General features: G+C 65.4%; 59 protein-coding genes (1 of these 59 running past the window's edge). 24 read left to right on the top strand and 35 right to left on the bottom strand.

Annotated features, from left to right (window positions below; all coding sequences use genetic code 11):
• Together LB572_RS21300 and LB572_RS21295 are read left to right on the top strand one after the other, a co-directional pair.
• Positions 1-45 carry the final stretch of an undecaprenyl-diphosphate phosphatase gene (locus LB572_RS21300; RefSeq protein ID WP_224669097.1) on the top strand. It extends 762 nt beyond the left edge of the window, so 45 of the gene's 807 nt are visible here — the last part of the coding sequence; its start codon lies beyond the left edge, outside the window; it ends in the stop codon at positions 43-45.
• Between the two features lie 314 nt (positions 46-359).
• Positions 360-1382, top strand: a complete 1023-nt coding sequence (locus LB572_RS21295) for an IS110 family transposase (RefSeq protein WP_224669096.1) — start codon at positions 360-362, stop codon at positions 1380-1382.
• Between the two features lie 267 nt (positions 1383-1649).
• Here LB572_RS21295 and LB572_RS21290 read toward each other — a convergent pair whose 3' ends face one another.
• Positions 1650-2027, bottom strand: coding sequence for a YraN family protein (locus tag LB572_RS21290; RefSeq protein ID WP_140681022.1), 378 nt, complete (start codon positions 2025-2027; stop codon positions 1650-1652).
• 51 nt (positions 2028-2078) lie between these two features.
• The gene (rsmI, locus tag LB572_RS21285) at positions 2079-2969 is read right to left on the bottom strand and encodes a 16S rRNA (cytidine(1402)-2'-O)-methyltransferase (RefSeq protein WP_224669095.1); all 891 of its coding nucleotides are present in this window, start codon (positions 2967-2969) and stop codon (positions 2079-2081) included.
• A 214-nt stretch (positions 2970-3183) separates the two neighbouring features.
• On the opposite strand from rsmI, the gene LB572_RS21280 reads away from it, so the two are divergent.
• A complete protein-coding gene (locus tag LB572_RS21280) occupies positions 3184-3372 on the top strand; it encodes a hypothetical protein (RefSeq protein ID WP_140805145.1) in 189 nt (62 codons plus the stop codon).
• A gap of 212 nt (positions 3373-3584) precedes the next feature.
• On the opposite strand, the gene LB572_RS21275 is transcribed toward LB572_RS21280, so the two are convergent.
• The 6 genes from LB572_RS21275 to rph form a co-directional block, all read right to left on the bottom strand.
• On the bottom strand, positions 3585-3905 hold the full coding sequence (locus LB572_RS21275) for a low molecular weight protein tyrosine phosphatase family protein (RefSeq protein WP_224669094.1): 321 nt from the start codon (positions 3903-3905) through the stop codon (positions 3585-3587).
• Positions 3906-3941: 36 nt separating this feature from the next.
• Positions 3942-4262 carry a hypothetical protein gene (locus LB572_RS21270; protein WP_224669093.1) on the bottom strand — a complete coding sequence of 107 codons (321 nt, stop codon included), beginning with the start codon at positions 4260-4262 and terminating at the stop codon, positions 3942-3944.
• Between the two features lie 95 nt (positions 4263-4357).
• Positions 4358-5530 carry a radical SAM family heme chaperone HemW gene (gene hemW / locus LB572_RS21265; RefSeq protein WP_224669092.1) on the bottom strand — a complete coding sequence of 391 codons (1173 nt, stop codon included), beginning with the start codon at positions 5528-5530 and terminating at the stop codon, positions 4358-4360.
• On the bottom strand, positions 5527-6204 hold the full coding sequence (gene rdgB / locus LB572_RS21260; protein WP_224669091.1) for an RdgB/HAM1 family non-canonical purine NTP pyrophosphatase: 678 nt from the start codon (positions 6202-6204) through the stop codon (positions 5527-5529). The genes hemW and rdgB overlap by 4 nt, the downstream gene beginning before the upstream one ends.
• Positions 6204-6614 (bottom strand): VOC family protein, encoded by a 411-nt coding sequence (locus LB572_RS21255; RefSeq protein WP_224669090.1) that lies wholly within the window; start codon positions 6612-6614, stop codon positions 6204-6206. Before LB572_RS21255 ends, rdgB begins: the two co-directional genes overlap by 1 nt.
• A 184-nt stretch (positions 6615-6798) precedes the next feature.
• Positions 6799-7515 carry a ribonuclease PH gene (rph, locus tag LB572_RS21250; protein WP_224669089.1) on the bottom strand — a complete coding sequence of 239 codons (717 nt, stop codon included), beginning with the start codon at positions 7513-7515 and terminating at the stop codon, positions 6799-6801.
• A 220-nt stretch (positions 7516-7735) separates the two neighbouring features.
• On the opposite strand from rph, the gene hrcA reads away from it, so the two are divergent.
• From hrcA to LB572_RS21220, 6 genes are all read left to right on the top strand, one after another.
• On the top strand, positions 7736-8833 hold the full coding sequence (gene hrcA / locus LB572_RS21245) for a heat-inducible transcriptional repressor HrcA (protein ID WP_140805159.1): 1098 nt from the start codon (positions 7736-7738) through the stop codon (positions 8831-8833).
• A 22-nt stretch (positions 8834-8855) separates the two neighbouring features.
• The gene (locus LB572_RS21240; protein ID WP_140805161.1) at positions 8856-9053 is read left to right on the top strand and encodes a hypothetical protein; all 198 of its coding nucleotides are present in this window, start codon (positions 8856-8858) and stop codon (positions 9051-9053) included.
• A gap of 120 nt (positions 9054-9173) precedes the next feature.
• Positions 9174-10514 (top strand): PQQ-dependent sugar dehydrogenase, encoded by a 1341-nt coding sequence (locus tag LB572_RS21235; protein ID WP_224669088.1) that lies wholly within the window; start codon positions 9174-9176, stop codon positions 10512-10514.
• 266 nt (positions 10515-10780) lie between these two features.
• Complete coding sequence (locus LB572_RS21230; RefSeq protein ID WP_140805165.1) at positions 10781-11398, top strand: LysE family translocator; 618 nt, start codon at positions 10781-10783, stop codon at positions 11396-11398.
• Between the two features lie 189 nt (positions 11399-11587).
• Positions 11588-12568 (top strand): cysteine synthase A, encoded by a 981-nt coding sequence (gene cysK / locus LB572_RS21225; RefSeq protein ID WP_140681040.1) that lies wholly within the window; start codon positions 11588-11590, stop codon positions 12566-12568.
• A gap of 553 nt (positions 12569-13121) precedes the next feature.
• Positions 13122-13745, top strand: coding sequence for a glutathione S-transferase family protein (locus tag LB572_RS21220; protein ID WP_224669087.1), 624 nt, complete (start codon positions 13122-13124; stop codon positions 13743-13745).
• Positions 13746-14170: 425 nt separating this feature from the next.
• Here LB572_RS21220 and LB572_RS21215 read toward each other — a convergent pair whose 3' ends face one another.
• A complete protein-coding gene (locus LB572_RS21215; RefSeq protein WP_224669086.1) occupies positions 14171-15418 on the bottom strand; it encodes an RNA polymerase sigma factor in 1248 nt (415 codons plus the stop codon).
• 11 nt (positions 15419-15429) lie between these two features.
• On the bottom strand, positions 15430-15798 hold the full coding sequence (locus LB572_RS21210) for a YciI family protein (RefSeq protein ID WP_224669085.1): 369 nt from the start codon (positions 15796-15798) through the stop codon (positions 15430-15432).
• 258 nt (positions 15799-16056) lie between these two features.
• Between LB572_RS21210 and LB572_RS21205 the strand changes: the two genes are divergently transcribed.
• From LB572_RS21205 to LB572_RS21195, 3 genes are all read left to right on the top strand, one after another.
• Entirely contained in the window at positions 16057-17016 is a 960-nt protein-coding gene (locus LB572_RS21205) for a TAXI family TRAP transporter solute-binding subunit (protein ID WP_224669084.1), read from the top strand.
• 232 nt (positions 17017-17248) lie between these two features.
• Complete coding sequence (locus LB572_RS21200; RefSeq protein WP_224669083.1) at positions 17249-19342, top strand: TRAP transporter permease; 2094 nt, start codon at positions 17249-17251, stop codon at positions 19340-19342.
• Entirely contained in the window at positions 19342-19719 is a 378-nt protein-coding gene (locus tag LB572_RS21195) for a DUF1850 domain-containing protein (RefSeq protein ID WP_224669082.1), read from the top strand. Before LB572_RS21200 ends, LB572_RS21195 begins: the two co-directional genes overlap by 1 nt.
• Here LB572_RS21195 and LB572_RS21190 read toward each other — a convergent pair.
• From LB572_RS21190 to LB572_RS21180, 4 genes are all read right to left on the bottom strand, one after another.
• Entirely contained in the window at positions 19614-21356 is a 1743-nt protein-coding gene (locus LB572_RS21190; RefSeq protein WP_224669081.1) for an SDR family oxidoreductase, read from the bottom strand. The genes LB572_RS21195 and LB572_RS21190 overlap by 106 nt on opposite strands.
• 73 nt (positions 21357-21429) lie before the next feature.
• Positions 21430-21882, bottom strand: a complete 453-nt coding sequence (locus tag LB572_RS21185; protein WP_224669080.1) for a thiol-disulfide oxidoreductase DCC family protein — start codon at positions 21880-21882, stop codon at positions 21430-21432.
• Positions 21883-21933: 51 nt separating this feature from the next.
• Positions 21934-22059, bottom strand: a complete 126-nt coding sequence (locus tag LB572_RS34465) for a hypothetical protein (protein ID WP_263498209.1) — start codon at positions 22057-22059, stop codon at positions 21934-21936.
• 2 nt (positions 22060-22061) lie between these two features.
• Entirely contained in the window at positions 22062-22208 is a 147-nt protein-coding gene (locus LB572_RS21180) for a hypothetical protein (RefSeq protein WP_108702809.1), read from the bottom strand.
• Positions 22209-22561: 353 nt separating this feature from the next.
• Between LB572_RS21180 and LB572_RS21175 the strand changes: the two genes are divergently transcribed.
• Entirely contained in the window at positions 22562-23428 is an 867-nt protein-coding gene (locus tag LB572_RS21175; protein WP_224669079.1) for a Ku protein, read from the top strand.
• A 12-nt stretch (positions 23429-23440) separates the two neighbouring features.
• Positions 23441-25942: a DNA ligase D gene (gene ligD, locus LB572_RS21170; RefSeq protein ID WP_224669078.1), complete on the top strand. Its 2502-nt coding sequence runs from the start codon at positions 23441-23443 to the stop codon at positions 25940-25942.
• 113 nt (positions 25943-26055) lie between these two features.
• On the opposite strand, the gene LB572_RS21165 is transcribed toward ligD, so the two are convergent.
• A complete protein-coding gene (locus tag LB572_RS21165; RefSeq protein ID WP_224669077.1) occupies positions 26056-26730 on the bottom strand; it encodes an ArsR/SmtB family transcription factor in 675 nt (224 codons plus the stop codon).
• Positions 26731-26901: 171 nt separating this feature from the next.
• On the opposite strand from LB572_RS21165, the gene LB572_RS21160 reads away from it, so the two are divergent.
• Positions 26902-27270 (top strand): NIPSNAP family protein, encoded by a 369-nt coding sequence (locus tag LB572_RS21160; protein ID WP_224669076.1) that lies wholly within the window; start codon positions 26902-26904, stop codon positions 27268-27270.
• Entirely contained in the window at positions 27267-27611 is a 345-nt protein-coding gene (locus LB572_RS21155; RefSeq protein ID WP_140809511.1) for an antibiotic biosynthesis monooxygenase family protein, read from the top strand. Before LB572_RS21160 ends, LB572_RS21155 begins: the two co-directional genes overlap by 4 nt.
• Positions 27612-27773: 162 nt before the next feature.
• On the opposite strand, the gene mbfA is transcribed toward LB572_RS21155, so the two are convergent.
• Positions 27774-28757, bottom strand: coding sequence for an iron exporter MbfA (mbfA, locus tag LB572_RS21150; RefSeq protein ID WP_224669075.1), 984 nt, complete (start codon positions 28755-28757; stop codon positions 27774-27776).
• Between the two features lie 177 nt (positions 28758-28934).
• On the opposite strand from mbfA, the gene LB572_RS21145 reads away from it, so the two are divergent.
• Together LB572_RS21145 and LB572_RS21140 are read left to right on the top strand one after the other, a co-directional pair.
• The gene (locus tag LB572_RS21145) at positions 28935-29258 is read left to right on the top strand and encodes a hypothetical protein (RefSeq protein WP_140808227.1); all 324 of its coding nucleotides are present in this window, start codon (positions 28935-28937) and stop codon (positions 29256-29258) included.
• Between the two features lie 222 nt (positions 29259-29480).
• On the top strand, positions 29481-30455 hold the full coding sequence (locus LB572_RS21140; RefSeq protein WP_224669074.1) for a threonine/serine dehydratase: 975 nt from the start codon (positions 29481-29483) through the stop codon (positions 30453-30455).
• Positions 30456-30539: 84 nt separating this feature from the next.
• Here the strand turns inward: LB572_RS21140 and LB572_RS21135 are convergent, their stop codons facing one another.
• From LB572_RS21135 to LB572_RS21120, 4 genes are read right to left on the bottom strand one after another with little or no spacing between them, the layout of a single operon-like run.
• Positions 30540-31676 (bottom strand): ABC transporter permease, encoded by a 1137-nt coding sequence (locus tag LB572_RS21135; protein ID WP_224669073.1) that lies wholly within the window; start codon positions 31674-31676, stop codon positions 30540-30542.
• Positions 31673-32593: an ABC transporter ATP-binding protein gene (locus tag LB572_RS21130; protein WP_224669072.1), complete on the bottom strand. Its 921-nt coding sequence runs from the start codon at positions 32591-32593 to the stop codon at positions 31673-31675. The genes LB572_RS21135 and LB572_RS21130 overlap by 4 nt, the downstream gene beginning before the upstream one ends.
• Positions 32590-33543, bottom strand: coding sequence for an HlyD family secretion protein (locus LB572_RS21125; protein ID WP_224669071.1), 954 nt, complete (start codon positions 33541-33543; stop codon positions 32590-32592). The genes LB572_RS21130 and LB572_RS21125 overlap by 4 nt, the downstream gene beginning before the upstream one ends.
• On the bottom strand, positions 33540-34244 hold the full coding sequence (locus LB572_RS21120) for a CerR family C-terminal domain-containing protein (protein ID WP_224669070.1): 705 nt from the start codon (positions 34242-34244) through the stop codon (positions 33540-33542). The genes LB572_RS21125 and LB572_RS21120 overlap by 4 nt, the downstream gene beginning before the upstream one ends.
• Before the next feature lie 91 nt (positions 34245-34335).
• Between LB572_RS21120 and LB572_RS21115 the strand changes: the two genes are divergently transcribed.
• The gene (locus LB572_RS21115) at positions 34336-34809 is read left to right on the top strand and encodes a CYTH domain-containing protein (RefSeq protein WP_224669069.1); all 474 of its coding nucleotides are present in this window, start codon (positions 34336-34338) and stop codon (positions 34807-34809) included.
• A complete protein-coding gene (locus tag LB572_RS21110) occupies positions 34806-35738 on the top strand; it encodes a CHAD domain-containing protein (RefSeq protein ID WP_224669068.1) in 933 nt (310 codons plus the stop codon). The genes LB572_RS21115 and LB572_RS21110 overlap by 4 nt, the downstream gene beginning before the upstream one ends.
• A gap of 180 nt (positions 35739-35918) precedes the next feature.
• Here the strand turns inward: LB572_RS21110 and LB572_RS21105 are convergent, their stop codons facing one another.
• Positions 35919-36704 (bottom strand): helix-turn-helix domain-containing protein, encoded by a 786-nt coding sequence (locus LB572_RS21105; protein WP_140808211.1) that lies wholly within the window; start codon positions 36702-36704, stop codon positions 35919-35921.
• 113 nt (positions 36705-36817) lie between these two features.
• Here LB572_RS21105 and LB572_RS21100 point away from each other — a divergent pair, with 113 nt between their 5' ends.
• Positions 36818-37672 carry an SMP-30/gluconolactonase/LRE family protein gene (locus LB572_RS21100; RefSeq protein ID WP_224669067.1) on the top strand — a complete coding sequence of 285 codons (855 nt, stop codon included), beginning with the start codon at positions 36818-36820 and terminating at the stop codon, positions 37670-37672.
• Positions 37673-37914: 242 nt separating this feature from the next.
• On the opposite strand, the gene sigJ is transcribed toward LB572_RS21100, so the two are convergent.
• The 3 genes from sigJ to LB572_RS21085 are packed head-to-tail and all read right to left on the bottom strand — an operon-like array spanning position 37915 to position 39750.
• Complete coding sequence (sigJ, locus tag LB572_RS21095) at positions 37915-38811, bottom strand: RNA polymerase sigma factor SigJ (protein ID WP_224669066.1); 897 nt, start codon at positions 38809-38811, stop codon at positions 37915-37917.
• The gene (locus LB572_RS21090) at positions 38804-39373 is read right to left on the bottom strand and encodes a hypothetical protein (protein ID WP_140808207.1); all 570 of its coding nucleotides are present in this window, start codon (positions 39371-39373) and stop codon (positions 38804-38806) included. Before LB572_RS21090 ends, sigJ begins: the two co-directional genes overlap by 8 nt.
• Positions 39373-39750, bottom strand: a complete 378-nt coding sequence (locus LB572_RS21085; protein ID WP_224669065.1) for a hypothetical protein — start codon at positions 39748-39750, stop codon at positions 39373-39375. The genes LB572_RS21090 and LB572_RS21085 overlap by 1 nt, the downstream gene beginning before the upstream one ends.
• Before the next feature lie 158 nt (positions 39751-39908).
• Here LB572_RS21085 and LB572_RS21080 point away from each other — a divergent pair, with 158 nt between their 5' ends.
• The gene (locus LB572_RS21080) at positions 39909-40835 is read left to right on the top strand and encodes a DMT family transporter (protein WP_224669064.1); all 927 of its coding nucleotides are present in this window, start codon (positions 39909-39911) and stop codon (positions 40833-40835) included.
• 60 nt (positions 40836-40895) lie between these two features.
• On the opposite strand, the gene LB572_RS21075 is transcribed toward LB572_RS21080, so the two are convergent.
• From LB572_RS21075 to LB572_RS21065, 3 genes are all read right to left on the bottom strand, one after another.
• Entirely contained in the window at positions 40896-41156 is a 261-nt protein-coding gene (locus LB572_RS21075) for a helix-turn-helix domain-containing protein (protein WP_140808201.1), read from the bottom strand.
• A gap of 90 nt (positions 41157-41246) precedes the next feature.
• Entirely contained in the window at positions 41247-41948 is a 702-nt protein-coding gene (locus LB572_RS21070; RefSeq protein ID WP_140808199.1) for a phosphatase PAP2 family protein, read from the bottom strand.
• A gap of 16 nt (positions 41949-41964) precedes the next feature.
• Complete coding sequence (locus tag LB572_RS21065; RefSeq protein WP_140808197.1) at positions 41965-42303, bottom strand: hypothetical protein; 339 nt, start codon at positions 42301-42303, stop codon at positions 41965-41967.
• A 247-nt stretch (positions 42304-42550) separates the two neighbouring features.
• Between LB572_RS21065 and LB572_RS21060 the strand changes: the two genes are divergently transcribed.
• A complete protein-coding gene (locus tag LB572_RS21060) occupies positions 42551-44548 on the top strand; it encodes a PhoX family protein (protein WP_224669063.1) in 1998 nt (665 codons plus the stop codon).
• Positions 44549-44851: 303 nt separating this feature from the next.
• Here the strand turns inward: LB572_RS21060 and LB572_RS21055 are convergent, their stop codons facing one another.
• Both LB572_RS21055 and LB572_RS21050 read right to left on the bottom strand, forming a co-directional pair.
• Positions 44852-45532, bottom strand: a complete 681-nt coding sequence (locus LB572_RS21055) for a GNAT family N-acetyltransferase (protein WP_224669062.1) — start codon at positions 45530-45532, stop codon at positions 44852-44854.
• On the bottom strand, positions 45529-46020 hold the full coding sequence (locus tag LB572_RS21050; protein ID WP_224669061.1) for a MarR family winged helix-turn-helix transcriptional regulator: 492 nt from the start codon (positions 46018-46020) through the stop codon (positions 45529-45531). Before LB572_RS21050 ends, LB572_RS21055 begins: the two co-directional genes overlap by 4 nt.
• Positions 46021-46253: 233 nt before the next feature.
• Between LB572_RS21050 and LB572_RS21045 the strand changes: the two genes are divergently transcribed.
• Positions 46254-47291: a phosphatidylglycerol lysyltransferase domain-containing protein gene (locus LB572_RS21045; protein ID WP_224669060.1), complete on the top strand. Its 1038-nt coding sequence runs from the start codon at positions 46254-46256 to the stop codon at positions 47289-47291.
• Between the two features lie 45 nt (positions 47292-47336).
• Here LB572_RS21045 and LB572_RS21040 read toward each other — a convergent pair whose 3' ends face one another.
• From LB572_RS21040 to LB572_RS21015, 6 genes are all read right to left on the bottom strand, one after another.
• On the bottom strand, positions 47337-48116 hold the full coding sequence (locus tag LB572_RS21040) for an ABC transporter permease (protein WP_224669059.1): 780 nt from the start codon (positions 48114-48116) through the stop codon (positions 47337-47339).
• Positions 48113-49039 (bottom strand): ABC transporter ATP-binding protein, encoded by a 927-nt coding sequence (locus LB572_RS21035; protein WP_224669058.1) that lies wholly within the window; start codon positions 49037-49039, stop codon positions 48113-48115. The genes LB572_RS21040 and LB572_RS21035 overlap by 4 nt, the downstream gene beginning before the upstream one ends.
• Before the next feature lie 393 nt (positions 49040-49432).
• The gene (locus tag LB572_RS21030) at positions 49433-51136 is read right to left on the bottom strand and encodes a phospholipase D-like domain-containing protein (protein ID WP_224669057.1); all 1704 of its coding nucleotides are present in this window, start codon (positions 51134-51136) and stop codon (positions 49433-49435) included.
• A gap of 604 nt (positions 51137-51740) precedes the next feature.
• The gene (gene msrA, locus LB572_RS21025) at positions 51741-52475 is read right to left on the bottom strand and encodes a peptide-methionine (S)-S-oxide reductase MsrA (protein WP_224669056.1); all 735 of its coding nucleotides are present in this window, start codon (positions 52473-52475) and stop codon (positions 51741-51743) included.
• 293 nt (positions 52476-52768) lie between these two features.
• The gene (locus LB572_RS21020) at positions 52769-53041 is read right to left on the bottom strand and encodes a hypothetical protein (RefSeq protein ID WP_224669055.1); all 273 of its coding nucleotides are present in this window, start codon (positions 53039-53041) and stop codon (positions 52769-52771) included.
• An 84-nt stretch (positions 53042-53125) separates the two neighbouring features.
• Positions 53126-53839 (bottom strand): DUF1223 domain-containing protein, encoded by a 714-nt coding sequence (locus tag LB572_RS21015; RefSeq protein WP_140811348.1) that lies wholly within the window; start codon positions 53837-53839, stop codon positions 53126-53128.
• Positions 53840-53996 lie beyond the last annotated feature (157 nt).

Genomic DNA, 53996 nt, shown 5'->3' with positions numbered 1-53996 from the left:
GTGGTGGGGGGCGTCGGGCTGGTGGCGCTGATGGTTTGGGGGTGAGTTGAGGCGACTCACCAACGCGCCTTCGTCATCCACGGGCGGAGCAAGGAGCGAAGCGACGCGCGCAGACCCGAGGGTCCATGCCGTGAGGCAGCCCGTAGAATGCGGCGGCCGCAATAACTTTGGCGCGACGCTCTTTGATCCAGATTCTGCACGGTGGCAACGCGTCTAAGTCACGGCATGGATCCCAGGGTTTCCGCGACGTCGCTTCGCGACTGCTCCACCCTAGGATGATGGGTGGACGGCCCCTTGCGGCATCGAATGTGCCAAACTGGTCGTGTTGTTGAAACCCCAGCGGAAGGAGACCGTCCGTCATGCAAGCTATCAGATTTGGAATCGATTTGGCCAAGAATGTGTTTCAGGTGCACGGCGTAGATGAGAGCGGGCGGGTGGTCGCGCAGCGCCAGCTGCGCCGCGCGCAGGTGGAGAAGTTCTTCGCGGCGCAGCCGCCGGCGCTGATCGGCATGGAGGCCTGCGGCTCGGCTCATCATTGGGGCCGCACACTCAGCGCGCTCGGCCATGAGGTCAAGCTGATGCCGCCGGCCTATGTGAAGCCCTACGTTCCGCGCAACAAGAACGATGCCCGCGATGCGCAAGGCTGTTGCGAGGCGGTGAGCCGGCCCGACATGCGCTTCGTGCCGATCAAGACGGTCGAGCAGCAATGGGCTCGGGCGCTGCACCGCACACGTGACCTTCTGGTGCGCCAGCGCACGCAACTGGCCAACGCCATGCGTGGCATGCTCTATGAGATGGGCCTGACAAGCGCCAAGGGGGCGGCGGGTATCGAGACCCTGCTGCAGCGCATCGAGACGGCCGATGAAGCCATCCCCGCGGCGCTGTTGATCTGCCTGACGCCTCTGGCCGGGCAATGGCGGGCGCTGGATGGCGAGATCGGCAAGCTGGACAAGCAGATCCTGGCTCAGGTCAGGCAGCAGCAAGCGGCCTTGCGGCTGACGACGATCCCGAGCGTCGGCCCGATCATCGCGCATGCGACCATCGCAGCCATCGGCGATGGCCGCCAGTTCGCCTCGGCCAGGGACTTCGCAGCCTGGCTGGGCCTGACCCGCAAGAGCCATGACACCGGCGGCAAGCACAGGCCCACAGGCCATATCAGCCGCGCCGGCGACAGAGACCTGCGCAGGCTGCTCATTCTCGGCGCCAGTTCCTGGCTGCGTCAGGTCAGGGCCAAACCCGACAAGGGCTCGCCCTGGATACGCGGCCTGCTGGCCAGGCGCCCGGTCAAGGTCGCCGTCGTGGCGCAGGCGGCCAAGACCGCTCGCATCATCTGGGCAATGCTCACCTCAGGTCAACAATACAGGACACCGGCTGCGGCTTAACCGCAAGCGAGGCCCTCAACAGCGTAAGGAGCAAAAAAGCAGCACGGCAAAATGGTCAGGACCTGGGTCGGCAAACTCCGCCATCGTCATCGCGATCAAGAAGCGCGCTAGAATGATTGAAACCGATCCGCGTAACCCTTGTTGGTCAGCGGTCAGCCAAGTCGACCGCATCAAAGGCCGAATACATGACCGCTCCAGACTTGCGCCGCCGCCGCTATTTTGCCTCTTGCCCAAGAGGGGCCGTCCATACATGACGAACGGAGGGGTTCAATTCCTCCCATAAAACGCGTTCTCGACATGCACCGGCCAGCGCCAGGGCAGCACCGCCACCATGTCGAAACGCATCGAAAGCCGCCCATAGTCAGGTTGTCGCGACAGCCACAAATCCGCGGCGCCCTCGATGCGGCGCTCCGATTCACGGCCGATCGCTTCCATTGCCTCGATCAGCGTGCGGCGCGCCTTGACCTCGACGAACAGCACGAGGTCGCCGCGCCGGGCGATCAGGTCGATCTCGCCGAGCCTGGTGCGGTGGCGGCGGGCGAGGATGCGATAGCCCTTCAGCATCAGCGCCAGCGCCGCCAGCCACTCGCCGCGATGGCCGCGCCGATAGGCTTTGCGGCGATGGCCGGCCGTGCGTTCAGCCATCTTTTTGTTTGACCGTGGTCTTTTCCAAAAACCGGGTTCCACTTTTTGGGATCATGGTCTGTCCTTCAGCTCCAGGAGCCGCCGGTAGAGCGCCTGCTTCTGGCCGCCGGTCATCTTCGCCGCTTCCGCCGCCGCCTTGGAGGCCGGCATTTCGGTGGCAAGCGACAAGAGCAGCCGGTCGATATCCGCCGGCTGGTCCTCCGCCGCTTCGGGCGGGCCGACGCAGATGACGATCTCGCCCTTCGGCGTGTCGGCCGCCGCATAATGGTCGGCCAGCTCGGAGAGCGTTCCGGTCCGCATTTCCTCGAAGGTCTTGGTCAGCTCGCGGCCGATCGCGGCTTTCCGGGCGCCGCCCAGCGCCTCGACCATGGCGCCGAGCGTCTCGGCCAGCCGCCGCGGCGATTCGAAGAAGATCAGCGTCGCCGGCACCGCCTTGAAGGTTTCGAGCTTGGTCAGCCGCTGCCCGGTCTTCACGGGCAGGAAACCGGCGAACAGGAAGGCATCGGATGGCAGGCCCGACGCCGTCAGCGCGGCGAGTGCTGCCGAGGGCCCCGGGATCGGCACGATGCGTATGCCGCGCTCCAGCGCCTCGCCGACCAGCCGGTAGCCGGGATCGGAGACCAGCGGCGTGCCGGCGTCCGAAATCAGCGCCACGCTCTGCCCGGCCGCCAGCGCCTCGATCAGCTTTGGCCCGGCCTCGCTCGCATTGTGCTCGTGATAGGCGGTGGTGCGCCGCCGGATACCGTAGCGTTCGAGCAGCACGCGCGACACGCGCGTGTCCTCGCAGGCGACGATGTCGGCGGCGGCAAGCGTCTCCAGCGCGCGCAATGTGATGTCGGCCAGATTGCCGATTGGCGTCGCCACCAGATAGAGCGCCGGCTGAAGCGGCCGCGCCGGAATCTCCGTCTGCCCAATCACATAGCTGCGTTTGTCGCCGGTCACCGATTGCCCCTCATTCCGAGCAATTCCAGGAAAAGTGTGTCGTGGTTTTCCGTCCGGAATTGCGAAAGAATTAAGTCTGTTTCGCATGGCCGACGCCCCGTTGCAAAACGTGAGGTCGACGCAAGCAAACCGCCATGCCTTTGCCACAGTGCGGAACGAAACCGGCAACGGCGAATTTAACCCCTGATTCCCCGGGAGGAGGCAGGACCGGACGATGCCCAATCGCTTCGACATCTTCATCAGCCGACTTGAAAGCAAAACCGCCCGCGAGGGCATGCCCCCACATCCGATCGCCGAGCAGCACGGTGCGCGCCGCGACAAGGGCGACCAGAAGCAGGTCCGCCATGGCGAAGCGCATGGCGAGAAGACCCGCGGCAAGCATCGCCAGAAGCACGACGCCTAGAGCGTTGTAAGTGAGCGCAGGCCGCTCCCACTTCGTCATTCCAGGGCGAAGCAAGGAGCGAAGCGACGCGCGCAGCCCCTGGAATCCATGCTGTTACATCGAAGCTCCGCCAGCGGTGCGGAACTCCGCACCGCCGCGCCCTTCGCACAGGTCACGGCATGGATGCTCGGGCAAGCCCGAGAACGACGAACGCGCTGGAAAGCGCCGCATCTTCAGAGGTATCTGCCGACCCTCACCTCCAGCAGACGAACCAGCTCCGGGTCCATGAACTCATAGTCGTCCGGAATATCCAGGCAGATCACCCTGGCGCCTTTCAGGCTTGACCGGAACTTCTTCTGCAATTTGGCGCGGTGCGCCTTTTCCATGACGAAGATGATGTCGGCCCAGGCGACCAGTTCAGGCGTCAGCGGGTTGTCGGCGTCGTGATTGGTGCCGGCCGATTCGACCTCGATGTCGCGGCGCCCGGAAAACACCTGCTCGGCGGTGGGGCTGCGCAACCGGTTCTGGCTGCAGACGAAAAGGACGTTCCTCAAAGCTGGCAGACATTCCTATGGACGGGGAAACTGGCGTTACTCGTCCATAATCTCGCGTATTGATTTCGCAACCGGTATGTACTGATCCAGAGTAAGTCCGTTCAAGTCGAATTCTATCGAGTCGTCTTTCGCGATTGCCCTTAAATTTATACCGACATAGGTCATGAAGTTACGCACGACGTCAAACTCGCTCAAGCCCGATGTTTTATGCTTCTTCGATTTCTGGTTTCTGACGAACACGATCACTGCTTCATAGAGGTCGGGATCCTCGCGGGATTTCGAAATTTCGGTCAATCCGACCTCAAAAACATCATCCGTGTTCAAAGTTCGCAGCGTCTCATGGATCAGGAACTTCATTGCAGGTTCCATTGGATGCATGGAAATGGCATTCGGCCAGGCGAACCAAATTCTAACATCATCACACAGACCGACAAATCAGTTGGCTGCTGGCTCTACCTTGCCAGGTCGGCGACGACGGCATCGAGCACGATCATGCCGGCGGTCGTGGCGCGCAGCCGGGCGTTGCCGACCGGCGCCACCAGCCCTTCCTCCTGCAGCACCGAGAGCCGCGCGCTGGACAGGCCGCGCCCCGACAGCGCCTCGTAGCGCTGCAGGTCGATGCCTTCGGCAAGCCGCAACCCCGTCAGCAGGAACTCATCCGCTTCCTCGGCGCGCGTGAGAATCTCGCCGCCGGTGACGCCATGGCCCTTGGCCTCGACAAGGTTGGCCCAGGTCTCCGGCATCCTTTCCGCTATCGTCACCGTGCGGCGGCCGCTCTCGACGAAACGGCCATGCGCGCCCGGTCCGACGCCGACATATTCGCCGTAGCGCCAATAGGTGAGATTGTGCCGGCTCTCGGCGCCCGGACGCGCGTGGTTGGAAATCTCATAGGCCGGCAGTCCATGCGCTGTCGTCACCGCTTGCGTCAGCGCATAGAGGTCGGCGGCGTGGTCGTTGTCGGGCAGCGTGAACTTGCGCGCCGCGTAAAGCGCATGGAAGGGCGTGCCCTCCTCGATGGTGAGCTGGTAGAGCGACAAATGGTCGACGGCATAGCCGATCGCCTGCTCCAGCTCCGCCCTCCATGCCTCCGGCGTCTGGCCCGGCCGCGCGTAGATCAGGTCGAAGGACAGCCGCGGAAAGATTTCGCGCGCCAGCCCGATGGCATAAAGCGCCTCCTCGACATTGTGCAGCCGGCCGAGGAAGCGCAGGTCCTTGTCGTTCAGCGCCTGCACGCCGAGCGAGACGCGGTTGACCCCGGCGGCGCGATAGCCGCGGAAACGCTCGGCCTCGACCGAGGACGGATTGGCTTCCAGCGTCACCTCGATGCCGTCCGGCACCGTCCAGTTCTTCGCCACCGCCTCCAGCACGGCGCCCACCGTTTCCGGCTTCATCAGCGACGGCGTGCCGCCGCCGAGGAAGATGCTGGTCACCTCGCGCGGCCCGGTGCGGTCGCGCATGGTCGCAAGCTCCGTCTCGAAGGCGCGCGCGAAACGCTCCTGGTCGACCGGCTGGTGGCGGACATGGCTGTTGAAGTCGCAGTAAGGACACTTGGCCGCGCAGAACGGCCAGTGGATGTAGACGCCGAAGCCGGGGGTCCGGTCGAGCGGTATCGTAACCGCGCTCATGCCGATCCTAATCTGGCCAAATCCAGGCGTGCTTGGGCGAATTTCTGGAAGGCGCGGGCGCGGTGCGAAAGCGCCGTTGCCTGACCGGGCTTCCAGCCATGCTTTTCTTGCGCGCTCATCTCGCCGAAAGTCTTGTCGAAGCCATTGGGCAAAAACACGGGATCGTAGCCGAAGCCAAGCGTGCCGCGCGGCGGCCACACCAGCGTGCCCTCCGCCTCGCCGCGATAATATTCGGCTTCGCCGTCGGGAAAGGCGAGGCAGATGACGGCGACGAAGCGGCCGGCGCGCTGCGAAGGCTCGGTCGCGCGTGCTTCCTGCAGCGCCGTTTCCGTCTTTTGCATGGCCATGCCGAAATCCCGGCTGCCGTCGGGCTTCTCGGCCCAGTTGGCGGTGTAGACGCCGGGCGCGCCGTCGAGCGCGTCGACGCAAAGGCCGGAATCGTCCGACAGCGCCGGCAGGCCGGTCGCCTTGGCGGCCGCGAAGGCCTTGATATAGGCGTTTTCCTCGAACGTCGTGCCGATCTCGTCCGGTTCGGGCAGGCCGTATTCCTTGGCCGATTTCGCCTCGAAGCCGAACGGGCCCATCAAATCGGCGAATTCGCGCAGCTTGCCTTCATTATGGCTGGCGACGACGATCTTCTTTCCCCCAAGGGAATGAAAAGGTTGGGAATGCATCAAAAACCCCAGATCCTTGGCTCGGCAAACTCGATCGAATTGCCCGACGGGTCGCGGATATAGATCGAATGCCCACCCTGCGGCCATTCGAAATCGCTTTCGATGGCGATGTTCCTGGCCGCGAGATGCTTACGCCACGCGGCGATTTCATCGGCGCTCGCGGTAAAGCAGAGATGCCCCTCGCCGGCCGTGCCGTGCGGCGGCACTTTCAGCCTGGCGTCGGGCGCCGGCGGGATTTTCGTCGCCTCCGCGTTGAACAGAAGCAGCACGCCATTGCCGCAGCGGAAGAAGACGTGGCGGCCCTCGACCTTGCCCAGCGCCTCGAGGCCGATGACGTCGCGGTAGAAGGCTTCGGCGGCGTGCAAGTCGGTGACGTAGAGGGCGGATTCCAAAATTCCCGAGGGAGTCACGAGGCCCCCCTCTCTGCCCTGCCGGGCATCTCCCCCTCAAGGGGGGAGATCAGCAGCTTCGATGCCGCCGCAAATATTGCAACGCCGGCGATTGGCGAAAGCCGTAGCGACACCCAATCTCCCCCCTTGAGGGGGAGATGGCCGGCAGGCCAGAGAGGGGGGCCTAGGCTCGGCATTCGAAAACCTACGCCACCGCCATCTGCTGCAGGCTCACCAGCCGCGAAATGCCCTTCTTCGCCAGCCCCATCAGCGCCGCGAACTGCTCCTCTGAGAAAGGCTCGCCTTCGGCCGTGCCCTGGATCTCGACGATGCCGCCCTTGCCGGTCATGACGAAATTGGCGTCGGTGCCGGCCGAGGAATCCTCCAGATAATCGAGATCGATGACCGGCTGGCCGTCATGGATGCCGCAGGAGATCGCCGCGACATGGTCCTTCAGCACCTTGGCGACGCTCACCATCTGGCGCGCTTCCATCCAGCGCAGGCAATCGTAGAGCGCCACCCAGCCGCCGGTGATCGAGGCGGTGCGGGTGCCGCCATCCGCCTGGATGACGTCGCAGTCGACGGTGATCTGCTGTTCGCCCAGCGTCTGCAGGTCGACCACGGCGCGCAAGCTCCGGCCGATCAGCCGCTGGATCTCCAGCGTGCGGCCGCCCTGCTTGCCGGCGGAGGCCTCGCGGCGCATCCGCTCGCCGGTCGAGCGCGGCAGCATGCCGTATTCGGCCGTCACCCAGCCCTTGCCGGAATTGCGCATCCAGGCCGGCACCTTTTCCTCCAGGCTCGCCGTGCACAGCACATGCGTGTCGCCGAACTTCACCAGGCACGAGCCTTCGGCATGCTTGGAGACGCCGCGCTCGAAGGAGATGGCGCGCATTTCGTCGGCTTGGCGTTTGGAGGGGCGCATTCGGCCTGCTTTCTTCTCGTTTTCGGAATCGTGGCCGGCTTGTAGACGCATGCGAGGCAAGTCGCAAAGGAAAAGGGGCGGCAAGGAAAACGTCGGGGTGACCGCAAACGCGGCACCTGGGTAACCGCAAACGCGGCACCCGGGTAACCGCAAACACAGCACCGGGTTGCGCCGCTGTGGCTTAAGTCTATATCTTTTCGATAGGAGGTTTCTCGCCGGAATGAACAAACCAGTCGATCCGACGTCGCAGTCGCCCGGGCTTCAGTCGCCGGTACTTCAGTCACTGGACATGCGCTCGCGCGATATTTTCCGGCGGATCGTCGATTCCTATCTGCGCGACGGCGAGCCGGTCGGCTCGCGCAGCCTGTCGCGCATCATGCCCTCCTCGCTGTCGCCGGCCACCATCCGCAACGTGATGAGCGACCTCGAGCATCTGGGGCTGATCTACGCGCCGCATGTTTCCGCCGGGCGGTTGCCGACCCAGACCGGCCTGCGCTTCTTCGTCGACGCCTTCATGGAGCTCGGCGACCTTTCCGACGACGAGCGCCGCATCATCGAGGCGCAGGTGCGCGCCTCCGGCTCGGGCGCGACGCTGGAGCATATGCTGACCGAGGCCAGCCAGATGCTGTCCGGCATGTCGCGCGGCGCTGGCCTTGTGCTCGCCTCCAAGAACGAGGTGGCGCTGAAGCATATCGAATTCATCCAGCTCGAGCCCACCAAGGCGCTTGCCGTGCTGGTGTCGCAGAACGGCGACGTCGAGAACCGCGTCATCGACCTGCCGGCCGGCATCACCGTGTCGCAACTGCACGAGGCGTCCAATTTCCTCAACGCCCATATCCGCGGCCGCACGCTCGCCGAGTCGCGCATCGAGATCGCCCGCATCAAGGACGAGACGCGCGCGGCCCTCGATACCTTGTCGCAGGATCTGGTCGAGAAGGGCCTCGCGGTCTGGGCCGGCGCCGAAAGCGGCCTGCCGGCGCGTCTCATCGTGCGCGGCCGCGCCAACCTGCTGGAAAACGTCACCGCCCAGGCCGATCTCGAATTGTTGCGCCATCTGTTCGAGGATCTCGAAACCCAGGACGGGCTGCTGCAGCTGCTCGACCTCGCCGAGGAAGGGCCGGGCGTGCGCATCTTCATCGGCTCGGAGAACAAGCTTTTCTCGCTGTCCGGCTCGTCGCTGGTCGTCGCCCCCTATCGCGACAAGGACGCCCGCGTCGTCGGCGCGCTCGGCGTCATCGGCCCGACGCGTCTGAATTACGCCCGCATCGTGCCGATGGTCGACTATACCGCGCAGCTGATTTCGCGCATGCTCCGGTAAGGCACCTCAAGGAGGTAAGAAAATGGCGCTGGAAGCACTCAAGGCCCAGATCAGCCTGCTGCTTGAGGAAATGGTGAACCAGCCCGAGGACGAGCACGAGATCCAGGAACAGTTGCGCGAGAAGCTGAGGGAAATGCGCGCCATGGGCATGCCCTTGCCGGCCGACCTCGTCGAATTGGAGAAGCGTCTCGACGACGATCTGGATGCCGAGGAGGCCTGAGCCCCGGCGCTCTAACGTCAAATCCGCGTGCGCATGCTTCTCTTTCAGATCGCTTGCCCAATATCTCCGGTCTGCGGCGCTCGATCGATCGAGACACGTCGACAGACGACGGAGGACAGCATGATGCGGATCGCCGGCCTTGCGGGCCTCGCGCTGGTTCTGGCCAGCGGCGCCTTGGCACAGCAGGCCGGTCAACCCTTGCTCAGCGGCGAAAAGGCCTTCGGCGGCTGGAGGGCCGACCACCCGGGCGTGCTCAGGCTGCTGAAGCCGCAAGATTTGCCGAAACCGGATTTGGCAGAGTCCGCTTCGAACGGTGGCGGCGTCACCGATCGCCCCGAGGATGCGAAGCCGAAGCTTCCGCCCGGCTTCTCCGCCGAGCTGGTCGCTTCCGGCATCGACAGCCCCCGCGTCGTGCGCGTGGCGCCGAACGGCGATCTCTTCGTGGCCGACAGCCGGGCGAACCAGGTCCGCGTCTATCGCCTGGCGGAAGGCAGTGCCAGGCCCGTGCAGAAATCGGTCTTCGCCAAGGGCCTGACCCGCCCCTACGGCATCGCCTTCTACCCGCCGGGCGACAAGCCGCAATGGGTCTATGTCGCCAACAGCAGCAGCGTCGTGCGCTTCCCTTATCGCGACGGCGACCTCGAAGCGTCCGGTAAGCCGGAGACCATCGTCGCCAAAATCCCGGCCAACCATCACTGGACCCGCGACATCGCCTTCTCGCCCGATGGCAGGACGCTCTACTTGTCGGTCGGCTCCGGCTCCAACAGCGCCGAGGACATAGGCGCCAGGCCGAAGGGCGGCCTCGAAGCCTGGGCGAAATCGCAACCGCTGGGCGCGGCCTGGGGTGCGGAACAAGGCCGCGCCGATGTGCTGGCTTTCGACCCAGACGGCAAGAACCGCAGGATTGTCTCCACCGGCCTGCGCAACTGCTCGGGCATGGCGGTGCAACCTGCGACCGGCGCGCTCTGGTGCGTCGTCAACGAACGCGACGAACTCGGCGACAACATTCCCTTCGAATATGCGACTGCCGTGAAGGAGGGCGCGTTCTATGGCTGGCCCTGGTATTACATCGGCGACAATGAGGATCCGCGCCACAAGGGGGCGCGCCCCGATCTCGCCGGCAAGGTCACGGTTCCGGATGTGCTGATGCAGGCGCATTCGGCGCCGCTCAACATCGCCTTCTACGACAACGGCAATTTCCCGGCCGACTACAAGGGCGATGCCTTCGTCGCGCTGCACGGTTCGTGGAACCGCAATGTCCGCACCGGCTACAAGGTGGTGCGGCTGAGATTCAAGGACGGCAAGCCGACCGGCGAATATGAGGATTTCGCCACCGGCTTCGTCATTGCGGACGACGCGGTCTGGGGCCGGCCGGTCGGCGTCGCGGTGGCCAGGGACGGCGCTCTGATCCTAACCGAGGACGGCAACGGCACCATCTGGCGCATTACCTATGGCGGGTAGTTCCTCGGTCGAGCTGTAGCGGGCTCGCCCTCACCCGGATGGCCAGCCGAATTGCGAACTGCAATTCGGGGCAATCCGACCTCTCCCCAAGGGGAGAGGAGCAGGTAAGCGGCGGCGCCAACCTCTTCTCCCCTCGGGGAGAAGGTGGCCGCGAAGCGGCCGGATGAGGGGGCTGGCGCAAACGAATCCGGCTCTAAGCGAATTCATTCCCGTTCCGTTTCGTGCTGTTTCGTGCAACAGACGCGTCCTGATCCTAGGCCAGAACCATGACACTCACCGGATTCCTCGCTTACAGTGCCGCGCTCGGCGTCGCCGCCGCCATTCCAGGCCCCGGCGTCACGGCGCTTGTCGCCCGCGCGCTCGGCTCGGGCTTCCGTTCCTCGCTCGCCATGTCGTTCGGCCTGATGCTCGGCGACCTCACCTATCTCACCGCAGTGGTGCTCGGGCTCGCCTTCGTCGCCCAGACCTTCGGCATGGTCTTCCTCGCCATCAAATGGGCCGGCGTCGCCTATCTCGCTTTCCTTGCCTGGCGCTTCTGGACCAGCGGCATCACGCCCGAAACCGTCGAGGCGCGGAAGGCCAAGGGCGGGCTGGCGTCGAGCTTCATCGCCGGGCTGACGGTGACGCTGGGCAATCCGAAGACGATGATCTTCTACCTCGCCATCACGCCGACCATCGTCGACCTGAAGACGATCACGCTCGCCGACTACGCCATTCTTGCGATGCTGACCGTGGTGGTGCTGTTCGTGGTGCTGGTGCCTTACCTGGCGCTGGCCGCCAAGGCGCGCTGGTTCCTGAAATCGCCGCGCGCTCTGAAGGTGCTGAACCGCACCGCCGCCGGCTTCATGATGGGCGCGGCCGCCGCGATCGCGGCGCGTCAATAGGCTCCGATCTCAACCGCTCCCCGATTTCAGCCAAACCATTCCTGAAACCCGCCGCGGCGGAAAATGCATTTCCGGTCACGGGCGCTTTTGAGCAACCGCGCAACTGGGATATTTTCGGCCGCCGGCCTATCTTGCGCGGCTGAAAGCCCTATTCTGTCTGCCTGTACCATTGCCTTGGGAGCGAACCAGATGAACAAGCCCGTCACCTCCGCGCGCGTGCCCGGCCGCGGCCGCGTCTTCAATTCGATCACGGAGACGATTGGCGACACGCCGCTGGTCCGGCTGGACAAGTTCGCCAAGGAGAAGGGCATCGTCGCCAACCTTATGGCCAAGCTCGAATTCTTCAACCCGATCGCGTCGGTCAAGGACCGCATCGGCGTCGCCATGATCGAGGCGCTGGAGGAAGCGGGCAAGATCGCGCCCGGCAAGACGACGCTGATCGAGCCGACCTCCGGCAACACCGGCATCGCGCTCGCCTTCGCCGCCGCCGCCAAGGGCTACAAGCTGATCCTGACCATGCCGGAGACGATGTCGGTCGAGCGCCGCAAGATGCTGGCGCTGCTCGGCGCCGAACTGGTGCTGACCGAAGGGCCTAAGGGCATGAAGGGCGCCATCGCCAAGGCCGACGAGCTCGCCGCGACGTTGCCCAACGCCATCATCCCGCAGCAGTTCGAGAACCCGGCCAATCCCGAAATCCACCGCCGCACCACGGCCGAGGAGATCTGGAATGACACCAATGGCGAGGTCGACATCTTCGTTTCCGCCATCGGCACCGGCGGCACCATCACCGGCGTCGGCCAGGTGCTGAAGAAGCGCAAGCCGTCGCTGCAGGTCGTGGCTGTCGAGCCGGAAGCCTCGCCGGTTCTGTCCGGCGGCCAGCCCGGCCCGCACAAGATCCAGGGCATCGGCGCCGGCTTCGCGCCGAAAATCCTCGACACCTCGATCTATGACGAGGTCGTCAGGGTCTCGAACGAGGATTCGGTCGCCAATGCCCGCCTCGTCGCCCGCCTCGAAGGCGTGCCGGTCGGCATCTCTTCGGGCGCGGCGCTCCAGGCGGCAATCGTCGTCGGCTCGCGGCCGGAGAACAAGGGCAAGAACCTCGTCGTCGTCATCCCCTCCTTCGCCGAGCGCTATCTCTCGACCATCCTGTTCGACGGGCTGGGGGCTTAGGCAAACATACACCTCCGAGAGTGGCTTCAGCGGTCCTCGCGGTCGTCATCCCAGGGCGAAGCAGGAGCGAAGCGACGCGCGGAGACCCTGGGATCCATGCCGTGACCGTGGCCGAGGAATGCCGCGGTCCAGAACGGATGCCGTCTGTCACCGCATTTTGTCGAGACTAAAGCGTGTCGCGTTGAAACGGATTCAGGCGACACGCTTTAAGTCATTGTTTTGATGCATGTCGTTGTCCCAAACCGCTCCGCACTTTTGGGCGACATGCACTAACGGAGCTGCTGTTCCTCGAAAGAAAGACCTGCAACGCCGTGGCGCGGCGGCGTCACGGCATGGATCCTCGGGTCTGCGCGCGTCGCTTCGCTCCTTGCTCCGCCCGTGGATGACGAAGGCGGGAACGCCTCGGCAAATCTCCAGAGTTTGCGGACAAGCGGCACTCCCGGAGTGGCTGGACTGTTCAAAAAGCACTCGTGGCAGGCGCTGACTGGCTTGAGCGAGGCTGGGCTTCCGGCTCATATCGCCGCCGGCCCAATCGGCCGGCGGGAGGATTCGCATGTACAAGCTCTATACGCGCCCCGGCAGCGGCGGCTTCGTCGTCGAGGCGGCGCTTGCCATGGCCGGCGTGCCCTTCGAGCAGATCGATGTGCCCAAGAAAGATCCGCCCGATCCGGCCTTCCTCACCGTCAGCCCGCTGAACCAGGTGCCGGCGCTGACGCTGCCGAACGGCCATTCGCTGACCGAATCGGCGGCAATCTGCATCCTGCTCGCCGAGCGCCACCCGCAAGCGGGCCTCGCGCCGGAAGCAGGTTCGCCCGGCCGCGCCGATTTCCTGCGCTGGCTGGCCTTCATGTCGTCGGTGCTCTATCCGGCCGTCCTCAGGCTCTACTACGCGCACCGCTACACCGCCGACGGCGAAGGTCTGCGGCCGGTGAAGCAGGCGGCGGTCGCCGAGATGGACCGCGGCTTTGCCATTCTCGACCAGGCGCTCGCCGGCCGTGACTGGCTCGCTGGCGACACGCTCTCGCTCGCCGACATCTACCTCGTCATGCTGGTCGCCTGGCATCCCGAGGTCGAGCGGGCGCGCAAGGCCTGGCCGAACATCGAGCGCCTGTGGGCGAGGCTGCGTCAGCATGAGCTGATGCGCAAGCTGAACGCCTCGCACGAGATGTGGCCTTAAGATGAGTGGCGGCTGGGCCCGGCGACTTCGCCGGAGCCTTCCGTTCGGGTTGCGAAAAACGAGGAACTAGGTTCCCCCGCACAGGAATTTTGACCAGTCGGCTATGCCGCAGGCCGCCTGCCTTGGCGATTGGCCGAAACGCCCACCCGGTCGTCATCCACGGGCGGAGCAAGGAGCGAAGCGACGCGCGTAGACCCGAGGATCCATGCCGTGGCTTCGACGCGCCGCAACGGTGCAGAATTCTGCTCCGCTGCACTCTTCGATCAAGGTCACGGAATGGATTCCAGGGTCTCCGCGACGCCGCTTCGCGGCTGCTCCGCCCTGGAATGACGAGACTGCGGGGCTTCCGCTAATTCCCCAGCGTTTGCACCGATCTCCCGGAAAGGATGGTGAAGTTCGTCCACCGATAAACGGCAACTTCTGCCCTAGTTCCTAACAAGCTTCGCCTTCTCGCCCTGCAGGAAACGCCGCAGCGCCGGGTCGCGCTCGAGTCCGATCGCCTGGTCGTAGGACTCGGCGGCTTGCTTGGTATTGCCGAGCCTGGCCAGCAGCCCGGCGCGTGCGGCCCAATAAGGCTGGTAGTCCTGCAGCCGCTTGTCCTCGCCCAGCACGTAAAGCGCCGCCAATCCGGCCGGCGCGCCTTCGGTTTCGGCAATCGCCACCGCGCGGTTGATCGCCACCACCGGCGAGCCGGCCACGGCTTGCAGCGCGTCGTAAAGCTGGCGGATGGCCACCCAGTCGGTGCCGCTGCCGCGCCGGCGCGCCGTATGGGCGGACTGCACGGCGGCCTCCAGCTGGTAGCGGCCGATGATCTCCCTTTGCGCCGCGCGCACCAGCAAGGCTTCCGCCTCGTCGATCAGGCTGTCGTCCCAGAGCGCGATATCCTGCTCGGCCAAAGGCACGAAATCCCCTTCCGGACCGCGCCTTGCCGAGCGGCGCGCCTCGGCGAACAGCATCAGCGCCAGCAGGCCGAGCGTCTCCGGCTCGTCCGGCATCAGCGAGGCGACCAGCCGTCCGAGCCAGATGCCTTCGGCGGCGAGGTTGCGCCGCCGGCTGTCGGTGCCGGTCGGATCCGACCAGCCTTCGGCGAAGGCGGCGTAGATCGCCTCCAGCACCGCGCCCAGCCGCTCGCCCAGCTCCGCCTGCTCCGGCACGCGAAACGGGATACCGGTCTCGCGGATGCGCGCCTTGGCCCGCACCAGCCGCTGCCCCATCGTCGCCGGCGAAACCAGGAAGGCCGACGCGATCGTCGCGGCGTCGAAACCGAGGATCGTCTGCAGGATCAGCGGCGCGCGCACGCTCGCTTCGATCGCCGGATGGGCGCAGGCAAACATCAGCCGCAGCCGGTCGTCGGGCAGCTCCTCGCCGCTCATGCGCGCCTCCATCTCCTCGGCGATCAGCTTGAGATGATCGCGGGCCGCCTCGCCGGTCAGCCGCCGCCGCACCGCGTCCACGTCGCGCCGGCGCGCCACCGACAGCAGCCAGGCTTCCGGCTGCGCCGGCACGCCGGTCCGCGGCCAGCGTTCGAGCGCGGCGGCAAAGGCATCGGCCAGCGCATCCTCGGCGCCCGCGACGTCGCGTGTGCGCGCCGCCAGCCAGGCGATGAGCTTGCCATAGCTGCGCCGGGCGGCCGCTTCGGCCGCCGCCCGCGCGATCTCCGAGCGATCATCCATCACAGCGTTCGCTATGCGGCTTCTATGTACTCGGCCATTTCCCAGATCGGCCGCACCTCGACCGTGCCGGTGCTGGATGCCGGGCAGCGCGCCCCCCATTCGATCGCCGTGTCGATGTCGGCGGCCTCGATCATGTAGAAACCGGCCAATTGCTCCTTGGTGTCGGCATAGGGGCCGTCGAGCACATTGGTCTTGCCGCTGGCCAGCCGCACCGAGGTGGCCGCCTGGGTCGGCCGCAGCCGCTCGCCGGCGATATACGCGCCGGATTTCTTCAGCGCCTCGGTATAGGCGCCATAGGCCGCGAGCACCTGCTGGGTCTGCTCCTTCGGCGCGTTCGCCATCGCGGCTTCGTTATTGTAGATCAAAAGCATGTATCGCATGGTCTTTTCCCGTTTTGTTGAAGGCCGCATCGTCGCGTGCCGACCTATGTCGCGCGGCCGCGGCCGATTTCGACAGGCGCCTCGAAAATCTTTCGTCCCCAAAGCAAGCGAGCGCAAGCCGGCGCCTTTCGCCGCCACTCAACCATTGGTCTAACGCATGCAATTGCGGGTTGGCATTTGGCTCCTCCCGTCTAAACTCGTCGCGGCTCGCCGGGAGGGCGGGTTTGCGGGCCAGATGTTTTCAGGGAGGAAATCGCGATGTTCAATTTCAGGACCAAGCTTGTTGCCGCCGGCGCGTTGGCCTTGTCGCTCGGCCTTGGCGCCGTGACGGCCGGGGCGCAGGAATTCATCAATGTGCTCACCGGCGGAACGTCGGGCGTCTACTATCCGCTCGGGGTCGCGCTGTCGGAGATCTACGGCAAGGGCATCGAGGGCTCGCGCACACAGGTTCAGGCGACCAAGGCTTCGGTCGAAAACCTCAACCTCCTGCAGCAGGGCAAGGGCGAGATCGCCTTCGCGCTCGGCGATTCGGTCAAGATGGCCGCCGAAGGCAACACGGAGGCCGGCTTCCCGGGCAAGCTCGACAAGCTGCGCGGCATCGCCGCGATCTATCCCAATTACATCCAGATCGTCGCCAGCCAGGAATCCGGCATCAAGACGCTCGCCGACCTCAAGGGCAAGAGCCTGTCCGTCGGCGCGCCCGCCTCCGGCACCGAGCTCAACGCGCGCGCCATCTTTGCCGCCGCCGGTCTCAAATATGAGGACCTCGGACGGGTCGAGTATCTGCCCTTTGCCGAGTCGGTCGAGCTGATCAAGAACCGCCAGCTCGACGCCACCTTGCAGTCGGCCGGCCTCGGCGTCGCCTCCATCCGCGACCTCGCGACCTCGCTTCCCATCAACGTCGTCGCCGTGCCGGCCGAGGACGTCGCCAAGATCGGGGCGCCCTACATTTCCGTGGTTATCCCGAAAGGCACCTATGAGGGCCAGACGGAAGACGTCGCGACCGCCGCGGTCGGCAATTTCCTGGTTACCCGCGCCGACGTGTCCGACGACACCGCCTATCAGATGACCAAGCTGCTGTTCGAGCATCTCGACCAGCTGGCTGCCGCTCACGCCGCCGCCAAGGCAATCGATCCGGCAAAGGCGCTGGACGGCATGCCCGTGGCGCTGCACCCCGGCGCGGAGCGCTATTACAAGGAAAAGGGGCTGCTGAAGTAGACGCCTTCCCATTGAGGGAGGGCTATCGCATAGCGCAGCGCCAGCCCCCTCATCCGGCCGCTTCGCGGCCACCTTCTCCCCGTCGGGGAGAAGAGAATGGCGCCAACGCCGACCGCCTCCTCTCCCCTCGGGGAGAGGTCAGCCGAGCGAAGCGGAGGCTGGGTGAGGGGAAGTGCCCTATGCGGCTTCCCTGCCCTCAACGGAGACGGTATTGCCCGCCAGGAACCCGCCAATGACCGAAACCCCGACCGTTCTGTCTCCAACCGCCGAAGAACAGGTCGAAGGCCTGCCGCCGGGCTTCGGCGACGGCCTCGCCGGCAAGGCCGCCTTTGCCATCGCCGTCGCCTTCTCCGTCTTCCAGATCTACATCGCCGCCTATGGCAGCCTGCCCAGCCAAGTGGTGCGCGCCATGCATGTCGGCTTCCTGCTGCTGCTCGGTTTCGGCCTCATCGCCAACCTGCGCGCCGGCAGCGCCGCGGCGAAGGTGGGCTTCTGGGTGCTCGGCCTGCTCGGCTTCGGCACCGGCCTCTACAATTGGGTGTTCTACGCCGACCTCATCCGCCGCTCCGGCTTCCTCACCACGCCGGATCTGATCGTCGGCGCGCTGCTGGTCGTGCTGGTCTTCGAAGCGGCAAGGCGGCTGATGGGCCTGCCGCTGGCGGTCATCGCCTTAATCTTCCTCGCCTATTGCTTCGTCGGCAATCACCTGCCGCCGCCCTTCATCCATCGCGGCTATGATTTCGCGCAGTTGGTCGACACCTTCGCCTATGGCACCGAAGGCATATACGGCACGCCGGTCTATGTTTCGGCCGCCTACATCTTCATCTTCGTCGTCTTCGCCGCCTTCCTCGAACGGGCCGGCATGATCGCGCTGTTCAACGATTTCGCGCTCGGCCTCGTCGGTTCGTGGCGCGGCGGTCCGGCCCAGGTCTGCGTGCTGTCCTCGGCGCTGATGGGCACCATTTCCGGTTCGGGTGTCGCCAATGTCGTCGCCAGCGGCCAGTTCACCATCCCGCTGATGAAGCGCTTCGGTTTCCGCTCCGCCTTTGCGGGCGCGGTCGAGGCGACCTCCTCGATGGGCGGCCAGATCATGCCGCCGGTGATGGGCGCCGTCGCCTTCATCATGGCCGAGACGCTGAACATCCCTTACGCCGAGGTGGTCAAGGCGGCGATCATCCCGGCGCTGCTCTATTTCGGCGCCTGCTTCTGGCAGGTGCATCTGGAAGCCGGCAAAGCCGGCCTGCACGGCATGGCCAAGGCCGAGCTCCCCAACCCTTGGGAGGCGGTGCGGAAGCACTGGCCGCTGGTGCTGCCGCTCGCCGTGCTGGTCTACCTTTTGTTTGCCGGCTACACGCCGATTTTCGCCGGCACGATGGGCCTGGCGCTGACCATCGTGCTCATCCTCGGCACGCCGCTGGCAGCTTTGATCGGGCCATTCGCCTTCCGCGTCGTCTTCTGGCTGGCGCTCGGGCTTGCGGCTGCCTCCTTCATGCGCTTCGGCGTCAATGCGCTCAGCCTGGTCATCGCGGCGCTGGTCGTCGCCTGCCTCGCCTTCAAGGGCGGGCGCGAGACGCTGCGCATTTGCGTCGACTCGCTTGCCGAAGGAGCCAAGAACGCCCTGCCCGTCGGCATCGCCTGCGCCATCGTCGGCATCGTCATCGGCACGCTGACGCTCACCGGCATCGCCTCCACCTTCATCGGCTGGATCATTTCCATCGGCGAGAACAATCTGTTCCTGTCGCTGGTGCTGACCATGCTCACCTGCCTGGTTCTCGGCATGGGCATTCCGACGATCCCCAACTACATCATCACCTCCTCGCTCGCCGGCCCGGCGCTGCTGTCGCTCGGCGTGCCGCTGGTGGTGAGCCACATGTTCGTCTTCTATTTCGGCATCATGGCGGATCTCACCCCGCCGGTGGCGCTCGCCGCCTTCGCCGCCGCGCCGATGGCGAAGGAAAGCGGCCTCAAGATCGGCATCCAGGCGACCAAGCTCGCCATCGCCGGCTTCGTCGTGCCGTTCATGGCCGTCTACACGCCGGCGCTGATGCTGCAGGACGCCGGTCCGATCGCGGCTTCGTTCGGCTATCCGGTCGAGGTCGCCTATATCGTCGTCAAGGCCTGCATGGGCATCGTGCTCTGGGGCGCCGCCGCCGTCGGCTTCCTTGCCCGCCGCATGGCCTTGTGGGAGCGTCTCGTCGCCTTCTGCGCCGGCCTGCTGCTGGTGGCCGCATTGCCGCTCACCGACGAGACCGGATGGGTGCTGGCGCTGGTCTGGATCGGCTGGCACTGCTGGCGTGCCCGCCGACTGCCCACGGCCGGCGCCTGATGAGCCTGTGTATCCTCGCCGCCGGCAAGACGGTGACGCTCGCCGTCGCCGCCTTCACGCTGTCCTGGACGCATTCGGTGGAACGGACGCGCTGGCAGGAGGATTGGAAAGTGCTGCCTGCCGGGCTGCAGGTCGTCGAGGCGCGGGTCAAGGGCTCCGGCGCCGGCATGGAGCCGCCCGAGGGCTCGGTGCTGCGGCACGGTTGGTGGATCTATGCGCCGCGCATCGGACCCCAGCCGCGCCTGGTGCTCGCGGCGTCCGGCGCCACCGGTCAAGGCTGGACGCTGTGCACGGCCTCGGGCTGCCGGGAACTGGGCGCCACGGCCGGCGAGCCCACCGTGCTCGAACCCTGCGACGGCACGAGCCAGCCGCGGTAGCGCACGATCAGCCCGGCCGCCGGGTGCGATATCTCGACATGGAAGCGGAAGCGGCCGTCCTCGACCGTTTCGTAGGCGTTCGAGCGGGGGCATAGCCACATCGGCAAGGGCAGGCCGAGGAAGCTCCAGCGGCGCAGCGCGAGGCGGAGCCGGTTCTCGTCGACGACCAGCGCCATGGCGAAGGTGAGCGGGCCGAAGCGCTCGCAAAGCAGCCGCTGCGAGCGGCCTCGCCCGGCGAACTGCCGGCTCGAAAAGCGGTGCGCTCCGAAAGTCCGCGTCCAGGTCTCGCCATCCGCGCCGATGTCGAAGCGGACTTTGACCGGGATATCCGTCCCAGCGGATGGAAAGCCGATCAGCCGTGCTGCAAGCCGGCTAAGCATGCCGCCGCCGCGCTCCACGCTCGCGCGGCCCTGCGCCAGCGCCGCTCCCTCATGCATGGCGCGGATTTCGGCGGGAAGGTCTGTCCAGGCATCGCCGAGCAGGTCCGGATAGAGCGCCTTCGCCTTGTCGGTGTCGTCCCTGAAGCCGGCGTGGATCGTCTTGCCAGCGAAGAGCGCTTCATAGTCCTCGAGCTCGACGTCATGCACCGCGGCTCGCGCGCCCGGCGCGGGCATGCGGCCGGCGAGCGCCTTGCGGAGGATCGCCTCGACCGCCATGGAGGGGATCAGCGGCCCGTCGTCGCCCTCGGCCAACAGATGCCAGGATCGCTTGATCGGCCTGCCTGCTTCGTCCGCGCCTTCGACCGCGACGAACATGCCGCCGCGATGCTCGCCCCATGAGCGCCGGTTGGTCGCCCAATGCATCAGCGAGGCCAACGGCGACAGCGAGCGGATGAGGCCTATACGCACCAGCCACGCCAGGCCGATCAGTGCCCCGTGCAGCACCTCCGGCACCGGGCCGGCGCCCATCCAGATGGTCTTCGCTTCCGGCCAAAGCGCCTGCAGCGCCCGCAAGTCCGGCACGTCGACCAGCGAGAACAAAGTGTTGCGCACCGGCACGCGTCCAGGCGGCGCGATCGTATAGCGCATCTGCTCGGTGAGCGGATAACCCTTGGCAGGCTTGCCACCCCGCACCAGCCGCACGGGCCGGCCGGCATAGCTTGCAATGGCACGGATGACGTTTTCGCCGACGCCGGCGAAGGGCGACGGCGCGATGCCGCCGCGGATAGTATCGATGCGTGCCATGCCGGCCGAAAGACGCCGCACCACCGCCGCGGTCAGAACAGGAAAACTCGACACCCCGGACAGCACCATCACGCCGGCCGCCCTGGCCGCAGCGTCGAAAGCGGAGACCCCCGCAACGAATTCCGAGCCGTCGGCAAGGTCGAGATAGTGGATGCGCGCGTCGATACAGGCTTCGATCAGCCGGTAGCGCCCCTCGCCATAGGCCTGGAACGGGCCGCTGGCGTCGACGACGATATCGGGCCGCATGTCGGCGAGTTGCGCGGCAAGGTCGCCGTCGCGGTCGAACACCGCCGGCACGAGCCGCGCCTTGGTGTCGCCTCGACCCCTGCAATAGGCCGCTGCCTTGGCGAGCGACCGTCCGGCGATGATGAGCTCGAGCCGAGGCTCGTTCTCCAGCAGTTGGACGATGCGTCCGCCGAAGGTGCCGTAGCCGCCGACGATGAGAAGCTTCATGCTTGGCCCCTAGAGCAATTCCAGGAAAAGTGTGCAGCGGTTTCCGTCCGGAATTGCGTGGGAACAAATACCCTTAGCCGATCAACCGCTCCCGCAACTCGGCCGAAGGAATGTCGCAACTGTCCTTGCGGCCGAACAGCGCGTAGCGGTTCTTGGCGACCCGATCGTAGAGCCAGTCGCGCAGCGGCCGCGGCAGGATGAGCAGCGCCTTCATCGCGCGCCATGGCCAGCCGAGCGCGGCCATGACGGCGACGAAGCTGTCGAGCTTGGTGAAGGCCGCGCCGTCGATGATGGCGAGGTTGCTGTCGTAATCGTCGGTCGGCAGGCCATGCCGGCGAAACAGCGCCTCGCCGATCGGCGATTGCGCCGTGGCGAAGCGGAAGCGTTTTTTCCGGTCGAGCCTGAGGATGAGCTGGACGAAGCCCGAGCAGAACACGCAGACGCCGTCGAAGACGATCAGCGGATAGCGGGCGTCATAAGCCTGGCTTGGAGAGGCGGGACGGCTCGGTTCGGGCAGGTCGGTCATGGCGGCCCCGGCTGCTTGTGCCTTTAGACACTAAGCCAGCCGGCGGCGGCGTCAAAGTCGCGGCGTTGTCGCACGCCAGTTGGCGGCGAGCGTCAGGCGCTCGGCGCGATAGGTGGTGGCGCGCTGGTCGGCGGCCGGCCGGCAGATGCGGCTGTGGTGGGCGCGTTCGCGGGTCATGATCAGTTGGCGCTGACGCCCAGCGAGTTGCCGCGGCGCGCGCAGGCCGGACCCGGGCCGCGCATGTAGTAGCGCTCGGGCCGGTAGGTCGGCGCGACGAATTCGCGAATGGCGGCGGCGTAGCCGGCGATGTGGTTCCAGAAGTTCATTTTACCTGTCCCTGTCCCGCTTTCGGATGTCCCGTCCGAATTGTTCGAGAGCATAGCGTCGAGGCGTGAATAGTCGGTGAACGTGATGTTAATTTCTGGTCCGAAAGTCGTTGCTTCGTGGCGGGATTGCGGCTGATTCGGGGTCTTTCGGTGCCTTTTGTCGCCATTCCGCTGCGTGTGACTTTTGCATCACATATGTTTCGTTCCGATGTCGCTTCGGCGCGCTTCTGTTTCACGTTCGCCCAGTGACGGGAAATTTCATTGCGTAAGGCGGGACGATGGTTCCGGTCCGTCGCGGAACCCGAGCAAGCCTCCGCCCGTTGCGGTAAGGTCGCGTCGCCCAGGAGTTCACAATGGCACCACGCCCGGCCTGGAAGGGCTATCTCAAACTGTCGCTGGTCACATGCGCCATCGAGCTGACCAACGTCGTCACCCATGCGGAAAAAGTCTCGTTCCGCATCCTCAACCGCAAGACCGGCAACACCGTCAAACGCATCTATGTCGACGCCGGAACCGGCAAGCCGCTGGAAGACGGCGATGAGATCAAGGGCTACGAGGTGAGCGACGGCGATTTCGTCCATATCGAGGAGGACGAGATCGAGGGGGTGCAGATCGAGTCCTCGCACACGATGAGCCTCGACGGTTTCGTCGAGAAATCCTCGATCGAGCAGATCTATCTCGACACGCCCTATTACGTCTCGCCGGCCGACAAGGTCTCGGAAGAAGCCTTCGCCGTCATCCGCGATGCGATGGCGGCGAGGAAGATGGCAGGGCTGGCGCGCATCGTGCTCTATCAGCGCGAACGCCCGGTGGTGATCGAGCCGCTCGGCAAGGGCATGGTGCTGACCACCTTGCGCTATGACGACACGGTGCGCCGGCCGGCGACGGTGTTCGAGGATATCGCGGCGGCGAAGACCGACAAGGAGATGATCGACCTCGCCCAGCACATCATCGACGGCAAGAAGACGAAGTTCGATCCCTCGAAATTCGACGACCGCTACGAGGACGCGCTGCTCGAGCTGATCCGCGCCAAGAAGGCCGGCAAGAAGGCGCCCAAGGCCAAGGCGCCGCCCAAGCCGTCCAATGTCGTCAACCTGTTCGACGCACTGAAGAAGAGCCTCAACGCGGAAGGCGGCGGCAAAGCCGGCAAATCTTCATCCAAAACGACGGCGCGTCGGCCGAAGGCCAAGGCGCCTGCGCCGAAGCGCAAATCCGCATAAGGGAGTGGCGGCATGGCCGGCCTCGAGCAATATCACGCCAAGCGCGACTTCAAGAAGACCGCCGAGCCGGCCGGCAAGGTCGGCAGGCAAAAGCAGGGCGGCGGCATCTTCGTCGTCCAGAAGCACGCCGCCACGCGGCTCCACTATGATTTCCGGCTGGAGCATGACGGCGTCTTGTGGAGCTGGGCGGTGACGCGCGGCCCGAGCCTCGACCCGCATGAGAAGCGTCTGGCCGTGCATGTCGAGGATCATCCGCTCGACTACGCCTCCTTCGAAGGCACCATTCCGAAGGGCCAGTATGGCGGCGGCGCGGTCATCGTCTGGGACGAAGGCAAGTGGACGCCCGATGGCGATCCGGCCCAGGGCATGAAGAAGGGCCATATCGACTTCGAGCTCGAAGGCCACAAGCTCAACGGCCGCTGGCATCTGGTCAGGCTGAGGCCGCGCCCCGGCGAGAAGCGCGACAACTGGCTGCTGATCAAATCCGACGATGCCGCCGCCCGGCCCGGCGAGGATATCCTCGAGGACGAACCGAAATCGGTGAAGTCGGGCCTCACCATCGAGCAGGTCGGCGAGGGCAAGGCCGCCAAGGGGCAGACACCGAAGGTCTGGCAGTCGAACAGGCCGGCCGCCGCCAAGGCCACGCACGCCAAACGCCTCGACTTCATCGAGCCGCAGCTCGCCACGCTGGAGAAGGAGGCGCCCGCCGGCGAAGACTGGCTGCACGAAGTGAAGTTCGACGGCTATCGCATGCAGGCGCAGATCCAAGGCAGCGAGGTCAGGTTGCTGACCCGCGCCGGCCTCGACTGGACGGAGAAGTTCGACGGACCGGTTACGGCAGCGCTTGGCAAGCTGAAATGCCGGGACGCCATTCTCGACGGGGAGATCGTGGTGCTGGCCGACAGCGGCGTCTCGTCCTTCCCATTGCTGCAGGCGGATTTGTCGGCCCGCCGCGCCGACCGCTTCGTCTATTATGTCTTCGACCTGATGCGGCTCGACGGTCAGGATTTGCGCCGCGAGCCGCTGGTGGAGCGCAAGCAGGCCCTGGCCGAGCTGCTCGGCAAGCAGCCGGAGGATTCGGCGCTGCGCTTCAGCGATCATTTCCACGAGCCCGGCAAGGTCATGCTGCAGCATGTCTGCCGCATGGGCCTGGAAGGCGTGGTGTCGAAGCGCGCCGACGCGCCATATCGCAGCGGTCGGGGGCTCTCCTGGATCAAGTCGAAATGCACGCTCAGGCAGGAATTCGTCATCGGCGGCTATCTGCCCTCGGACAAGACCGGGCGCGGTGTGCGCTCGCTATTGGTCGGCTTCAATGAGGGCGGCAAGCTGCATTATGCCGGCCGTGTCGGCACCGGCTTTTCCGGCAAGGTGATGACCGATTTGAAGAAGAAGCTCGATCGCCTCACGGCGACGGCGTCGCCCTTCTCGGCCGCCGTGCCCAAGGGCAAGGGCCTCACCTTCGTCAAGCCGGAACTTGTCGGCGAGGTGGAGTTCCGCAGCTGGACATCCGACCGTATAATCCGCCACGCCTCGTTCCAGGGGCTTCGCGAGGACAAGCCGCCGGAGGAAGTCGTGCAGGAACAGCCGAAGAAGACTAAGGCCGAGAGCGAAGCAAAGCCGGGCGCGAAGGCCGCGCCGAAGCCCTCGGGTGGAACGGCAAAAACCTCGGTAAAGCTCTCGCATCCTGACAAGCTCCTTTGGCCCGATGAAAAAATCTCCAAGCAGGACCTGCTCGATCACTACGCGCTGGTCTGGCCGCGCATGGAGCAATTCGTCGTCAACCGGCCGCTGAGCCTGGTGCGCGCGCCGGATGGCATTAACGGCCAGCGCTTCTTCCAGAAGCATGCTTCGCCCGGCATGAGCGACAAGATCGCCAGGATGAAGGACCCGACCGACGGCGAGGAGATCCTGTACATCAAGGATTTCGACGGGCTAGCCGCACTCGTCCAATATGGCGTGGTCGAGGTCCATATCTGGGGCTGCACCCTCGACGCATTGGAAAAGCCTGACCAGATCATCTTCGACCTCGATCCGGACGAAGGCGTCGACGTCGGCAAGGTGCGCGAAGCGGCACTCGACATCCGCAAGCAGCTCGACGCGCTGTCGCTGCCCAACCTCGTCAAGACCTCCGGCGGTAAGGGCTATCATGTGCTGGTGCCGCTGAAGCCATCGGCGGACTGGGACGCGGTCAAGGACTTCGCGCATGATTTCGCCCGCGCGCTGGAGCAGGCCACGCCCGACCGCTACACCGCGACGCTGTCGAAGAAGGCGCGCACCGGAAAAATCTTCGTCGACTATCTGCGCAACGGCCGCGGCTCGACCACTGTCGCGCCCTATTCCTCGCGCGCCAAGAAAGGCGCGACGGTGTCGATGCCGGTGACCTGGCCGGAGCTCGAGAAGGGCTTGGCGCCGAATGCCTTCCCGCTTGGCGATGCTTCCACGCTGGCACAGTTGAAGAAGGCGGATCCGTGGAAGGAGTTCTTCAAGCTGGGGAAGGTGTTGAAAAGGGGGTGAGCGCGGGCAAGACCCGAGGTCGCCTATGCCGCGATCCTTCGCCCCCCTCTCTGCCCGGCAGGGCAGAGAGGGGCGCCTCGCGCCGACATTTGCACGTTATCGGCACCGGGGCTTCAAGACAGAAACACCCTCTCGAACGCCTGCCTCCCCGTTGGCGAGAACACCACGGCGCGGCTGTCCTTTTCGCGCCGCGCCCATTTCTCGGCGATGATCTTGTCGAGGATGGCCGCGCCTAGCGTGCCGGCGAGATGCGATCGCCGCACGCTCCAGTCGAGGCAGGCGCGGCACACCGGCCGCCGCGCCTTGGCATGGGTCTCGATGCCGAGCGCGGAAAAATGCGAGGCTCCGGACGGTGAGAGCCTGATCTCATTGTCCTCGCGCAGCAAAAGCTTCCTGTCGAACAGCCGGTCGAGCATGGCGACGGCCTGCTCGCCGGCGAGATGATCGTAGCAGACGCGCGCCACGCGCATCGCCGCATCGCGCGGTCCCGGCCGCACCCGTTTCGGGCCGACCGCTTCGGCGACGCCGATGATCGCCTCGATCATGCCGGCCACCTGCGCGCTGGCCAGGCCGTAATAGCGATGCCGGCCCTGGCTGGCCAAGGTCAGCAGCCCGCCCTCCATCAGCTTCGACAGATGCGAGGACGCGGTGGGCAGCGACACGCCGGCCTCCAGCGCCAGCTCCGACGCGGTCAGCGCCGTGCCGCCCATCAGGGCGTTCAGCATGTTGGCGCGGGCCGGGTCGCCGACCAGGCTCGCGATGCGGGCGATGTCTGGTCCTTCACGCATGGTTTGATCCTCATCGAAGCATTCTCGTCAGGGAAGCACTATTCTGCGGTCAGCTCAATCAGCCCAGGCAAACACTCCTGACAGGAGAATGCCTATCACAACGGCGCAAGCGACGTTTCGACCCCGGTCGAAGCATCGCCGTCCGAAAACCAACCAGACGAGGAGACCGACATGACCATCACCTGCTTCATCCGCTACGAGATCGATCCGTTCGGCAAGGCGGCCTTCGAGCAATATGCGCGCGCCTGGGGTCAGGCCATTCCACGCTGCGGCGCCGAGCTGATCGGCTACTACGCGCCGCATGAAGGCTCGGCCACCACGGCCTACGCCGCCTACAACATCGAAAGCCTCGCGGCCTACGAAGCCTACCGCGCCCGGCTTGCCGCGGACCCGGCCGGCAAGGCAAACTACGAATTCGCACGGCGCGAGAAGTTCATCGTCAAGGAGGACCGCGTCTTCCTGAGGCTGGTGTCCGGCCCGCATGGTCCGCGGCAGGTCTTTCGCACCGACGTTAAGGTCAAGGAAGGGATAGAGGCATGATCGCTGTCATCTTCGAGGTCGAGCCGGCGCAGGGGAAGCGCGATGCCTATCTCGGCATCGCCGCCAATCTCCGGCCGCTGCTCGACGGCATCGACGGCTTCGTCTCGGTCGAGCGCTTCCAGAGCCTCACCGACCCGAAGCGCGTGCTCTCGCTGTCCTTCTGGCGCGACGAGGAAGCGGTCAAGGCCTGGCGCAACACCGAGGAGCACCGGCAGGCGCAGCAGGCCGGTCGCGGCGGAATCTTTGCCGGCTATCGTCTGCGCATCGCCCATGTCGTCCGCGACTATGGGCTGGAGGAAAGGGCGGAGGCGCCGCAGGATAGCAGGGCGGTGAATGGGTGAAGCGCGATTCTTCCTTCTCCCGTTGTGGGAGAAGGTGGATCGGCGCGCAGCGCCGAGACGGATGAGGGGTGTTTCAGCGGAGTGAGACGTCGGCGTTCCCTGGAACACCCCTCATCCGTCGCCTTCGGCGACACCTTCTCCCACAAGGGGAGAAGGGAAAACCTACGCATTCCCGATCAGCACACCCGCCCCGAACACCAGCGCGCCGCCCAGCACGACCTGGAAGGCGGCGCGCCAGAAGGGGGTCTGCATGTAGCGGTTCTGGACGAAGGCGATGGCCCAGAGCTCGAAGAAAACCACCACGGCGGCAACCGCGGTAGCCGTCCAGAAATGAGGGATGAGATAGGGCAGCGCGTGGCCGAGCCCGCCTAGCGTCGTCATCAGTCCGACCGTCAAGCCGCGCTTGATCGGCGAGCCGCGTCCCGACAGCTTGCCGTCGTCGGAGGCGACTTCCGTGAAACCCATCGAGATGCCGGCGCCGATCGAGGCGGCGAGACCGACCAGCAGCGTCTGCCAGGTGTCGTGCGTGGCGAAGGCGGCGGCGAAGATCGGCGCCAGCGTCGACACCGACCCGTCCATCAGTCCGGCCAGCCCGGGCTGCACATAGGTTAGGATGAACTGGCGCTGCTCGGCGCTCGCTTCCTCCACCTTGACCGTGCCCGGCACATGCTCCTGCTCCAATTGATGCGCCGAGCTCTCATGGCTCTGTTCGGCCACGGCGAGATCGTCGAGCAGTTTTCGCGTCGAGGCGTCGGTGGTGCGCTTGGCCGCCGCGACATAGAAGCGGTAAGCCTGCTGCTCCATGGCTTCGGCCTGCCGCCGCACATGCTCGATGCCGAGCGGCTTCACCAGCCAGTCGGGCTTGCGTTCGAAATAGCCTCTGACATGCTCGCGCCGGATCAGCGGGATGCGCTCGCCGAAGCGCTTGCGGTAAAGCTCGATGAGGGAATCGCGATGCCCATCCTCCTCCTCGGCCATCGCCTCGAAGACCTTGGCCGATTGCGGAAAGTCTTCCGCCAGCCCATCGGCATAGGCGCGGTAGATGCGCCCGTCATCCTCCTCGGAAGAGATCGCCAGCGCCAGGATCTCCTGCTCCGACAGCGAATCGAAGGAACGGCGGCCGAAGCCGAAAACACGGGAAAGCATGATGGGATCACTCTAGTTTAGAATTGTTCTAAACTAGGATTTCGGCCGGCCAACGTCAATTGCGAACGGCACGGGGCTGCGCGCAAAAGAGTGATCCAGCGGATCCCGGCCGCCTCTTCATTATTACCGAATGTTAGCCTATATAGCTGCCAACAATCGAAATTGAAGGAAACCGGCATGACGAACAAGAAGCCCCAGCACGCATTCGAGCCGAAACCCATTCTCGACCTCATTGCCAGCATCGAGGCCGACCTGCAGCGCCTGAAAGGCCTGGTCGAGGAACAGATCGAGAAATTCGACCCCGCCAACCCGCACAACAAGACGCCGGACGGCAAGCTGACCGAGGAAGGCGCGGAGTGCTGCTACCGCATGTTCGACGAGGGCAAGTCGCGCTACACGGTATCGCAGCAGATGAAGATATCCTTCGCCGCCGCCACGCACCGCTTCAATAGCTGGCGCAAGCTCGGCGGCAGCAAACGGACGAAGACGCTGCTGGGGTGAGGGGGCGTCAACGCAGCTAGGAGGCCGTCTTGCATAGATCGTCGGATTACTTCGTTCGACAAGGCGCCGGCGGTGAAACTGCCAATCTCCCCCGCAAGGGGGAGACCACCACTTCGCAGCCGCCGCCATCATCACCAACATTGTCTCCATCACATTTTTTCGTTGGCGCGCCGCCTCATTTTCCGTGCAGCATAAGTTGACCCATCCCCTGCGAGGCCCGTCATGCTTGATCTCCCCGGCATCTCCGACATCCGCGCCGCCGCCGCGCGGCTTTCCGGCCTGACCGTCGAAACGCCGCTGATCGAATCGCCCGAGCTCAACAAGCGCTATGGCGGCCGCATCCTGTTCAAGCCCGAGACTTTGCAGCGCACCGGCTCCTTCAAGATCCGCGGCGCTTACAACAAGCTTTCGAGCTTGAGCGAGGAAGAGCGCGGCCGTGGCGTCGTGGCCTTCTCGTCCGGCAACCATGCGCAAGGGGTGGCGGCGTCGGCCGCCATGTTCGGCGTCAAGGCGGTGATCGCCATGCCGGCCGACGCGCCGGCCATGAAAGTCGGCAATGTCCGCAAGATGGGCGCCGAGGTGGTGCCGTTCGACCGCTTCAAGGAGGATCGCATGGCGGTCGTCCGCCCCTATATCGAGAAGGGCATGGTGCTGGTGCCGCCCTTCGACGATCCGGCCATCATTGCCGGCCAGGGCACGATCGGCCTGGAGCTGATGAGGCAGGCGAAAACGCTCGGCGCGGCGCTCGACGCCGTCGTCGTGCCTTGCGGCGGCGGCGGCCTGTCGAGCGGCATTTCCGTCGCCGTCAAGGATGCTTCGCCGCAAACGCAAGTCTGGGCCGTCGAGCCCGAGCATTTCGACGACACGCGCCGCTCGCTGGCCAAGGGCGAGCGGGTGTCGAACGAGCCCGGCCACAGCTCGATCTGCGATGCGCTGCTTACCGCCGAGCCCGGCGCCATCACCTTCGAGATCAACCGCCGCAACCTCGCCGGCGCCATCGCCGTCTCCGACGAGGCCGCCGCCCAGGCGATGCGCGACGCCATGGCTTATCTCAAGCTCGTGGTCGAGCCCGGCGGCTGCGTCGCCTTTGCCGCGCTCTCGTCGGGCGAGATCGACCTCGCCGGCAAATGCGTTGCCGTGGTGCTGTCGGGCGGCAATGTCGATTTCGGCACTTATGCGCGGATCATGGCGGCGTAGGCGCTACGGCCTGCGTGCAGGATCGCCGCGATCCGTCACACCCCCTCTGTCCCGCCGGCGTTAGATCCTTAAGCGATGCGTTGATCAATCCAGCGTGCGCCTGAACCGCACCAGCGCGACGCCGGCAAACAGCGCCACGAACAGCACAAGCCAGCCGATCTCCGTCGCCACCGCCGGCAACTGGGCGCCCTTCAGCATGACCGCGCGGGTGATGCGCAGGAAATGCGTCAGCGGAAAGATCTCGCCGAAGGTCTGCGCCCAGCCCGGCATGCCGCGATAGGGGAACATGAAGCCCGACAGCATGATCGAGGGCAGGAAGAAGAAGAAGGTGAGCTGCAGCGCCTGCATCTGCGTGCGCGCGATCGTCGAGATCGTGTAGCCGAGCAGGACCAGCGACAGCACGAACACCAGCACCGCCGATAGCAGCAGCGACATCGATCCCATGAAGGGAATGGCGAACAGCAGTTTCGCCGCGGCCAGCACCACCACCACCTGCACCGCGCCCACCACAAGGTAGGGCAGCACCTTGCCCATCATGATCTCCAGCGGGCTCGACGGCATGGCCAGCAGGTTTTCCATCGTGCCGCGCTCGGTCTCGCGCGTCAGCGCGATCGAGGTCATCATCACCATCGTCATCTGCAGGATGACGCCGAGCAGGCCGGGCACGATGTTGTACTGCGAGATGCCTTCGGGATTGTAGCGCCGGTGCACGATGACATCGAGCTGGCCGCGCGCCGCCTCCTTGGCAGCTTCCTGCGTTCCCTGCGCCCTCAGCAGCGCCTGGCTGGCGACGGTGCTCAGCGTCGAGATCGCGCCGCTGGCCACCGCCGGATCGGTGGCGTCGGCCTCGATCAGGATCTGCGGGTTGTCGTCGCGCTCCACCCGTCGCGCGAAATCGGCGGGAATGGTGACGACGAAGGAGACATCGCCGCGCGCCATCAGGAACTCGGCTTCCTCGGCGCTTTGCGCGACATGGTCGAAGCGGTAATAGCCGGTGGTCTGCAGCGCCGAGACCATCGCCCGCGTGTAGGGGTCGCTGCTGGTCGCCACCAGTGCTGCCGGCAGGCTCTTCGGGTCGTTGTTGATCGCGTAGCCGAACAGCACCAGCTGGATCAGCGGCACGCCCAGCATCATGGCGAAGGTGATGCGGTCGCGCCGCATCTGGATGAATTCCTTGATCAGCAGCGCGCCCAGCCTGGCGAAGGAGAAGACCGCGTTCATGCCATATTGTCCTTCGAGCCGGACATGAACTGGATGAACACATCCTCCAGGCTGGTCTCGCCGGGTTTCACCGTGACGCCCTTATGCTCCTTCTCGACATCGGCGAGCGCCTTCTCCAGCGCCGCCTTGTCGGAGCCGACGACATGCAGCGTCGCGCCGAACGGCGCCACCTGGTCGACGCCGGGCCGGCCCTGCAACGCTTCGGCGACCTGGTCGAGCCGCGGCCCCTGCAGCACGAACGTCGTCAGCCCGGCATTCCTCACCACCTCGTCGACCGTGCCGGTGGCGAGCATCTTGCCGTAGGAGATGTAGCTGATGCGGTGGCAGCGCTCGGCCTCGTCCATGTAATGGGTGGAGACGAGCACGGTCAGCCCACCGCCGGCCAGCCGATGGATCTCGTCCCAGAACTCGCGCCGCGCCTTGGGGTCGACGCCGGCCGTCGGCTCGTCGAGCAGCAGCAGCTTCGGCTTGTGCATGATGCAGGCGGCCAGCGCCAGCCGCTGCTTCCAACCGCCCGAAAGCGTGCCGGCCAGCTGGTTGCGGCGGCTCGCCAGGCCGAGCTCTTCCAGCGTCCTCGCCACATACTGCTCGACCGGCCTCAACCGGTAGAGCCGCGCCACGAATTCGAGGTTCTCGCCGATCGTCAGATCCTCGTAGAACGAGAATTTCTGCGTCATGTAGCCGACTTCGCGCTTGATCTTCAGCGCGTCGCTGCGGATGTCGAAGCCCAGCACCGTGCCGTCGCCTTCGTCCGGCGTCAAAAGCCCGCACATGATGCGGATGGTCGTCGTCTTGCCCGAGCCGTTCGGCCCGAGGAAGCCGACGATCTCGCCTTCGGCGACCGTCATCGTCACATGGTCGACGACGGTCTTGTCGCCGAAGCGCTTGACCAGGCCGCGAACGTCGATGGCGTTCATTGCCCGAGATCCGCGAGATCGACATCGACGATCTGGCCGGGCTGCAGCGGCCCGGCATTGCCGTCCGGCCGCGCCTCGACGAGATAGACCAGCTTCTGCCGGTTCTCGAGCGAGTAGATCACCGGCGGCGTGAATTCGGGATCGGGCGAGACATAGCTGACGCGCGCCTTCAGCCCTGTTCCGCAGCCGTCGCAATGGACGTTGAGCTCGCTGCCGACCTTGACCGACGAAAATGCGCTTTCGGGCACATAGACGCTGAGCTTCACGGCGCCGTCCGGCAGCATCGAGATCACCGGCGCGGTCGGTCCGGCGGTGTCGCCGGGATTGCGGATGACGTCGTTGACGCGGCCGGGCGAGGGCGCGGCCAGCACCCGCTTCGACAGCCGCCACTTCGCCTGCTCCAGGCTCGACTGCGCCTGCTTGACCTGGTTGTCGGCGGCCTTGATGGTCTCGGCCCGCGCCGGCAGGTTGCCGACGGCGAGATTGGCCTGCGCCTGGCCGACCTGCGCGTTGGCCGTCTCCAGCGAGGCCGAGGCGGTGTCGTAGTCGGCCTGAGTGCCGGTGCCGCGCTTGTAGAGGTCGCTGGCGCGGTCGTATTTGCGCTTGGCGTCGGCGGCCTGGGCCTTGGCCATGTCGACCTCGGCCTTGAGCACGGCGATTTCCTCGGGACGCTTGCCGACCTGCAAATCGGCAAGCTGCGCCTGCGCCTGCGCAAGTGCTGCCTCAGCCTGCGCCACCTCGATCCTGGCGTCGGCGTCTTCCAGCGTCGCCACCGCCGTGCCGCTCTCGACACGGTCGCCGCGCCTGACGGTCACCGTCGCCACCTGCGCCACTTCGATCGGCGCCATCAGCACATATTCGCCTTCGACATAGCCGACAGCCAAAGGCGCGGCCGGCGTGCAGGCGCCGAACAGCTGGGCCGCGAGCGGCAGCGAACAGAGAAAGCTCATGATTTGCCCTTCCTGCCGGCGGCCGGCCCACGTGCCGCCAGCATCGCCCTGAGGTTGCCGGTCGTGACCGCCACCACCTTGGCGGCCTCTTCATTGCCGATCCCGCGCCAGCCCATGCGGCGCATCACCGCCTCGCGGCCGATGCGGAAATAGATGACCTGGCCGATCATGGTGAAGACGGTGAGCTTGGTCGCCTCGCTCTCGGCCGGTTCGCCGGTCGCCTGTTCCCATATCTGGCACAGCCGCCGGTGCGTCGGCTCGAAGACGCCGGCATAGATGCGGTCGAGCGCGGCGGTCGGATGCGAGAGTTCGCGAAGTACGAATTGTACGATCTCGCCGGCCTGCGGACTGGCCACGACGAAACCGACCATCCGCTCCAGTGCTGCGAAAAGCTGGGCCCGGGCGGCTTCCGGGTCGAGGGGCGGAGCGGCCTGGGCGCCGCCCAGCGCCTGGCCGGCGATTCCCTGGATGGTGTCGACGATGAAGTCGGCGGCGGCGGCGCGCAGGCCTTCCTTGCCGCCGAAATGATAGGCGATGGAGCCGATATTGGCCTTAGCCTCGGCCGCGATCTCGCGCGTCGAGGTGCCGTCGAAACCTTGCCGCCCGAACAGCTTTAGCGCCGCGTGCACCAGCGCCGCCCGCGTTTGATCGGCAGTGGTGGCCTCGCGCGGCTGCCTTTTTATGATCGGTTGCTTATTCATATCCAGACTTTAATCAATCGATTGATTAAAGTCAAATTTGGCCTCTGAGTCGGCTTGCCTTCCCGGCCCTCACAGGCTTTAGTGCGCGGCCATGGGCAAGGAAGTCGAGCGTAAGTTCCTGGTCTCCAGTCCCGCCTGGCGCGACGGGGTCGAGGCGGAAATCCGTATTCGCCAGTTCTATGTCGCCGCCCAGCCCGGCCGCACGGTGCGCGTGCGCATCAGCGACGGGCGCTCCGCCAGGCTGACGCTGAAGTTCGGCGACAGGGCGCGCGAGCGCGACGAATTCGAATATTCCATCCCGCTTGCCGAGGCCGAGGAATTGATGACGTTTGCCGTCGGACGTGTCATCGAGAAGACACGCCACCATGTTAGACACCGCAGCTATCTCTATGAAGTCGATGTTTTCGGCGGCAAGCTCGCGGGGTTGGTGATCGCGGAGCTGGAGACGCCGGAGGACGTATCTGACGAAATGCTGCCCGACTGGCTCGGTCGCGAGGTCACCGGCGAGTCGAGGTTCTACAACGCGTCGCTGGCCCTCGGGGGGATTCCGGAGATCGCCGCATGAGCTTCCGTATCGATCCGCGCTTGCCGCTGACGGGCGAGGTCAGGCGCATATTGGCCGACGAGATCGGCAAGGCAATCGCTCATCTCGAGATGGCGCGCGAGAAGCCGGAGCAGGGGCTGCACAAATGCCGCAAGCGGCTGAAAAGCGTGCGCGCCTTGCTGCGCCTGGTTCGTTCCGGGGACGAACCGTTCTGCCAGACCGAGAACGAATGCTATAAGCAGGTCTCGGCGCTGCTCGCAGGCCCGCGCGAGGCGACCGCCTTGATCGAGACTGTCGACCGCCTTGCCCAAGCCTTTCCGGAACAATCCGCGGGCGGCGGTCTCGACCCGGTGCGCGAACGGCTGGTGCTGCGCCAGCACGAGCTCCATGCCGGTCCCGGCCTCGACGCCGCCATCAATGCGGCCATCGCCGCCTGCCGTGAAGGCCTGGAGCGCATCGCCAGGCTGGCGCTGCCCGATCAGCCGGAGCAAGCGGCCGACATCCTGGCCGACGGCGCCCGCGCCACCTTGCGGCGGGCGAAGAAGGCGCTGGACAAGGCGGGAGAGCGCGGCAAGGACGAGGATTTTCACGACCTGCGCAAGGCGGCCAAGACACACTCGATGCATCTGTCCCTGCTCGGCCGCCTGTGGCCGACGCCAATCAAGGCGCGCCGCAAGGCGGTCGACAAGCTCGGCGAGCAACTCGGCGAATTGCACGACGTCTTCGTCATGCGCGCGCTGCTCGATGCCCAGGGCGAGCCGCTTGGCCCGGCCGACGAGACGAAGCTTCTGCGCAAGCTCCTGAAGCGCTCCGAAAAGAGCCTGACCAAGGCCTGCCTTGCCGATGCCACCGACCTGTTCGGCGACAGCCCAAAGCGCTCGGCCAAAAGGCTCGCCCGCAAGGCGCGCGACGATCTCGCCGGCCCCCAGGAAGAAGCGAAAGCGGCTTAGCACCGCCCTAACCTTCTCCCCTTGTGGGAGAAGGTGGCCGCGAAGCGGCCGGATGACGGGTGCTCCAGCTTGGCCAACGCGCTCGTCAAAAGCGGCAATCGCTAACGTCTCATTCCCTGGAACACCCCTCATCCGTCGCCTTCGGCGACACCTTTTCCCACAGGGGGAGAAGGGAAGGCGCTACGCCGGTAGCGCACGTTTCTCCTTTGCCGCTCGCGCCCCCGCATCCCTCGGATGCGGCCCGATCGGCATGATCGCCGGAAACGGCGTCGCCCCGAAAGCAAAGGTCCATTTGTAGCCGGTGAGCTGGTCCTCGGGCGTGGTGTGCTGATCGTGATGGGCAAGCAGCCTGGCGCGTTCGGCGAGCTCGTCGGCCTCGCGCCGCAGCATCTCCGCCGTTTCCGGCCGCATCCGCCGGGAGAAGCTGATGAAGGTCGCGCCGTGCTCCATGTGGCCGAGCGCCCAGCCGACAAAATTCTTGTTGGTCATCTCGAAATGCGGTTTCAGCGGCCCTTCGAAATCCCACTGGATCGGCGTGTCGACGAGCAGCCTTGCCGACAGGCCGCGCCCCAGCGCCACCAGCCCAAGCTCCTCGAGGTCGCGCAGATAGAGGAACATCGAAGCTTCGCTCAGGCCCTGCGAGCGCATGATGCCTTCCGGCGTGAACCTCTCCGACAGCATGATGAAGACGAAGAGCAGCGCCGGCCGCGCCGCCAGCCTGCGCTCGATCTCCGGCGCGACACGGTTGGCCGGACCCGGCCCGCGGTTCATCGCGCCGAGCACGTTCTCCAGCTCGACATCGGCCGCGGCACAGATCTCCATCAGCCGGTCGAGCTTGCAGTTCTTCTCATGGAAGATGCGCTTCACCGTCGGCTCGGAAATGCCCATGCGTTCGGCCAGCGTCCGGTAGGTCAGGCCCTTGGCCTTCAGCGTCCGTTTCAGCGCCTCGAAGATCGGACCGTTCATGGAATGCGCCTCGTTCATGCGAATTGGTATTGAGATGCGATACTAGTCTTGTTCCGACTTTCAGGAAAGTATCGAAAACCCTAGCTCTCCGCCGTCATCACAGGAGAGCACTCATGAAACGTCTCATCGCTTTTACCGCCTTCGCCGCCATCGCCGTCGTGTCCGCCGCGCAGGCCGGCGAAGCCTGGCGCGCCACCGGCTTCGGGCAGCCGGAATCGGCGCTTGTCGATGCCGCCCATAACCGCATCGTCGTCTCCAACATCGTCGGCAATCCCGGCGACGCGGACGGCAATGGCTATTTGTCGCTTCTGTCGATGGACGGCAAAATCATCACGCGCCATTGGGTGGGCGGCATGGACGCGCCCAAGGGCATGGCGATCGCCGGCGGCAGGCTCTACGCCGCCGACATCACCAAGGTGCGCGTCGTCGATCTCGCCAGCGGCAAGCTAGTCGAGACCATCGATGTGCCCGGCGCCGTGTTCCTCAACGACATGACGCAGGACAGCGCCGGCAAGGTCTATGTCAGCGACATGCTGGCCGACACGATCTACCGCATCGACGGCGACAAGCCGGAGCCGTTCGTCAAGGACGCGTTGCTGGCTTCGCCCAATGGCGTCTTCGCCGATGGCGGCAGGCTGATCGTCGCGTCCTGGGGCAAGGGCATCAACAGAAAAGATTTCAGCACCGCCGAGCCCGGCGGCCTGCTGTCGGTCGACCTCGCCACGAAGAAGATCACGCCGCTGCCGGGAGCTCAGAAATTCGCCGACCTCGACGGCGTCATCGCCATAGGCGACACCATCTACGCCACCGCCTACATGACCGGCACGCTCTACAGCTACAAAACAGGCGGCGCGCCGCAAGTGGTTGCCACCTTCAAGCCGGGCAGCGCCGATATCGGCACCGACGGTGAAAAGATCTTTGTGCCGCTGATGGGCGAAGGGGAGGTTGCGGCGCTGTCACTGGAGTGAGCATGCGGAAGTGATTGCGGGGCATTGCGCCGCGTTCCTTCGCGCCCCCCTATGGCCTGCCGGACATCTCCCCCACAAGGGGAGATTGGCAGCTTCGGCGCCTTGCTCATCCTGCAGCGTTGGCGATTGGCGAAAGCCTGCGAGACAACTGATCTCCCCCCTCATGGGGGAGATGGCCGGCAGGCCAGAGGGGGGCGCTGTCCCGCCAGCGTTTCCGATTTTCGCGCTGCAGCGCTCTGAATTCACCTCGCCCTGTCGATCCCCGCCAGCTTGTCCGGATTGCGTACGGTGTAGACCGCGGCGATGCTGCCCCGCGCGTCGAGAGCAAAGCTGAAGGTCTGGACGACGGCGCCGGCGACCGACACCACCAGTCCCGGCCCGCCATTGATCATCGCCGGCCGGATCGCCGTACGGTCGGGGTCGGGATTCTTGCGCGCCGCGCCGACAAGGAATTTCGCCACACGGTCGCGGCCGACCAGGATGTTCAGCGCCGCGGCCACCTTGCCGCCGCCGTCGGCAATGAATTCCACGTCCTCGGCCAGCAGCCGCTTCAACGGTTCGATGTCGCCGCTCACCATCGCCTGCTCGAAGCCGGCGACGTAGCGGGCGATGTCCGTCTCGCGCGCCGGAAAACGCTGGTTGTCCTGTCTTAGCATCTTGCGCGCTCGCGACGCCATCTGCCGGCAGGCGGCGGGAGACCGCTTCAGCGTCTCGGCCACCTCCTCGAAGGGCACGTCGTAGAGGTCGTGCAGAAAGAGCGCCGCGCGTTCCAGCGGCGACAGGCGCTCCAGCGCCCGCATGACACTGAACGATATGTCGAGCGCGGCGTCGCTGGTCTCGACATCGGCGCTGGCTGCCTGCTCCACGAAGGGCTCCGGCAGCCAGGGCCCGACATAGGTCTCGCGCCGCTTTTGCGCCGAGCGCAGCCGGTCGAGGCTGAGATTGGTGACGATGCGCGACAGGAGGCGCGGCGCGTCCTCGACGCTGTCGGCGCCGGCAAACCGCAGCCAGGCATCCTGCACGATGTCCTCGGCCTCGCCGACCGAGCCGAGATAGCGGTAGGCGAGCCGGATGAGCCGTTTGCGCTGGCCGAGATAGGCCTGCAGGCGTTCGCCGCTTTCGGGCTGATGCTCAGGCAAATTCCGTCTCCGCGGGATGTTCTGCACGGTTTTTCGCCGCCTCGGTCTTCAGCCACGCCAACACCGGCTCGCAAGCGTTGCCGTGGCCGAGCCCGCGCTTGAAGGTCGGATAGAGCTGTCCCGACACGACCGCGGCCGCGAGCCCGGCGATGCCTCCCTCGCCCCAGCGTTGCGCGCAGGCATCGAGAATGTCGGGCAGTTCCGGGTCGTTGTCGAGGACGGCGCGCGCATAGCGCTCGGCAAGGACCATGTCGTCTGGCAGCGAGGCGGCGGCGCCGTCGAGCAGGGCCTCGATCGCTTCGAGCTCGACGCCCGCCTCTCGCGCCATGGTGATGACGAGCTTCAGGCAGGAACCGCAATCGGCGCGTCGCGTCGCCGTGAGCCTGGCCGCGAAATAGGGCGCGGCCGGCAGCGAGAACCGCTCGTCGGTGAAGGGCGAGATCAACGCCAGCTTCAGGGCGCCGAACTCGTCGGTGTCGACCAGCTCACGCATATAGAGGGTGTCGTAGCCATAGCGGCTCTGGAACTTGCGCAGCTGTTGCTTGAGAAGCCGTTTGAACATCATGTCCTCGCTTTCGCGCTGCCTGGCAGGAAGGCGGCAAGCGGCAGCAGTCCGGGCACGACGATCAGCATTATGTCGCGCGCGGCCGCGGTGAGCGTCGTGCCATGCGCCATCTCGATCAGATGATAGATCGCGTGTCCGCCAAGGAAAATCGCGGCGGCGGCGATCAGCCGGCCGTCGCCTGGCCGCCGGCTCGCCATCAGCAGCGCGGCACCGGCGGCCAGGAAGGCGAGGCCGATGTCGCGGATGAAATGGATGTTGGCCGGTCCGGTTTCCGGGACGCCGGGGACGGCCGAATACCAGATTTCGGGCACCGTCAGCATGACGACGCCCTTGGCCGCCTGGTAGATGCCGATGATCAGCAAGAGAACGCGCATGCATGTCACCTCCTGCCACCATGACGGAATAGCCGGCTGTGGTGTGACAGCAAGCACCGAAATTTTTCGCCGCGCCGATCGGCATTGGACCGTCATATCGACGGCGCTGCCATCTGGTTTCGCCGCATGCGGGGCATTATCCGGCTCCGATCCGTCACATGAGCGAAGCCGTGAAGACACCCAGCCTGACCGGCGCCGTTTCGCCGATGATCCCCGTGCTGATATGCGCGCTGGCGATCTTCCTCTTGTCCGGCATGGATGCGGCCATGAAGTCTCTGGCCATCGCGGTCGGCGTCTACAACACGCTGCTGTGGCGCAGCGTGGTTGCCACCTTGGTCGCGGGCGCGGCCTGGTCGGCGGGGTCGCGTTCGAAGCCGGCCCTTCCGGTGCTGGGCCTGCATGCGTTGCGCGCCGCGATCGTCGGCGTCGTCCTGGTCTTGTTCTTCTGGGGCCTGGCCAGGCTGCCGCTCGCCGAGGCGATCGGGCTCAGCTTCGTCGCGCCGCTGTTTGCGCTTTTGCTTGCTGCATTGTTGCTGGGCGAGCGCATAAGGCGGCAGGCGGTCTGGGCGTCGCTGGCCGGCATGGCGGGCGTCGCGATCATCCTTGCCGGCCAGTTCGGGGCGGCAAGCCATTCGCAGGATGCCTTGCTCGGCACGGCCGCGGTGCTCGCATCGACGGTGTTCTATGCCTACAATCTGATCCTCTCGCGGCAACAGGCGCTGCTGGCCAGGCCGGTCGAGATCATGCTGTTCCAGAACCTGTTCGTCGCAATCATCCTCGGCTTGGCCGCGCCCTGGCTCGCGGTCGCGCTGCCGAGAGAGCTCTGGCTTCCCTTGGGCGCGGTAGCGCTGCTGTCGCTCGCCGGGCAATTCCTGATGAGCTGGGCCTACGCCCGAGCCGAAGCGCAATATCTGATCCCGACCGAATACTCGGCCTTCATCTGGGCGGTCGCGCTTGGCTGGTTCTTCTTTGGCGAGAAGGTAGCCTGGACCACGCTGGCGGGGGCATGCCTCATCGTCGCCGGCTGCCTGATCGCCGCGCGCGCCAATCCGAAGCTTGCCGAGCCGATCGAAGCGGCGATGTGAGAGAGCACCTGATTGGTTGGCAAGTTCGGCTGCGATGCCGATCGTCCAGGCCGACGCCGCTCAGCCCTGCGCCGCGGTCGCCTTGAGGCGCACGCCCCTGCCGCCGCGCTCACTGGCCTGGTTCTCGCCGATCAATTCCACGCCGATCGCGTCGAGCGCCTGGATGACCTTCATCAGTGTGTCGACCACGCCCCTGACGACGCCGTCGCTCGCTTCCATGCGCTGTATCGTCGGCAGCGAGACCCCGGCGCGCTCGGCCAGCGTCTTCTGGTCGATGCCGGTCAACGCCCGCGCGGCGCGCATCTGTGCGGCAGTGATCATCGGCCAGAATCCGTCTCTTGAATCTACAAAAGATGTATATTGTAAATGTTACAATGTCTCAAGCATCATTTTACACGCATGAGACATCGATCAGTCGCTGTCAGCCACCACTTTGCGCCGCTGCAGCAAGCGCGCCGCAAGCCAGCATAGCATGGCCCAGGCAAAGCCCGCGCACCAGCCGGCAAGCACGTCGGACGGCCAGTGCACGCCGAGATAGACGCGGCTGATGCCGACCAGCACGGTGGTGAGCACGGCGAGGCCAAGCACGAAGATCTTCGTCCCGCGGTCAGGCAGGAAGCGTGCCGCCAGCGAGCCGAGGGTCAGATAGGTCACCGCCGACAGCATGGCGTGGCCGCTCGGGAACGACAGCGAAGTTTCGTTGACGAGATGCGAGACGAGGTCGGGGCGCGGCCGGTCGACCTCGAGCTTGAGCAGGCTGGAGAGCACCTGGCCGCCGGCCACCGCCGCGAACATGAACAACGCCGTCGCCGGTCGCCGGATCAGGAGCAGATAGACGATCGTCGCCGTCGTGATCAGCACCAGCACGGCGGAACTGCCCAGCGCGGTCACGTCGCGCACCGCGCCTTGCAGCCAGGGCGGACCGATCGGGCTGTCCGGCTGCCCGGCATGGCGGAAGGCAAGCAGGATTTCCGTATCGAAGGCATGCGGCGTCGTGGCGCGCGCAGCCTCCACCAGCTCCACGAACCCCCACATCCCGCCGGCGATCACCAGCCCGGCAAGCAGCACCGGGAATTCCAATTTGTTGAAGAGCGCGTTAGCGGTCGATTTCATGCGTGCTTTGATCCCGCTACAGCCGCTGCATATAGGGCCCGAGCGTGATCAGCGCGACCGCTGCGATCGCCAGCACCATGCCGGTCGCCTGCAAGGCATTGAGCCGTTCGCCGAAGAAGGCGAGCGCCACGACATTGACCGCGACAAGCTGGATCACCGCCGACAGGCTGAACGACACCGACATGCCGAATTCGCGCACCAGCCTCAGCATGACCAGATTGCCGGCCGTGTAGAGCGCCAATGTCAGCAGCAGCCTCGCCAGGCTCGGCGCCATCCCCCAGTGCTTGGCTGCCATCGCCGCCAGCACGAACATCAGGGTCGAAATGCAGAGCTGCCCCAGTCCCCAGAAACTCACCTTGCCGTCCCCTTTTCAAGCGCCGTCGCCACGCCGGCCGCCGCCCTTGTTTCCGAAGCGGGCGAGGCCGTCAAGCCGATCGCGGCCTTTCGCCGGCGCGTTTAGGGGATCCAAGCCGGCCAGCCGCTGCTCAGCCGGCAAACAGCCATTGCGGTTCGATCACGGTGATGTCACGAAAATGTGATCGGCGCGCTTTAGGGGTCGAAGGGTCAAAATCCCAGCCACCTCAAGAAGCCAGAGGAACACCATGACCGTTACCCCTGAAACCCGTTTCCGCACCAGCCAGCTCGAGGAAAATGACGGCCCGCCCGTCAACCCGACCGACAACCGCACCATGGGCGAGATCATCGCCGCGCGTTTCTCGCGCCGCGGCTTCCTCATGGGCTCGCTGGCCGTCTCGGCCATCGCCGCCACCGTCAGCCCGCTGGCCCTGGTCGCCGCCGACGAGGCGCGCGCCGCGGAGGGCTCGGCCTTCAAATTCGACGAGCTCGAGGCCGGCATCGACGACAAGCACCATGTCGCGCCAGGCTATGACGCCGACGTGCTGTTGCGCTGGGGCGATCCGCTGTTTGCCGATTCACCGGAGTTCGATCCGCTGAAACAGTCGGCCGAAGCCCAGGCCAAGCAGTTCGGCTACAACAACGACTATGTCGGCTATATCCCGATCGACGGCTCGGCCGAGCATGGCCTTTTGGTCGTCAACCACGAATACACCAATCCGCATCTGATGTTCCCCGGCATCGTTTCGGTCGTCGAGAAGGACGGGAAGAAGAAGGCCGAGGTGGCGCCGCTCTCGAAGGAGCAGGTCGATGTCGAGATGGCCGCGCATGGCGGCACCATCGTCGAGATTCGCAAAGAAGCCCGCAAGTGGCAGGTGGTGCGCGACGGCAAGCTCAACCGCCGCATCATGTCCACCACCGAGATGGCGCTGTCCGGCCCGGTCGCCGGTCACGACCGCGTCAAGACCAACGCCGATCCGTCCGGCGCCAAGGTCATCGGCACCGTCAACAATTGCGCCGGCGGCGTCACGCCCTGGGGCACCTATGTGATGGCCGAGGAGAACATCCACGGCTATTTCTCGGGCGAATTGCCGGAAGGCCACAAGGAGGCCGCCAACTACAAGCGCCTCGGCATCCCGGAAGGCGCCTATGAATGGGGCGCGCATTACGACCGCTTCAACCTCGCCAAGGAGCCGAACGAGCCCAATCGCTTCGGCTGGATCGTCGAGGTCGACGTCAACGATCCGAACTCGGTGCCGAGGAAGCGCACCGCCATGGGCCGCTTCAAGCATGAGGGTGCCGAATCCATCGTCGCCAGGGACGGCCGCGTCGTCTTCTATCTCGGCGACGACGAGCGCTTCGACTATGTCTACAAATTCGTCACCGCCGGCACGTTCAAGCCCAATGACCGGGCGGCCAACATGAACCTGCTCGACGACGGCACGCTGCATGTGGCGAAGTTCGCCGAGGACGGTTCGGTCGAATGGATGCCGATCGTGTTCGGCCAAGGCCCGCTGACGGCCGAGAACGGCTTTGCGTCCCAGGCCGATGTGCTGATCGAGACGCGGCGCGCCGCCGACCTGCTCGGCGCCACCAAGATGGACCGCCCCGAAGACATCCAGCCCAATGCCGGCAACGGCAAGGTCTATGTCATGCTGACCAACAACACCAAGCGCAAGGCCGAGCAGGTCGACGCCGCCAATCCGCGCGCCGACAATGCCTTCGGCCACATCATCGAGATCGTCGAGGAGGGCGGCGACTTCGCAGCCACCAAGGGCAAGTGGGAAGTGCTGTTGAAATGCGGCGATCCTTCCGTTGCCGATGTCGGCGCCACCTTCTCGACCGCGACCACCGCCCATGGCTGGTTCGGCATGCCGGACAATTGCGCGGTCGATTCCGGCGGGCGCCTGTGGGTCGCTACTGACGGCCAGGGTCCGAAGGCCACCGGCCGCACCGACGGCCTGTGGGCGGTCGACACCGAGGGTTCGGCGCGGGCGACCTCGAAACTGTTCTTCCGCGTTCCGATCGGCGCCGAAATGTGCGGCCCGCTCTTCGCGCCGGACGATCAGACGGCTTTCGTCGCCGTGCAGCATCCGGGCGACGGCGGCGAGGACTGGGAAGGGTTCGGCCGTCCGTCCTATTACGAGGATCCGTCGACGCGCTGGCCCGACTTCAAGCCGGACATGCCGGTGCGGCCTTCGGTCGTCGCGATCACGAAGCAGGGCGGCGGCAAGATCGCGGTTTAGGGACGGCGCGGAAGCTGCCAATCTCCCCCTCGTGGGGGAGATGTCCGGTAGGACAGAGGCACGCGCGAAGGGATCGCTAACGTCGGGGGCGTCACAAGCCTCCCCGACGTCGTCATCCCAGGGCGAAGCAGGAGCGAAGCTCCGTCGCGGAGACCCTGGGATCCATTCCGTTACCTCGAACGTGGGGCGCAGCGGCGTAGAATTCTCCACCGTAGTGGCGCTTTGAAGTCACGGCATGGATCCTCGGGTCTGCGCTGCGTCGCTGCGCTCCTCGCTCCTCCCGTGGATGACGAAGCCGAGCAGTCACTCCGCGCGTTGAACCATCGCCATGTTCATCATGCTTCGGAGACGGAAACCGATCGACTCGTAAAGTCCGACCGCCGCGGCGTTGCTGTCATACGCGTGCAGGTACGCAACCTCGCCACGTGCCGCGATCCGGCCCGCGACGAACATCGACAGCAGCCGGGCGAGGCCGCCGCCGCGAAAATCCGGATGTGTGCACACGCCGCTGAGCTCGCTATGGCCGGGCTGCTTCATGCGCTCGCCGGCCATTGCCGCCAGCCTGCCGTCGATCCGGATGCCCCAGAAATCGCCGAGGCTCAACGCCTCCAGCGTGAAGGGGCCAGGCCTGGTCAGCAAGGCGAGCGCGAGCATCTCGGCGGCATCGGCCCTTGTCAGCTGCCGGATACGCCCGTCGGACACTGCTGGCGTCGGCTGTTCCGCGACCATCTGCACAAGCGAGGCCGTCGAGATCGCGGAAATCTCGGCCGGCAAAACGATCTCATCCGTCTGCACCAGCACGGCGGTTTCGTGCGGCGGGAGAAGCCCGGCCAACGCCCGCAGGCTTTCTCGATCGTCGCCTGCGGTGGCGGCGAAAGGCACGATCGACGGGCGATATCGCCTCGCAAGCTCATCGCCTTCGGCGAGCGCCTGGTGCCGCGTTGTGAGCGCGCTCCAGATGGGACGGTCGAGAACATGTTTCATGACGCGGCCACCCTGGCGTCGTCGACGCGGCGATCGAGCGGCGTCGCGGCCAGCCGGTCCTCTATTGCCGAAAGCTGGCCAAGCAGCGGTCCGGAAAGATCGGCGCACAGATCCGCCACGGCATTCTCGATGCTTGGCCAGATGTCGCGCTTCGCCTGATCGACCAGCCGCCTTCCGTTGCGGCTCAGCGAAACGATCCTGCGCCGCTGGTCGTCATTCGAAGGATTGACCTCGACCAGCCCGAGCTCGGCAAGCAGCGCCGCGCTGCGCGTCACGCCCGGCTGCGCCACGCCCAGCGATTGCGCCAGCTCGCCGACCGGCAGCGGGCCCAGCCTGTCGAGCGCGGCGAGCAGCGGGTACTGGCTCGACTGGATGCGCACGTCCAGGCGGTCGAGCACGCGCTGCGTATCGGCCTGCAGCTGTTCGCCGATGCGCTTCATCCGGCTGCCGAGGCAGAGAAAGCCGAGGGATCGGAGGACGTCTTCCATGGTTCACCCATCGCATATAGATAACTTGATATATAACATTGCATGGAAATATCAAGCCGACGCGCATGGCCATTTCGCGCGGCCGATGGAAGATACCGGGCGCATTGCGACGTTTGCCCTTCATTCGCCGCCAATTGCATCCTATATCGCGCTGGCGCGACGTGGCCGGCAGCGGTCGCCAGCGATTCGCGACCTGAGGGCGGCAGGTCATCCATTCTTGGCACGCGGAGCTCATGGCGCCCCTGCGCATCTACTTCGACAGGCTTCTCGACGCCGTGGCGCCTAAGGTTCCGCGGCGCGAATTGACGGATGAGAAGCGCCTGGCGCTGGTGCGCCGCCATGGCGATTTCTCGCTCGCCTATTCCACCGCCGTGCAGCAGAAACTGTTCTATTTCAGCGATGGCGACGGCTATATCGCCTTCGGCACCAAGATGAGCCGCCATTTCGCGCTCGGCGATCCGGTGGCCGATCCGGCCGAACGCCCGGCCTATATCAAGCGCTTCGTCGAGGCCGCCGGCGGTCCCTGGTTCGTCCAGATCGGCGCCGACACGGCCAAGGTGCTCGCCGGCCTCGGCTACCAGGTCAACCGCCTCGGCGTCGACACCAGGCTCATATTGCCGGCGCATGATTTTTCCGGCAAGCGCAACGAGACCGTGCGCTATTCCGAGCGCTGGCTGACCAAGAAGGGTTTTACGCTCGCCGAGGACAGGGGCGACGGGCTGCAGGACGAGATCATTCAGCTTTCCGCCGACTGGCGCAAGGAGCGCATCATCAAGCGCTGGGAGATGGGTTTCCTCAACCGCCGCTTTTCCGAAGAGATCGGCGCCGATATGCGCCGCTTCCTGTTGCGCAGCCCGGAAGGCCGGCTGCTCGCCATTCTCGATTTCGACCCGCTGTTCCGCGACGGCAAGGTGATCGGCTACACCACATCCTTCAAGCGCAAGCAGGTCGACGCGACGCCGCATGCCGAGATCGGCCTGACCAAATTCGCCGTCGACCGCTTCCGCGAGGAAGGCATCTCGGAGGTGACGCTCGGCCTCTCGCCGCTGCTCGATATCGAGCCGAGCGGCTTTGCCGAATCGGATTTCTGGCGCAACGCCTTCCAGCGCGCCTACAACTCGCCCTGGGTCAACCGCTCGCGCTTCAACCTGCAGGGCCAGGCCGCCTTCAAGCGCCGTTTCCACGGTGCCGAGGAGCCGACCTATATCGCCTTCCGCAAAGGGACCTTCGTGGAGATGCTGGGGTTGTTGCGGCTGCTGAAGGCGATTTGAGTTGGCTTTGTTTCCTCTCCCCACTTCGCGGGGCGAGGAACTCCGTCAGTTCCTCAACCGATACCCGGTCCTGAAGATCCACGCCACGATCGCGATGCAGATCGCCAAAAACACCAGCGTCATGGCGAGGCTGACGCCGACCGAGACATCCGCCTTGCCGTAAAAGCTCCAGCGGAACCCGCTGATCAGGTAGACGACCGGGTTGAACAGCGTGATCGTCTTCCAGATGCCGGGCAGCATGTGGATCGAATAGAAGCTGCCGCCGAGGAAGGTGAGCGGCGTGACGATCAGGAGCGGCACCAGCTGCAGCTGCTCGAAGGTCTTTGCCCAGATGCCGATGATGAAGCCGAACAGGCTGAAGGTCACCGCCGTCAGAATAAGGAAGGCGATCATCCAGAACGGATGCTCGATCCTGAGCGGCACGAACAGTGCCGCGGTGGCCAGGATGATCAGGCCGAGCATGATCGACTTGGTCGCCGCGCCCCCGACATAGGCGATGATGATCTCCAGATAGGAGACCGGCGCCGACAAAAGCTCGTAGATCGAGCCGACGAATTTCGGGAAATAGATGGCGAAGGACGCGTTCGAGATCGATTGCGTCAGGAGCGACAGCATCATCAGCCCGGGCACGATGAAGGCCCCGTAGGGGATGCCGTCGATCTCGTTGATGCGCGAGCCGATCGCCGAGCCGAAGACGACGAAATAGAGCGATGTCGAGATGACCGGCGAGATGATGCTCTGCAGCACCGTGCGGAAGGCGCGCGCCATCTCCACCCGGTAGATCGCCCATACGGCGCGAAAATTAGGGGCCGCGCGCAGGTTCATGGCTCTTGCCTCAGGAGATTGACGAAGATCTCTTCGAGCGAGCTGTTCTTGGTGTCGAGATCGCGGAACTGGATGCCGGCCGCCTCCAGGTCGCGGATGAGCGAGGCGACGCCCGGACGGTCGCTCTGGTTGTCATAGGTGTAGGTGATCCGGTTGCCGTCCTGGGACAGCTCCAGCGCGTAGCGCGACAAGCCGTCGGGCATGGCGGCAAGCGGCGCGCGCAGTTCCAGCTTCATCTGCTTGCGGCCGAGCTTGCGCATCAGCTCGGCCTTGTCCTCGACCAGGATGATCTCGCCCTTGTTGATGACGCCGACGCGGTCGGCCATCGCCTCGGCTTCCTCGATGTAATGCGTGGTGAGGATGATGGTGACGCCGTCCTCGCGCAGGCGCCGCACCATTGCCCACATGTCCTGGCGCAGTTCCACGTCGACGCCGGCCGTCGGCTCGTCGAGGAACAGCACGCGCGGCTCGTGCGACAGCGCCTTGGCGATCATCAGCCGGCGCTTCATGCCGCCGGACAGCGTGATCGCCTTGGAATCCTTCTTCTCCCACAGCGAGAGGTCGCGCAGCACCTTCTCGACGAAGTCCGTGTTGGGCGCCTTGCCGAACAGGCCGCGGCTGTAGTTCACCGTCGCCCAGACAGTCTCGAAGGCGTCGATCGTCAGCTCCTGCGGCACCAGCCCGATCAGGCTGCGCGCCGCGCGGTAATCCTTGGAGATGTCGTGGCCGTCGACGCTGACTGAGCCCGACGAGCGGTTGACGATGCCGCAGACGATCGAGATCAGCGTCGTCTTGCCGGCGCCGTTCGGCCCGAGCAGCGCGAAGATCTCGCCGCGCTCGATGTCGAGATTGATTTCCTTCAGCGCCTTGAAGCCGGTGGCATAGGTTTTCGTGACACCGGAGATCGAGATGATGGATGACATGCTGAAATACGGCCGGCTGGAAAAGGTGACCTGATATAGGTCGGATGTCGCCCGGTGCAACCGTGAATCGTCGCCGCTGCTGACAGTTCTGGACAGTGAGAGCCTTGGAGATTGGCTGAAACGCCCACTCCTCGTCATCCACGGGCGGAGCAAGGAGCGAAGCGACGCAGCGCAGACCCGAGGATCCATTCCGTGACTTCCGAGCGCTGCCACGGTGCGGAATTCCGCTCCGCTGCGCCCTTCGATCGAGGTCACGGAATGGATTCCAGGGTCTCCGCGACGCCGCTTCGCGGCTGCTCCGCCCTGGAATGACGAGGTTGGGAGGCTTCAGCCAATCGCCAGCGTTTGCGCTGATTTCATGGAAATGCTCAGCCGAGGTTTTGCCTCGAACACCTAACCTTGCGCCGTCCAAAACGCGATTTCCTGCGCCTTGGTCCGAAGCTCGGTCTTCAGCCAGTGATCGTCGTCGTCGAGATAGCTCCACGGCGTCTTGCCCTGCGCCCGCATCTCGCGGATGTAGGAGCGGTAGCGGTAGTGGCTGTAGACCGACATCGCGTAGGTGGCATAGGCGGCGGCAAGCTTTCTGTGGCCGCGGATGATCACCAGGTTCTCGTCGTTCTTCTCGCTCGCCGGCGCCGAGAAATTGTGGCTGCCGGTCACCACCACGCAGTCGCTCGAATGCGGGTCGGTCACCAGGATCTTCGAGTGCACGATGGCGTGGCCGATCTGCGACAGGAAGGTGCGCCGGTTGACCTCGGCGATCCACGGCCCGAGCGACGCGTCGAGGCCTTGCGGCTGCGCCACCGCGTAGCGGTCGGGGGTGAATGTCCGGTCGCTGCTCACCAGGTCGATGTCGAGGAAATTCTGCTCGGTGCCGCCCTCGTCGGCGCTCAGCGTCGAGACCACGCCGCGCACATACATGCCCTTTTCCTTGGCACGCTGGCCGGCCAGCGTGTGCAGCCCCTGCTTGCCGGGCGTGAACATCAGGAACAGCACCGACTGCTTGGCCGAGTTGATGACCTCGCGCAGCGCCGCCATGTCGGCCCCGTCGGAGGTTCGGGTGAACCAGACGGTCGTCTTGGCCGTCCCGACCGTGAAGGTTTTGGGCGCATTGTTGTCCGCCATCAGCGCCGGCGTGAAATTGGCCGGGTCGGTCTTCGGCGGCGAGGCATCCTTCAACAGGTCCCAATGCTTGCGGAAATGCTCCGCCACCGTCGCATCCTCGATCAGCAACCCGTTGTTGACCTGTGTGCACAGGCCCGTCGTGCTCCAGTTGGTGCTGCCCGTCCACACCTTCGTCGGCTCACCGCCTTCGGAGACGACGACGAACTTGTTGTGGCCGAGGCCTTTCGATTTCAGCATCCGGTCGATGGTCGCGATGCCGTGGTCGTTGAGGTTCTTGCGCGCGTCCTTGTTGCCGTCGCCGCTTTTGTCGGAGCCGTTGGCGAGGATGAGGTTGAGCCGCGGCCCGAGCCCGATCAGCGCCGTCTCCAGCGTCGCGTCGCCGAGCTCGTAGAGCGCGGCATGCAATTCGTCGCCGGCGCCTTGCGTCAGCCCGACCATGCGCAGGCCGAGATCGCCTTCGAGGAAGGCGCGGAATTTCGCATCGCCATTGGTCTGCAGGCTCTTCTTGAAGGCTGCCGGCGAGAGCTTGTTCTTGGCCATGTAGCGGGCGACGAATTGCGACAGCACCAGGCCGCGATTGAAGTAGCAGGAAAAGCCGCCGCCGGCGTCGGTGGCGAGCGTATGCCAGTCCGTCCAGTCGCTCGACACCCCCTTGGTCAGCGGCTTCCCGGGTCCGGCGCTCATCATCGCGGTCACCCGGTAGCGCACGACATTGCCGACATCGGCCGCATGGTCGGTCCAGTTGAAGCGCTGGAACGGCCACACGTCCGACGGCCTGTGGTCGCCCGATTTCGGCTTGTCCTTGGTGAAGCCGACGCGGTTCTCCACCGGCTCGATCTTCTCGGTGGCGCCGGCCTTGCGGCCGCGCTCGAGCAGGAAGCCCCGGCATCCGGCGATGAAGTCGCTCGGCGCCCAGGCGACGAAGGCGTCGTCGCCATTGGTATAGACGGATACTTTGATGCTGACGGCCATTTGTCGTTCCTCCCCATCTGTCGTTCTTCTCAAGTGCTGCCGGCACGTCCGGCCTACCGATGCAGCCAACAGGAATTCGCGCCGGAAGCAGGGATCCGGATCAGTTGAGACAGAATGTTCGAAAAGGTGACGGCGATGATTATGCTTCGGCAGAAGATCGGATGTCAATCTTTTGCAGCGTCAAGTATAATTCTATGAACTGCTTCACATTGTGTTCTGTTTGCCAGCAAAACAAAGGGCGGATGGGTTCGCGGATACTCCGTCCCGATCTTGAGGCTGAGCTGGAGCAATGCCGAGCAATTGGCTGAAAAACGGCCCAGCCTCGTCATCCACGGGCGGAGCAAGGAGCGAAGCGACGCGCGCAGACCCGAGGATCCATTCCGTGACTTGGAAGCGCCGCTCACGATCCAGAATTCTGCTCCGCTGCGCTCTTTCGATCAAGGTCACGGAATGGATTCCAGGGTCTCCGCGACGCCGCTTCGCGGCTGCTTCGCCCTGGAATGACGAGGTTCGGGCGGCGTCCGCCAATCGCCAAGGCATGCCTCTGCCGACGCAGCCATGCCCGACGATCGATGTCCCTGTGTCAGGAACCGGTCGGCGTCCCTCAGCTCTTGCTGGAGGCCAGAACCAGCGCCGGCTTCTCGCTGTAGAGCTTGGGGAACAGCGACTTCAGATTCTCGATCTTGGGCAGGTCGTTGTAGACGATATAGGGATAGGTCGGATTCAGCGTCAGGAAGTCCTGATGGTAATCCTCGGCCGGATAGAAGGTCTTGCCGGTTTCCAGCGTGGTGACGATCGGCTTGCCAAACACCTTGGCCTTGTCGAGCTGCGCGATGTAGCTCTCGGCGACCTTCTTCTGCTCGTCATTCTCGGCGAAGATCGTCGAGCGGTATTGCGTGCCTGAATCCGGCCCCTGGTAGTTGAGCTGCGTCGGATTGTGCGCGACCGAGAAATAGACCTGCAGCAGCTGGCCGTAGGTGATTTTCGACGGGTCGTAGGTGATCTCGACGGATTCGGCATGCCCGGTGCGGCCGGTGCCGACGACCTCATAGACGGCGTTTTCGGCGCTGCCGCCGGTATAGCCGGATACCGCCTTGCTGACGCCCTTGACGTGCTGGAACACGCCCTGCACGCCCCAGAAGCAGCCGCCGGCGAAGACCGCCGTCTCGCTGCCGCTCGCGGCTTTTTCATCCATCGCCGGCGGCGGGATCACCACCGCGTCCTCGGCCGAGCGGGCCGGACTCTGCCAGAACACGGCCGCCGCCGCGCTGAGCACCAGCACCGCCAGCGCGCCTTTGGCAAGGAACGGCCGCGCGGCTTTCTTTTCAATGCCGGTCATGTTGGGTCTCCTTGTTGTTGTCTCACTATATACGAATGAAGGCGTCGGGAGGTTCTCACTTTGCCGTGCGGCCGTATGCAATCGCCGACGGCGCTGCCCCCTCTCCGTCTCGGCTTCGCCGAGCCACCTCGCCCCCGCCTTTGGCGGGGGCGAGGAACCCGGGCTTGCGAAGGCCGCGCCCTCGGCGGTTGGCGTTTCCTCGCCCTCGCCCCCGCAAAGCGGGGGAGAGGTGGATCGGCGCGTAGCGCCGAGACGGAGCGGGGGCAGCGCCGCACTACGCGGTTCTGCCCGACTTACTGTGCCGGCTTCATAGCGTCCGTCGCAGGCTTCATCGCATCAGCCGGCTTCATCGCATCTGTGGCCGGCTTCATCGCCTGGGTGCTCATCGCATCGGGCTTCATGGCGCCCGCCGGTTTCATCGCGTCCGTCGCCGGCTTCATGGCGTCGGTCGCCATCGCATTGGCGGGCTTCATGGCGTTGGTGGTGTCGTCGGCGCGGGCGCCGGCGACGAAGACCGCGGCGGAAAGCGCGAAGGCCAGCGCCGGCAGGGTCAGGTATTTGGTCATGATAGTCTCCGTGTGTTGTGGCGCGCGGAAGCGGGCCGGGTTATGCGTTGCCGCGTCCTGCGGCCCCGCGCGAAGGGGAAAAAATCAGTTAGCGGCAGCGGCCAGGATCGGACCGCCGCCCGGCGTTTGTACCAGCACCGCGGTGTTCAAGCCGCCGGTCGCCGCCGGCAGCGGCAGCGTCGTCGCCTCGCCGTTCCATCTGCCGAGCTTGGTGAGCGCATGCACGACATTGGCGTGCGGCAGCGTGCGCCCGGTGTTCTCGCCGCGCGCCACCGGCACCTCGACGACGCCTCGCGTGTAGCGCACCAGCCAGATGTCGGCGCCGCCGCCCGGCGCCTTGCCGGCGCCGATGCTGACCTTACCCTGCCCAAGCGACAGCTCCGGGCCTTGTGGGTGGCCACCCCCTTTGTTAATCAGACTCTTCGCGATCAGGCCCTGGATCTCGCCCGGCGCGGCGCCGACGCCGTCGCTTCTGCCGTTCACCACCACTTGCGGCGTGAACGGTCCGTCACGGCCGAGCGACGGCTCGTAGGTCACCTGGCGGTCGGTGAACTCCTTGCGGCCGAACGTGTCCTTCCAGCCGAGATAGTCCCAGTAGGTGACGTTGAACGACAGCGCCAGCACGCCCGGCTGGTCCTTGACCTTGATCAAATTGGCGTTGGCCGGCGGGCAGGACGAGCAGCCCTGGCTGGTGAACAGCTCGACCACGGTCAGCGGCTGCGTGGAGGCCGCGCTTGCGCTGGCGGCCAGGGCGGCAAGCATCGCGCCGGCGATCAGGCTTGTCTTCAATCCGGTCATGGGAAGCAGTCTCCACTGTGGGGTCATGCTCCCATTTCGCCGCGGCGGATGGCTTCGTTACAGCTTCACCGGTTTGTGATTGTCCAGCCGATAGATGGGTAACAGTTTGAACCGGATACATGGGTTACAGTTTTCCCCCTGAGTTGCTGTCCGCCGC

Origin of the sequence: Mesorhizobium sp. BH1-1-5 (assembly GCF_020165615.1) — a bacterium.
Taxonomy (GTDB): domain Bacteria; phylum Pseudomonadota; class Alphaproteobacteria; order Rhizobiales; family Rhizobiaceae; genus Mesorhizobium.
The sequence above is the reverse complement of the archived record's forward strand: the minus strand, read 5'-3'. Positions and strand labels throughout refer to the sequence as shown.

Excerpts from the sequence above, each read along its gene's own strand:
- LB572_RS21090 (WP_140808207.1), bottom strand. The coding sequence starts at position 39,373 with ATGTTCAAACGGCTTCTCAAGCAACAGCTGCGCAAGTTCCAGAGCCGC.
- LB572_RS21060 (WP_224669063.1), top strand. The coding sequence starts at position 42,551 with ATGACCGTTACCCCTGAAACCCGTTTCCGCACCAGCCAGCTCGAGGAA.
- LB572_RS21140 (WP_224669074.1), top strand. The coding sequence starts at position 29,481 with ATGCTTGATCTCCCCGGCATCTCCGACATCCGCGCCGCCGCCGCGCGG.
- LB572_RS21130 (WP_224669072.1), bottom strand. The coding sequence starts at position 32,593 with ATGAACGCCATCGACGTTCGCGGCCTGGTCAAGCGCTTCGGCGACAAG.
- LB572_RS21165 (WP_224669077.1), bottom strand. The coding sequence starts at position 26,730 with ATGCGTGAAGGACCAGACATCGCCCGCATCGCGAGCCTGGTCGGCGAC.
- cysK (WP_140681040.1), top strand. The coding sequence starts at position 11,588 with ATGAACAAGCCCGTCACCTCCGCGCGCGTGCCCGGCCGCGGCCGCGTC.
- LB572_RS21085 (WP_224669065.1), bottom strand. The coding sequence starts at position 39,750 with ATGCGCGTTCTCTTGCTGATCATCGGCATCTACCAGGCGGCCAAGGGC.
- LB572_RS21240 (WP_140805161.1), top strand. The coding sequence starts at position 8,856 with ATGGCGCTGGAAGCACTCAAGGCCCAGATCAGCCTGCTGCTTGAGGAA.
- LB572_RS21230 (WP_140805165.1), top strand. The coding sequence starts at position 10,781 with ATGACACTCACCGGATTCCTCGCTTACAGTGCCGCGCTCGGCGTCGCC.
- msrA (WP_224669056.1), bottom strand. The coding sequence starts at position 52,475 with ATGACCGGCATTGAAAAGAAAGCCGCGCGGCCGTTCCTTGCCAAAGGC.
- ligD (WP_224669078.1), top strand. The coding sequence starts at position 23,441 with ATGGCCGGCCTCGAGCAATATCACGCCAAGCGCGACTTCAAGAAGACC.
- LB572_RS21160 (WP_224669076.1), top strand. The coding sequence starts at position 26,902 with ATGACCATCACCTGCTTCATCCGCTACGAGATCGATCCGTTCGGCAAG.
- LB572_RS21120 (WP_224669070.1), bottom strand. The coding sequence starts at position 34,244 with ATGAATAAGCAACCGATCATAAAAAGGCAGCCGCGCGAGGCCACCACT.
- LB572_RS21075 (WP_140808201.1), bottom strand. The coding sequence starts at position 41,156 with ATGATCACTGCCGCACAGATGCGCGCCGCGCGGGCGTTGACCGGCATC.
- LB572_RS21195 (WP_224669082.1), top strand. The coding sequence starts at position 19,342 with ATGAGCCTGTGTATCCTCGCCGCCGGCAAGACGGTGACGCTCGCCGTC.
- LB572_RS21185 (WP_224669080.1), bottom strand. The coding sequence starts at position 21,882 with ATGACCGACCTGCCCGAACCGAGCCGTCCCGCCTCTCCAAGCCAGGCT.
- LB572_RS21295 (WP_224669096.1), top strand. The coding sequence starts at position 360 with ATGCAAGCTATCAGATTTGGAATCGATTTGGCCAAGAATGTGTTTCAG.
- rdgB (WP_224669091.1), bottom strand. The coding sequence starts at position 6,204 with ATGCATTCCCAACCTTTTCATTCCCTTGGGGGAAAGAAGATCGTCGTC.
- LB572_RS21180 (WP_108702809.1), bottom strand. The coding sequence starts at position 22,208 with ATGAACTTCTGGAACCACATCGCCGGCTACGCCGCCGCCATTCGCGAA.
- LB572_RS21210 (WP_224669085.1), bottom strand. The coding sequence starts at position 15,798 with ATGCGATACATGCTTTTGATCTACAATAACGAAGCCGCGATGGCGAAC.
- LB572_RS21115 (WP_224669069.1), top strand. The coding sequence starts at position 34,336 with ATGGGCAAGGAAGTCGAGCGTAAGTTCCTGGTCTCCAGTCCCGCCTGG.
- LB572_RS21030 (WP_224669057.1), bottom strand. The coding sequence starts at position 51,136 with ATGGCCGTCAGCATCAAAGTATCCGTCTATACCAATGGCGACGACGCC.
- LB572_RS21035 (WP_224669058.1), bottom strand. The coding sequence starts at position 49,039 with ATGTCATCCATCATCTCGATCTCCGGTGTCACGAAAACCTATGCCACC.
- LB572_RS34465 (WP_263498209.1), bottom strand. The coding sequence starts at position 22,059 with ATGACCCGCGAACGCGCCCACCACAGCCGCATCTGCCGGCCGGCCGCC.
- LB572_RS21050 (WP_224669061.1), bottom strand. The coding sequence starts at position 46,020 with ATGGAAGACGTCCTCCGATCCCTCGGCTTTCTCTGCCTCGGCAGCCGG.
- LB572_RS21175 (WP_224669079.1), top strand. The coding sequence starts at position 22,562 with ATGGCACCACGCCCGGCCTGGAAGGGCTATCTCAAACTGTCGCTGGTC.
- LB572_RS21200 (WP_224669083.1), top strand. The coding sequence starts at position 17,249 with ATGACCGAAACCCCGACCGTTCTGTCTCCAACCGCCGAAGAACAGGTC.
- LB572_RS21040 (WP_224669059.1), bottom strand. The coding sequence starts at position 48,116 with ATGAACCTGCGCGCGGCCCCTAATTTTCGCGCCGTATGGGCGATCTAC.
- LB572_RS21145 (WP_140808227.1), top strand. The coding sequence starts at position 28,935 with ATGACGAACAAGAAGCCCCAGCACGCATTCGAGCCGAAACCCATTCTC.
- LB572_RS21235 (WP_224669088.1), top strand. The coding sequence starts at position 9,174 with ATGATGCGGATCGCCGGCCTTGCGGGCCTCGCGCTGGTTCTGGCCAGC.
- LB572_RS21190 (WP_224669081.1), bottom strand. The coding sequence starts at position 21,356 with ATGAAGCTTCTCATCGTCGGCGGCTACGGCACCTTCGGCGGACGCATC.
- LB572_RS21110 (WP_224669068.1), top strand. The coding sequence starts at position 34,806 with ATGAGCTTCCGTATCGATCCGCGCTTGCCGCTGACGGGCGAGGTCAGG.
- LB572_RS21135 (WP_224669073.1), bottom strand. The coding sequence starts at position 31,676 with ATGAACGCGGTCTTCTCCTTCGCCAGGCTGGGCGCGCTGCTGATCAAG.
- LB572_RS21125 (WP_224669071.1), bottom strand. The coding sequence starts at position 33,543 with ATGAGCTTTCTCTGTTCGCTGCCGCTCGCGGCCCAGCTGTTCGGCGCC.
- LB572_RS21155 (WP_140809511.1), top strand. The coding sequence starts at position 27,267 with ATGATCGCTGTCATCTTCGAGGTCGAGCCGGCGCAGGGGAAGCGCGAT.
- LB572_RS21270 (WP_224669093.1), bottom strand. The coding sequence starts at position 4,262 with ATGAAGTTCCTGATCCATGAGACGCTGCGAACTTTGAACACGGATGAT.
- LB572_RS21055 (WP_224669062.1), bottom strand. The coding sequence starts at position 45,532 with ATGAAACATGTTCTCGACCGTCCCATCTGGAGCGCGCTCACAACGCGG.
- LB572_RS21080 (WP_224669064.1), top strand. The coding sequence starts at position 39,909 with ATGAGCGAAGCCGTGAAGACACCCAGCCTGACCGGCGCCGTTTCGCCG.
- LB572_RS21015 (WP_140811348.1), bottom strand. The coding sequence starts at position 53,839 with ATGACCGGATTGAAGACAAGCCTGATCGCCGGCGCGATGCTTGCCGCC.
- rph (WP_224669089.1), bottom strand. The coding sequence starts at position 7,515 with ATGCGCCCCTCCAAACGCCAAGCCGACGAAATGCGCGCCATCTCCTTC.
- mbfA (WP_224669075.1), bottom strand. The coding sequence starts at position 28,757 with ATGCTTTCCCGTGTTTTCGGCTTCGGCCGCCGTTCCTTCGATTCGCTG.
- LB572_RS21215 (WP_224669086.1), bottom strand. The coding sequence starts at position 15,418 with ATGGATGATCGCTCGGAGATCGCGCGGGCGGCGGCCGAAGCGGCCGCC.
- LB572_RS21105 (WP_140808211.1), bottom strand. The coding sequence starts at position 36,704 with ATGAACGGTCCGATCTTCGAGGCGCTGAAACGGACGCTGAAGGCCAAG.
- LB572_RS21280 (WP_140805145.1), top strand. The coding sequence starts at position 3,184 with ATGCCCAATCGCTTCGACATCTTCATCAGCCGACTTGAAAGCAAAACC.
- hrcA (WP_140805159.1), top strand. The coding sequence starts at position 7,736 with ATGAACAAACCAGTCGATCCGACGTCGCAGTCGCCCGGGCTTCAGTCG.
- LB572_RS21070 (WP_140808199.1), bottom strand. The coding sequence starts at position 41,948 with ATGAAATCGACCGCTAACGCGCTCTTCAACAAATTGGAATTCCCGGTG.
- LB572_RS21290 (WP_140681022.1), bottom strand. The coding sequence starts at position 2,027 with ATGGCTGAACGCACGGCCGGCCATCGCCGCAAAGCCTATCGGCGCGGC.
- LB572_RS21100 (WP_224669067.1), top strand. The coding sequence starts at position 36,818 with ATGAAACGTCTCATCGCTTTTACCGCCTTCGCCGCCATCGCCGTCGTG.
- LB572_RS21205 (WP_224669084.1), top strand. The coding sequence starts at position 16,057 with ATGTTCAATTTCAGGACCAAGCTTGTTGCCGCCGGCGCGTTGGCCTTG.
- LB572_RS21020 (WP_224669055.1), bottom strand. The coding sequence starts at position 53,041 with ATGACCAAATACCTGACCCTGCCGGCGCTGGCCTTCGCGCTTTCCGCC.
- hemW (WP_224669092.1), bottom strand. The coding sequence starts at position 5,530 with ATGAGCGCGGTTACGATACCGCTCGACCGGACCCCCGGCTTCGGCGTC.
- LB572_RS21045 (WP_224669060.1), top strand. The coding sequence starts at position 46,254 with ATGGCGCCCCTGCGCATCTACTTCGACAGGCTTCTCGACGCCGTGGCG.
- LB572_RS21220 (WP_224669087.1), top strand. The coding sequence starts at position 13,122 with ATGTACAAGCTCTATACGCGCCCCGGCAGCGGCGGCTTCGTCGTCGAG.